General features: G+C 61.8%; 40 protein-coding genes (1 of these 40 running past the window's edge). 17 read left to right on the top strand and 23 right to left on the bottom strand.

Annotated features, from left to right (window positions below):
- Positions 1-4,226 carry the 5' portion of a glycoside hydrolase family 2 TIM barrel-domain containing protein gene (locus tag BV071_RS02550; protein WP_265593981.1) on the bottom strand. 157 nt of this gene lie to the left of the window's left edge, so only the first 4,226 of its 4,383 coding nucleotides appear in the window; the start codon lies at positions 4,224-4,226; its stop codon lies beyond the left edge, outside the window.
- Between the two features lie 96 nt (positions 4,227-4,322).
- Here BV071_RS02550 and can point away from each other — a divergent pair, with 96 nt between their 5' ends.
- The gene (gene can, locus BV071_RS02545; RefSeq protein WP_035601532.1) at positions 4,323-4,922 is read left to right on the top strand and encodes a carbonate dehydratase; all 600 of its coding nucleotides are present in this window, start codon (positions 4,323-4,325) and stop codon (positions 4,920-4,922) included.
- Here can and BV071_RS02540 read toward each other — a convergent pair.
- The 9 genes from BV071_RS02540 to BV071_RS02500 form a co-directional block, all read right to left on the bottom strand.
- Complete coding sequence (locus BV071_RS02540; protein WP_035601529.1) at positions 4,919-5,167, bottom strand: hypothetical protein; 249 nt, start codon at positions 5,165-5,167, stop codon at positions 4,919-4,921. The two genes, can and BV071_RS02540, sit on opposite strands and share 4 nt — an antisense overlap.
- Before the next feature lie 5 nt (positions 5,168-5,172).
- Positions 5,173-5,841 carry a response regulator transcription factor gene (locus BV071_RS02535; protein WP_035601524.1) on the bottom strand — a complete coding sequence of 223 codons (669 nt, stop codon included), beginning with the start codon at positions 5,839-5,841 and terminating at the stop codon, positions 5,173-5,175.
- Between the two features lie 18 nt (positions 5,842-5,859).
- Positions 5,860-8,640: a sensor histidine kinase gene (locus tag BV071_RS02530; RefSeq protein WP_265593980.1), complete on the bottom strand. Its 2,781-nt coding sequence runs from the start codon at positions 8,638-8,640 to the stop codon at positions 5,860-5,862.
- A 72-nt stretch (positions 8,641-8,712) separates the two neighbouring features.
- Positions 8,713-14,715, bottom strand: coding sequence for an autotransporter-associated beta strand repeat-containing protein (locus tag BV071_RS32385; RefSeq protein ID WP_052572787.1), 6,003 nt, complete (start codon positions 14,713-14,715; stop codon positions 8,713-8,715).
- Positions 14,716-14,809: 94 nt separating this feature from the next.
- Complete coding sequence (locus tag BV071_RS02520; protein WP_265593979.1) at positions 14,810-15,490, bottom strand: hypothetical protein; 681 nt, start codon at positions 15,488-15,490, stop codon at positions 14,810-14,812.
- Positions 15,487-17,688 carry a sialate O-acetylesterase gene (locus BV071_RS34655; RefSeq protein WP_052572786.1) on the bottom strand — a complete coding sequence of 734 codons (2,202 nt, stop codon included), beginning with the start codon at positions 17,686-17,688 and terminating at the stop codon, positions 15,487-15,489. Before BV071_RS34655 ends, BV071_RS02520 begins: the two co-directional genes overlap by 4 nt.
- Before the next feature lie 107 nt (positions 17,689-17,795).
- The gene (locus tag BV071_RS02510; RefSeq protein ID WP_035601515.1) at positions 17,796-18,692 is read right to left on the bottom strand and encodes a dienelactone hydrolase family protein; all 897 of its coding nucleotides are present in this window, start codon (positions 18,690-18,692) and stop codon (positions 17,796-17,798) included.
- A gap of 56 nt (positions 18,693-18,748) precedes the next feature.
- A complete protein-coding gene (locus tag BV071_RS02505) occupies positions 18,749-21,334 on the bottom strand; it encodes a glycosyl hydrolase (RefSeq protein ID WP_035601512.1) in 2,586 nt (861 codons plus the stop codon).
- A 10-nt stretch (positions 21,335-21,344) separates the two neighbouring features.
- Positions 21,345-23,234 (bottom strand): polysaccharide lyase family protein, encoded by a 1,890-nt coding sequence (locus tag BV071_RS02500; RefSeq protein WP_265593978.1) that lies wholly within the window; start codon positions 23,232-23,234, stop codon positions 21,345-21,347.
- A gap of 150 nt (positions 23,235-23,384) precedes the next feature.
- Between BV071_RS02500 and BV071_RS02495 the strand changes: the two genes are divergently transcribed.
- From BV071_RS02495 to htpG, 4 genes are all read left to right on the top strand, one after another.
- Positions 23,385-25,364 (top strand): DNA gyrase/topoisomerase IV subunit A, encoded by a 1,980-nt coding sequence (locus tag BV071_RS02495; protein ID WP_035601507.1) that lies wholly within the window; start codon positions 23,385-23,387, stop codon positions 25,362-25,364.
- Positions 25,365-25,469: 105 nt separating this feature from the next.
- A complete protein-coding gene (locus tag BV071_RS02490) occupies positions 25,470-26,324 on the top strand; it encodes an ATP-grasp domain-containing protein (RefSeq protein ID WP_265593977.1) in 855 nt (284 codons plus the stop codon).
- Positions 26,325-26,356: 32 nt separating this feature from the next.
- A complete protein-coding gene (locus BV071_RS02485; protein ID WP_035601502.1) occupies positions 26,357-27,103 on the top strand; it encodes a hypothetical protein in 747 nt (248 codons plus the stop codon).
- 77 nt (positions 27,104-27,180) lie between these two features.
- Positions 27,181-29,025, top strand: a complete 1,845-nt coding sequence (gene htpG / locus BV071_RS02480) for a molecular chaperone HtpG (RefSeq protein WP_035601500.1) — start codon at positions 27,181-27,183, stop codon at positions 29,023-29,025.
- Positions 29,026-29,037: 12 nt separating this feature from the next.
- Here the strand turns inward: htpG and BV071_RS02475 are convergent, their stop codons facing one another.
- The 3 genes from BV071_RS02475 to BV071_RS02465 form a co-directional block, all read right to left on the bottom strand.
- Positions 29,038-29,481, bottom strand: coding sequence for a DUF3597 domain-containing protein (locus tag BV071_RS02475; protein WP_035601497.1), 444 nt, complete (start codon positions 29,479-29,481; stop codon positions 29,038-29,040).
- Between the two features lie 34 nt (positions 29,482-29,515).
- Positions 29,516-30,385 (bottom strand): tRNA (adenosine(37)-N6)-dimethylallyltransferase MiaA, encoded by an 870-nt coding sequence (gene miaA, locus BV071_RS02470; protein WP_052572785.1) that lies wholly within the window; start codon positions 30,383-30,385, stop codon positions 29,516-29,518.
- A 73-nt stretch (positions 30,386-30,458) separates the two neighbouring features.
- On the bottom strand, positions 30,459-33,143 hold the full coding sequence (locus tag BV071_RS02465) for a glucosidase (protein ID WP_035601495.1): 2,685 nt from the start codon (positions 33,141-33,143) through the stop codon (positions 30,459-30,461).
- A gap of 171 nt (positions 33,144-33,314) precedes the next feature.
- On the opposite strand from BV071_RS02465, the gene BV071_RS02460 reads away from it, so the two are divergent.
- A complete protein-coding gene (locus BV071_RS02460) occupies positions 33,315-33,761 on the top strand; it encodes a cupin domain-containing protein (protein WP_035601489.1) in 447 nt (148 codons plus the stop codon).
- Positions 33,762-33,772: 11 nt separating this feature from the next.
- Here BV071_RS02460 and BV071_RS02455 read toward each other — a convergent pair whose 3' ends face one another.
- Positions 33,773-35,221 (bottom strand): hypothetical protein, encoded by a 1,449-nt coding sequence (locus BV071_RS02455; protein ID WP_035601486.1) that lies wholly within the window; start codon positions 35,219-35,221, stop codon positions 33,773-33,775.
- A 161-nt stretch (positions 35,222-35,382) separates the two neighbouring features.
- Here BV071_RS02455 and BV071_RS02450 point away from each other — a divergent pair, with 161 nt between their 5' ends.
- The 4 genes from BV071_RS02450 (at position 35,383) to BV071_RS02435 (ending at position 39,441) form a co-directional block, all read left to right on the top strand.
- The gene (locus tag BV071_RS02450) at positions 35,383-36,345 is read left to right on the top strand and encodes a YafY family protein (RefSeq protein WP_035601483.1); all 963 of its coding nucleotides are present in this window, start codon (positions 35,383-35,385) and stop codon (positions 36,343-36,345) included.
- 154 nt (positions 36,346-36,499) lie between these two features.
- Complete coding sequence (locus BV071_RS02445; RefSeq protein WP_081885737.1) at positions 36,500-37,141, top strand: PEP-CTERM sorting domain-containing protein; 642 nt, start codon at positions 36,500-36,502, stop codon at positions 37,139-37,141.
- Positions 37,142-37,298: 157 nt separating this feature from the next.
- A complete protein-coding gene (locus BV071_RS02440) occupies positions 37,299-37,676 on the top strand; it encodes a VOC family protein (RefSeq protein ID WP_035601477.1) in 378 nt (125 codons plus the stop codon).
- 127 nt (positions 37,677-37,803) lie between these two features.
- Positions 37,804-39,441: a DUF1080 domain-containing protein gene (locus tag BV071_RS02435; RefSeq protein ID WP_035601474.1), complete on the top strand. Its 1,638-nt coding sequence runs from the start codon at positions 37,804-37,806 to the stop codon at positions 39,439-39,441.
- 7 nt (positions 39,442-39,448) lie between these two features.
- On the opposite strand, the gene BV071_RS02430 is transcribed toward BV071_RS02435, so the two are convergent.
- Positions 39,449-40,642, bottom strand: coding sequence for an MFS transporter (locus BV071_RS02430; protein ID WP_343123397.1), 1,194 nt, complete (start codon positions 40,640-40,642; stop codon positions 39,449-39,451).
- 89 nt (positions 40,643-40,731) lie between these two features.
- Positions 40,732-41,637, bottom strand: a complete 906-nt coding sequence (locus tag BV071_RS32380) for a helix-turn-helix domain-containing protein (RefSeq protein WP_265593976.1) — start codon at positions 41,635-41,637, stop codon at positions 40,732-40,734.
- 98 nt (positions 41,638-41,735) lie between these two features.
- Between BV071_RS32380 and BV071_RS02420 the strand changes: the two genes are divergently transcribed.
- The 3 genes from BV071_RS02420 to BV071_RS02410 all read left to right on the top strand — a co-directional run bounded on the left by BV071_RS02420 (position 41,736) and on the right by BV071_RS02410 (position 45,405).
- A complete protein-coding gene (locus BV071_RS02420) occupies positions 41,736-42,506 on the top strand; it encodes a DUF1080 domain-containing protein (protein WP_035601468.1) in 771 nt (256 codons plus the stop codon).
- A gap of 262 nt (positions 42,507-42,768) precedes the next feature.
- Positions 42,769-44,364 carry a glycoside hydrolase family 76 protein gene (locus tag BV071_RS32375; RefSeq protein WP_081885736.1) on the top strand — a complete coding sequence of 532 codons (1,596 nt, stop codon included), beginning with the start codon at positions 42,769-42,771 and terminating at the stop codon, positions 44,362-44,364.
- Positions 44,365-44,448: 84 nt separating this feature from the next.
- Complete coding sequence (locus tag BV071_RS02410) at positions 44,449-45,405, top strand: hypothetical protein (RefSeq protein ID WP_265593975.1); 957 nt, start codon at positions 44,449-44,451, stop codon at positions 45,403-45,405.
- Here BV071_RS02410 and BV071_RS02405 read toward each other — a convergent pair.
- The 3 genes from BV071_RS02405 to BV071_RS02395 form a co-directional block, all read right to left on the bottom strand.
- Entirely contained in the window at positions 45,402-47,285 is a 1,884-nt protein-coding gene (locus tag BV071_RS02405) for an ABC-F family ATP-binding cassette domain-containing protein (protein WP_035601463.1), read from the bottom strand. The two genes, BV071_RS02410 and BV071_RS02405, sit on opposite strands and share 4 nt — an antisense overlap.
- A gap of 66 nt (positions 47,286-47,351) precedes the next feature.
- Positions 47,352-47,795, bottom strand: coding sequence for an SMI1/KNR4 family protein (locus BV071_RS02400; protein WP_052572782.1), 444 nt, complete (start codon positions 47,793-47,795; stop codon positions 47,352-47,354).
- A gap of 4 nt (positions 47,796-47,799) precedes the next feature.
- Positions 47,800-48,219, bottom strand: coding sequence for an ester cyclase (locus BV071_RS02395; protein WP_035601462.1), 420 nt, complete (start codon positions 48,217-48,219; stop codon positions 47,800-47,802).
- 193 nt (positions 48,220-48,412) lie between these two features.
- Here BV071_RS02395 and BV071_RS02390 point away from each other — a divergent pair, with 193 nt between their 5' ends.
- Together BV071_RS02390 and BV071_RS02385 are read left to right on the top strand one after the other, a co-directional pair.
- Positions 48,413-49,039 carry a peroxiredoxin gene (locus BV071_RS02390; protein WP_035601461.1) on the top strand — a complete coding sequence of 209 codons (627 nt, stop codon included), beginning with the start codon at positions 48,413-48,415 and terminating at the stop codon, positions 49,037-49,039.
- A 170-nt stretch (positions 49,040-49,209) separates the two neighbouring features.
- Entirely contained in the window at positions 49,210-50,049 is an 840-nt protein-coding gene (locus BV071_RS02385) for a YihY/virulence factor BrkB family protein (protein ID WP_035601458.1), read from the top strand.
- 12 nt (positions 50,050-50,061) lie between these two features.
- On the opposite strand, the gene BV071_RS32370 is transcribed toward BV071_RS02385, so the two are convergent.
- On the bottom strand, positions 50,062-51,300 hold the full coding sequence (locus tag BV071_RS32370; RefSeq protein ID WP_052572781.1) for a glycoside hydrolase family 76 protein: 1,239 nt from the start codon (positions 51,298-51,300) through the stop codon (positions 50,062-50,064).
- Positions 51,301-51,543: 243 nt separating this feature from the next.
- Between BV071_RS32370 and BV071_RS32365 the strand changes: the two genes are divergently transcribed.
- Complete coding sequence (locus tag BV071_RS32365; protein ID WP_052572780.1) at positions 51,544-52,179, top strand: hypothetical protein; 636 nt, start codon at positions 51,544-51,546, stop codon at positions 52,177-52,179.
- A 582-nt stretch (positions 52,180-52,761) separates the two neighbouring features.
- On the top strand, positions 52,762-54,573 hold the full coding sequence (locus BV071_RS02370; protein WP_035601455.1) for an MBL fold metallo-hydrolase: 1,812 nt from the start codon (positions 52,762-52,764) through the stop codon (positions 54,571-54,573).
- A gap of 581 nt (positions 54,574-55,154) precedes the next feature.
- Here BV071_RS02370 and BV071_RS02365 read toward each other — a convergent pair.
- From BV071_RS02365 to BV071_RS02355, 3 genes are all read right to left on the bottom strand, one after another.
- Positions 55,155-56,000 (bottom strand): TIR domain-containing protein, encoded by an 846-nt coding sequence (locus tag BV071_RS02365; RefSeq protein WP_052572779.1) that lies wholly within the window; start codon positions 55,998-56,000, stop codon positions 55,155-55,157.
- Between the two features lie 471 nt (positions 56,001-56,471).
- Positions 56,472-56,993, bottom strand: coding sequence for a hypothetical protein (locus tag BV071_RS02360; protein ID WP_035601453.1), 522 nt, complete (start codon positions 56,991-56,993; stop codon positions 56,472-56,474).
- A 146-nt stretch (positions 56,994-57,139) separates the two neighbouring features.
- Entirely contained in the window at positions 57,140-57,619 is a 480-nt protein-coding gene (locus BV071_RS02355) for a hypothetical protein (protein WP_265593974.1), read from the bottom strand.
- Positions 57,620-57,671 lie beyond the last annotated feature (52 nt).

Genomic DNA, 57,671 nt, shown 5'->3' with positions numbered 1-57,671 from the left:
CTCCACGTGTTTCCGTCTTCGCTGGACTGAACGGTGTAGCCCTTGATGCGGCCGTTGCGGCTGTCCTGGCGTGGCAGGACGCTCATGGCGGAGAGCTTCTGGGATTTGCCGAGATCGACGATGACCTCATGCGGGTGCTTGGCGAGGAAGAGTCCATACTGGGTGTGCCAGAAGGTGCCGGGCTTGCCGTCGATGAGATGGTCGGCCTCGCCTTCGCCGGCTTGCTCGCTGCTGGCCTTGAGAATCGACCATTCATCGCGGGCTTGCGGCGCTTCGAGGGAGCGGGTGGCGATGACATCGAACTCCGCGACTGCGGACCACGGGTTGTTCTTAATCTCGCTGAGCGCGACGAGTTTAACGAACTTTGCTTCGCGGGGCTTGTCGAAGTTCACGCGCTCGAGTCCCTGTCCACCGCTGAACTTGCCTTTGGCAGCGCTGCTCCAGGCGGCTCCATCCAGACTGGTGAAGACCTCGTATTCGCCGATACGGCCGTTCTCTTGCTCTTGCCGTGGCAGCACGGTGATCCCGGAGAGCTCGGCCTTCATGCCGAGATCGATGACCAGTTCATGCGGCGGGCGGGGTGAACCAGCCTGCCACTGGGTGTGCCAGTAGGTGTCCGGCTTGCCATCGATGGCATTGGTGGCTTCGCCTTCGTCCTTCTGCTCGCTGTCGGCTTTGACGATCTTCCAGGAGTCCTTCGGCAGGCTGTAGGGGAAGTCGCGGGAAGTGGGCGGCGCTGGCAGTTTGCCTTCCTTCTCCGCCTTGGCTTCGACCGTGCCTGCTTGCTTCAGGACGAAAGGATCTTTCCACGTTTGCCAGTTGCCGCCATTGACGCGGTAGCTGATCCGCGCGTCCGCGGTGGGAGTGTCGAGCACGATGCGGCCGCTGCGGTTGCGCTGGATCAGGACCGGAGCGACGACCGGGACATCGAGGTTGCCGAGCTGGGCCGCGGAGTCCTGGCTGCCGAGGGTGAAGAGAGTGTAGCCGAAGCGATAGGCATCCGAGCGCACGATGTCGCGCTCCATGGGGATGGGCCCGCAGCTAGCTCCGCCGAGACCAAGCACGCGATCTGAAAGGGTGAGCACGCTGCGCTTGGTCGCTGGCAGGTCCTGTGGATGGCGGGCCTGGAGCAAATCCATGGCGGTCCATGGGAGCGCAGCGGCGGACATGCTGCCGCTGCGAGAAGCGATCGCATAGCCGCGGCCCTTCTCATCAGCGATGGCACACCAGCGCACATCCTCATGATTGGCCATGTCCATGGGCTTCGGGTAGGGGACGAAGAGGTCCTTGATGCCGGCCGAGTAGAGGCCGAGGTCAGAGCCGGTCTTGCGGTCCGGGTAGTTCTCGCCGGGGCCGCGGCCATACCAGGTGAAGCGATTGAGCTCCGGCTGGAAGTGCAGCTCCTGCCCGATGGCGGGCAACACGATCGAGGGGCCGACGCCGTAGCCGACGGAATCGAAGGAGAGGATGCCGCCGGGGAAGATGGTCCAGGCAAAGGTGCTCTCGAAGTGGAAGCCATTCTCCGGAATCGGCGCGCCCTTCACGATGCGGTGGAAGCCGCTGTTTTGCTCGGGGACCTTGTCGGCGGTCTGGCCTTGGGACCTGACCTTGGCGATGATCCGGATGTAGTCGCCCGATGAGGCCTTATCGATGCTGACTTCGGTGGCCTTGTCGGCGAGCGTGTGCAGACCATTGCCAAACCAGGCATTGGCGGTCCACTTGTCGTTGTCGGTGAAGGCACGGAAGGCATGGAGGCCGGTATTCGGAAGCTCCGTATCCCCGGAGTTGAGCGAAACCAGTCCGCCGGTCTTGCGGTCGAAGACTGCCTTGAGGCCGTTGCGGGGAGAAACGAGGTTGCCCCCGCTCACCGTGATGAGGCCTTCCTTGTCCTCCACTTGAAGGCCGCTGTTCTTCACCTGCATGGAGACCTCGGGGCGCGAGGTACGCGGCGCGATGATCTGGGAGGCGGCAACCTCGTAGCCTTTCTTTTGCCAGGCGGTGTCTTCCTTCAGGTGGAAGGAGACGCGCAGGGCGTAGTCGTTCATGGCGACGCGCTCGATCTTCTTGAGGGGAATGACGAGTTCCGTCTTTTGGCGCGGGGCGAGGTCGAGTGGCGGCAAGCTGCCTTCATCGATCTGCTTGCCGTTCTCGCTGAGGGACCAGCGGATGTCGAAGTCGGAGAGATTGCGGAAGAAGTATTTGTTGAAGACCTCCACGCGGTTGGAGGAGGGCTCCTTCGAGGTGACCACGATGTCCTGATAGACGCGCTTCACCTCGGCGAAGGCGGGCTTGGGATCGCGGTTGGCGAAGACCACGCCCTTGAGGATGAAGAGGCCGTCGTTCGGCTTGTCCCCGAAGTTGCCGCCGTAGGCCTCGAACTTCTTCACGCCGGGCTCCGGTTTGCCGCGGGCGAGATCGACCGTGACCTTGCCATCGACTTCCTTGGCGTAGATCGACTGGTCCTGCCACTCCCAGATCGAGGCGCCGATGATATTGTCGCTGGAGTCGATGGCCTGCCAGTAGTCGTCCAGGTTGCCCATCGCGTTGTTCATGGTGTGGGCATACTCGCAGATGTAGAAGGGCTTGGTGCGGCCCTTTTGCGCGGCGAGGGAGGCGACCCAATCGACACCGGGATACATGGTGCTATCCACGTCCGGAATCTTGTTGTTGCGCTCGTAGTGGTCGGGACGCGAGGTGTCGATGGCCTTGAGGGCATCGTGCGCGGCCTGGAAGTTCTTGCCGGGGCCGGCTTCATTGCCGAGCGACCAGAAGATCACGGAGGGGTGGTTCTTGTCGCGCTGGACCATGTTCACCACTCGATCGACATGCGCAGCCTTCCACTCCGGCGGATGGGAGAGGGATTGGTCCCCGTAGTAGTAGCCGTGCGACTCGATGTTCGCCTCGTCCATCAGGTAGATGCCGTAGATGTCGCAGAGCTCATACCAGTAGGGATCGTTCGGATAGTGGCAGGTGCGGACATGGTTGATGTTTGCCTCCTTGAGCCGGACGATGTCCTGCATCATGCGCTCGCGGCTGACGGCGTGACCGGTATCCGGCTCCATCTCGTGGCGATTGGTGCCCTTGAGCTTCACGGGTTGGCCATTGATGAGGTAGCGGCCGTCCTTGATCTCCACCTTGCGGAAGCCGGTGCGAAGCGAGACGGCCTCGATAACGCCTTGGCCGGTCCGGCTCTGGCTCTCGATAACGAGTGTATAGAGGTTCGGGGTTTCCGCGGTCCACTTGAGAGGATTCGTGAGCTCAAGCTTCGCGGATATATCGTCCTCTTGACCCGCGGGCGTGATCTGTTCTTCGCCGGGGCCGACCTCGCTCTTTGCAACCACTTTGCCTTGGGCGTCGATGAGCGAGAGCGCGAGCTGTGGCGTGGCAGCCTCGGTCGCACCTAGATTGCGGATCTTGGTGACGACCTTGAGAGTGCCGTCCTTGTAATTCGCATCGAGATCCGGCAGTGCGAAGACATCGCGGATCTGGAATTTCGGCGTGGCATTCAGATAGACGCTGCGAAAGATCCCGCTGAGGCGCCACATGTCCTGGCACTCCAAGTAGCTGCCATCCGAGTATCGGTAAACTTCCGCGGCAATGACGTTTTCCCCGGGCTTGAGGGCCTTGGTGATATTGAAGGCGGCGAGGGTGCGGCTATCCTTGCTGAAGCCGATGTACTGGCCGTTGACCCAGAGGTAGAAGAAGGAGTCGACGCCATCGAAGTTCGCGAAGACCTCCTTGCCATCCCAGTTTGCCGGGATGGTGAAGGTCCGGCGGTAACTGCCGACGGGGTTGCGATCCTTGAACGCAGGCCAATCCTTCGGGGGCTCACCCATGACCTTCGGCCAGTCGCGCTTGAAGGTATAGGATTGGTTCGAGTAGATGGGGGTGTCGTAGCCCTCGAGCTGCCAGCTTGAGGGCACGAGAATGTCCTTCCACGTGGAGACATCGAAGTCCGGCTTGTAGAAATCGGCGGGGCGCTCGGAGGGATTGCCAACCCAATGGAACTTCCACGGGCCATCGAGGGACTGGAAGAAGGGGGACTTCTCGCGGACCACGGCTTGGGCCGAGGCGTGATCGGGAAAGGAGGCGAAGCTGGCGCGCGGCTTTTCCTTATGGAGGGAGAGGTTCTGCTCCTGCTGCCACTCTTGGCCGGTAGGGGCGTCTTGGGCGGAAGCAGGGAAAGCTGCTAGAAGCCCGATGGTTGCCAATAATGTCATTTTCATGGCGAGAAAGTAATTCTGAGTCGCTTCGCGCCATTCGGCAAGCATTCACGCTAAGGAGTGGACAAGAGCCTTGTCCGGGGGCATTGATCGCCGCCGATGGGATCTCTCAAGCACCTGCTCGAAAACAACCGTCAGTGGGCGGAAGCCCAGATCGCGGAAGACCCGGATTTCTTTGCGCGGCTGGCCCGGCAACAAAGTCCGGAATACCTGTGGATCGGGTGCTCGGACAGCCGGGTGCCTGCCAATCAGATCACGGGTCTCGCGCCCGGTGAGGTCTTCGTGCACCGCAACATTGCGAACGTGGTGGTGCAGACGGACTTCAACCTGCTGAGCGTGCTTCAATTCGCGGTGGACGTGCTGAAGGTGAAGCACGTGCTCGTTGTCGGCCACTACGGCTGCGGCGGCGTGCGCGCGGCACTGGAGAACCAGCGGCACGGCGTGGTGGATAACTGGCTGCGGCACATCCAGAACACAGCGCGGCGGAATGAAGCCGAGCTGGGAGCACTGGAACACGAGCTGGCGGTGGACCGCCTGTGCGAGCTGAACGTGATGAAGAACGCCGCGAACCTGGCGCGCACGACGATCGTGGAAGACGCGTGGGACCGCGGGCAGCCACTGGAGATCCATAGCTGGATCTACCGTCTGGATACCGGGCGGATCAGCGTGCTGAACGATCCGATCACGCCGGCTTCCTAGGCTCGGTTTTCAGCCAGGAAGTCCCGGGCGCATTGCTCGGCGCGCTGGCGTGCGCTTGCGCCGGAGCTGCAGACGCGCGGATCGTCGTTGGATGAGCCGATCTCCGCGCTCGTGGCTTCGTGCATGACGGCCCACCACCATTGATCCTTGTCCATCTCCTCGGCGCGAAGCATCAGGCCATCCCAGATGGCGGTGCAGTCATCGTCGAGGTCGCCGGTCCAGATCGGTTGTTCGGGGTCTGCCATCGGGCTTAAATCGGAAAGCGCGGTTCCTCGCGGGAGTCGCGGAACTTCATGGCCGCCTCGGTGCGGGAACGGACGTGGAGCTTCTCGTAGACGTGCTTGAGATGCACGCGGACGGTCTCGACGGAGATGTCGAGGCGATCGGCGATTTCCTTGTTGGCGAGGCCTTCGCAGAGGAGTTCGAGAATCTCGGTCTCGCGCTTGGAGAGTTTGACTTCGTCGGCGGCGGGCTCGGTCTTGATGGGCTGGTGGAAGGCTTCTACCACGCGGCGGGCGATCTCCGCGCTCATCGGGGCACCTCCGGAGCGGACGTCGCGGATGGCATCGCGGACATCGGCAGGGGTCGAGCGCTTCAGGAGATAGCCGGAGGCTCCGGCCTTGAGAGCCGCGAAGATCTTGTCGTGGTCCCGGTAGACGGTGACCATGATGACCTGGACCTCGGGGAGGTGCTGCTTGACGCGCGCGGTGGCTTCGATGCCCGACATGCCGGGCAGGTTGATGTCCATCAGCACGACGTGCGGGCGGAAGGCGTCGATCTTTTTGAGGGCGTCCTCGGCTGAGGTCCAGACGCCGACGCAACGGCAATCGGGCGCGGACTCGACGATCTTGCGCAGGCCGTTTCCGAGTGCGGCGTTGTCCTCGACGATGGCGACGTCAGTGGTGGGTTCCTTGGACATGGATGGGTTTTGGAGAGTTTAGGAATCGCCGGGCGGGGTGGCAAGCAAGGGAAGGATCAAGGTGACCTTGGTGCCTTGGCCACGGGCGGTCTCAATCTGGACGCTACCGCCGGCCTCGGCCATGCGGCGGTCGAGATTGCCGAGGCCATCGCCGCCACTGCCGCGGGCGTAATCCATGAGAAAGCCACGGCCGTTGTCCTCGATGTGGATCTCGAGCTGGCTGCCTTCGAGGGCAATGCGCAGCTTCACCTCGCTGGCTCCGGAATGCTTGACGATGTTGTTCAGGGCCTCGCGCGCGGCGAGGAAGATGCCGTGGCGCTCTGCCGCAGCCAGGGGGTGCTCGGGGATCTCGCGGGCCACATCGCTGCGCAGGGGAATGCGGGCGATGTCGAGGAACTCGCGGGCAAAGGCGGCAATGTATTCGACCAGTGAGCGGAGGGTATCCTCGCGCGGGTTCACGGCCCAGACGATTTCGTCGAGGCTGCCTACCACGTGCTTGGCCTTGGTCGAAAGCTGGTCGAGCGGCGGGTGGAGGGGGCCATCGGCGGCGTCCTCGGCAGCGAGCGCGGCGAGGATGGAGATCTCGGTGAGGCTGGCGCCGAGGTCGTCGTGCAGGTCGCGGGCGATGCGCGCGCGTTCGGCCTCGCGGGCATTGCGGATCCTGAGCTTCTCGATACGCCGCTTCATGCGCGAGCGCGCCAGCAACCAGCCGGTGCCGGCGGCCATGGCAAGGACCAGCAGGCTGATCGTGGAGACAAACCAGGTGGTCTCCCAGAAATGCGGGCTGATGATCAGGCGAAGCGTGGCGGGGCTGTTGCTGGGCACGCCATCGCCATTCACAGCCATCACTTCGAAGTGATAGTCGCCGGGCGGCACCGCCTCGAAGGAGGCGACGCGCTGGTTGCCCAGTTCGCGCCAATCGTCATCAAGGCCGGCAAGGCGTGCGCGGTAGGTGATCTTTTCCGGAGCGCTGAAGCCGAGGCCGAGGAAGCGGAACTCGACGCGCGATCCGCCGGGGCCGGCCTCGATGCGGGCGCTGCTTTCGTCGTGCTGCACGCCGTTGACGCGCACAGAGCTGAGATAGACCGGTGGTGGCACGCGGTTGATTTCCACCAATTCGGGACGAACTCGGACGATGCCATTGCCGGTCGGGAACCAGAGCCAGCCGTCCTTGCCCTGCCAGCCCGCCGGTTGATAGCCGCCGATGCATTCTCGTGTGGGCAGGCCGTCGGAGCGGTCGAGGCGCAGCCAATGCAGGGGGGCATCCGGCTTCGAGGCCCGCTCTAACAATTCCTTGCGGCTCGCGCGGAGGATGCCGCCAAGCGAGCCGAACCAGAACTGGCCGCGGCCGTCATCGACCAGGCAGGTGAGGCGCTCGTCGGGGATGCCATAGCCACTTCCGAATTGCCGCCATGTCTTGCCATTCCACAGGAACAGGCCGCTGCCGAGCGTGGTGGCCCAGATCTCCTTGTCTGACTTGGCGAGGATCGAGGAGATCCAGCGGTGTTCCAGGTCGGCGGTTTGGCCCAGGGGCTTGAAGCCGTTCTTCGCATCACCGCGGTAAACGCGGCCATCGATGGTGCCGACCAGGATGTCCTTACCGCGGGCACCGGGAGAGATGGTCGCGAGGTCGGCTTCCGGCAATCCGTCCTCTTGGCCGAATTGGCGGACGACCTCGTTTTGGTAGGAAGCCAAGCCTTGCGAGCCGGCGAACCAGATGGTGCCTGAAAGATCTTGGGCGAGGGCGCGGACCTTCGAAGGGGTCTGGGTCTTCGCGAACTGGGATTTGAACTCGCCATCGCGGCGCGCAAAGACGGTGCCGTCGCGGGAGGCGGCCCAGAGGACGCCATCGCGATCCTCGAAGAGAGCGCCGATCGAGCGATTGGGCGTGACGTCGACTTGCTCGGCGTTTTCCGGAGTCCAGCGCGTCAGGCCACCGCGGCGGTGGGCGATCCACCAATCGCCGCTGCGGGTCTGCATCACGGCGAGTACCGCGTTGTCCGCCAAGCCATCGCTGAAGTCGAGGACGTCGACCCGGCTCGGCCGGACTCGTGCCAGGCCGTTGATGGGGCTGGAGATCCAGACATTGCCCTCCTTGTCTTCCAACAGCTCGCTGAATGCGAGGGGCGTGCTGCTGCCGGGAATCGTGACCACCATCGGCGTGCTGCCCGGAGCGGAGACGACGAGTCGGCCTTCGCTGTCAGAAGACCAGTGGCGTCCCTCGCGGTCGGTGAGTGCCGGCGGTGTATCGGAGTCGATGCGGCGACCGCCATTGGTTTGGGCCTTGAGATCGGCATCGAAGAGCGCGAGCAGCGGCTCAGACGGCGTGGTGACCTCCTGTGCGGCATTGCCGTCCATGCGGTGGATCTCGGTGCCGCGCTTGAAATAGATGGTGTGCGATTCGTCCTCGATCAGCTGCGCGACCAGGGGCGGTCGCGGTTGGCGAGTCTCCGGCAGGACCCGCTCGAACTTGCCGCTGCGGAGGCGGAAGAGGCCGCCCTGGAAGGTGGCGACCCAGATATCCTTGTTCGAGGTGGCGAAGATCCGCCAGAAGGCGAAGCGGTTGCGGCGCTGTTCGCCGTCGAGCTCGATCGGCTGGAATTCCAGGCCATCAAAGCGCGCGATGCCTTCCGCGGTGGCGATCCACAAATAGCCGTCCGGAGACTGGGTGATCGAGCGGACAACGTTGCCTGGCAGCCCATCCTCGGATTGCCAGATCCGCACCAGCAAATCGCGCTCCTGCGCTACGGCGGGGAGCCGCAGCAAAAAGAGGAGCAGGGTGAGGACGACAAGCCGCACGCAGTCAGTCTGAAGGAGCGGAAGAGCTTGTCGAGAGTCCGCAAGCAGGGGCTTTGCCGGGCGGGGCATCATTCACTCAAGCAAAAGCACCCGGTAGTAGCAGGATCCGGCAGGAGGGTTCGTATCGGTAAAGGAACCAGTGCCGCCCACGCTGCCGATCAGATCCCAGTCGTCAGCTCCCAGCGTATCGCTGCGGCGGACCTCGAAGTCCAATCCCGGGGCGGAGGGCCAAGTGAGGGTGAATCCTCCGGGGCCCCGGCTGCCGCTTGCCTTGAAGGAGGAGTTGGCGTCCCTCGGGTCCAAGCCGAGGCGGAATTCAATCTGGTTGCTGGTGCCGTCGCCATCGGGGTCGGCACTAGGCGCAGCATCGGGGTTGCTGCTGCTGCCGAAGTGCTCGATCTGCCATTCCTCGAAGGGCGTCAGGATCGGGGTGACGACAAGGCGCACCTGGCCCGCCGTGGCGGTGCTGACCGTGGCCTCGTATCCCGGAGGCAGGGTGCCGATCGCTAGCGACTCATCGTCGAGGCTGCCGGTGTAGGTCATTAGCGTGTAGGTCCCCGCGGCGAAGCCCGGGAGCGCGGCGACTTGCAGGGTGCCCGCCAAGGTGAGGTCACCCGTGACCGCGATCTTGTCAGGGACAGTGCCGAGATCAAAATTGAGGCTGCTGCTCGCGGCCAGATTGAGGCCACCGGCGAGGGTCAAGGTGCCTACAGGAGCGAGAGTGCCTTGGCAGGTGACGGTGCCGCCGATAGTGCCGCTGCCACCCAAGGTCCCGCCGCTTTCCACGGTGGTCGTCGTACTTCCGAGCGATCCGGTGACGATCAGCTTCCCGGCGCTCACGGTCGTGGGGCCGGTATAGGTGCTGACCCCGGCGAGGGTCAGCGCGGCGCTGCCGGTCTTCTGGATCGCGGTACGGCTGCTGCCATTGCCGTTTTGGATGACTCCTGCAAAGGTGGAATCGAGGTTCTTCGCGCCGATCTGCCAAGTGACAACGGTATTGGCGGGCGGATTGTTATTGTCCGGAGTACTGCCGGAGAGGGCGGAGCCTGCGGAGCCGGTGAGACAGCCGATGGGCAGGGTGTGGGTGTAGTTCAGGAAGCTGAGGGCCACCGCCTTGTCCGCCAGCGAGAGGGTCGCCGCCGGGAGACCACCGGTATGGGCAAGGCGGAAGAGCCCGCCATCTGCATCCGTGGTGACGTTGATCGTGCCGCTGAATGCAGACCAATCGGCCAAGGTCTTGAAGCGGACGTAGGGGACATAGACATTGAGCGTGCCAGCGCCGGTCAGGGTCCCGCTGAGATCCATGCGCGAATCACAGCGCAGGGTGCCCGTTTGGCCGGCAGCGACCTGCATGGCGTAGTTGGCAGTGCTGTAGGTGGCGGAATTGTCCAACTGCTGGAGTGCGCCGCCCTGGAAGATGATGGGGCCGGAGCCAATGGTAGCCATGGCCGCCTCCGTGCTGGTGGCGAGAGTCCCGGCATTCAGATAGGTGCCACCGGAGTAGGTGTGTGCGTTCGCAAAGGTAAGCGTGCCGGTGCCCGACTTGGTGAGTGAGCCGTTGCCGATGATTTTGCCCGTGCCGGCGAAGCTGTAGTTCTTGGCGGCATCAATGATTACGTGGTCAGGCTCCAGATCCTGCGCCAGGTCGATCGGCGTGGTGGCATTTCCATCCTGAGTGAAGGACGCGGTGGCTCCTGTTAGAAAGCTCGCGGGAGCAGACCCGTTGGTCCAGTTGGCGGTCGAGGTATTCCATTGGCTGTTGACGCTGCCGGTCCAGGTGAGATCTCCGCTACCGCCGGGTTGCTGGGCAAGCGTCATGGTGACAACACCCGGAGTCATGGTGCTGAAGGTCGCGACCAAGGTGGAGCCCTGCGGAGCCAGCCAGGTAAAGGCGGGTGTGCCGCTCAAAGTCCCGGTGTAGCTGAGCACGGTGTAGGTGCCCGCCACGGGATTGTAGCCTGCCGCCGGACGCAGCACCGCAGTCGCGCCAAAGCTGAGATTGCCGGTGACAGCGAGTGGCGTGGAGTCGTGCTCGATAATCGCGCCGGCTTGAAGCGAGAGATTCGCGGCGATGGTGCCGCTGCCCCCAATGGCGGCTCCGCTTTGCACCGTCACGGCGCTGCCGGTGATGCTGCCATTCAAGCGCAGGCTCCCGGCGCTGACGGTCGTCGCGCCGGTGTGGGTGGATGCGCCTGCTAGAGTCCAGGTGCCGGAGCCGATCTTTGTGACCGCGGTGGTGCCGGTGCCATTGACGATCGCTCCTTCAAAAGTGGCGTCGGTATTCTTGCCGCCGACACGCCAGGTGACCGTGCGACCGGCGGTAGGTCCGCCGCCGAGTCCCGAACTGGCGCCGCCGGAAAGCTCGCCGATATCGAGGGTGGGGCTGCTGCTGGAGACGTTGTAGTAAATGTAGCAATCGGCACCCGCGGAGATGGCGGCGGCACCGTAACCGAAGGTGTTGCTGATGCGCATTTCTCCGCCGTCGCCGCCGCCGAGAACGTTGATCCGGCCGCTGAAGGCGGACCAGTTGCCTTTCAGGTCGGTGCGGACATAGGGCGTATAGTAGTCGAAGGTGCCACCGCCGGTAAGACTACCGGTCAAGCTGCAGCGACCGTCGGCATTGAGCCGGCCGCTTGCGCCTGTAGGAACGATCAGATTCCATGCCGCCGTTTCGCTCGCCTGGACATCGGCCATGGTGAGAGTGCCGCTGGAAAGGGTGACGCTGCCGGTTCCTAGGGCCGAGCTGTTCGCGGTAGAGCCGGCAAGATAGATGGTGCCAGAGGAGATGAGGGTGCCGCCACTGTAAGTATTGTTCTTCGCCAGGATCAGGGTGCCGGGTCCGGTCTTGGTCAACTTGCCAGTGCCCGTGGCCGTGCCACTGATCTGCATCGAACTACTCGCAACCGCGATATCGAAAGTGCCGCCGGAACTGCCCAGCGTGAGGCTGCGGTTCGTATTGGTCTGCAGCCCGGTGAGACGCAGCGTGCCGCCATTAATGACGAGATTACTAGCGCCGACCGAGGCCGCGCCAATGGAACTCGGAGTGCCAGCATCGCCCAAGGAGGAAACAGCGAGCACGCCGCCATTGATCGTAGTGGCACCCGTGTAGTCATTGTTGGTATCCACAGTGAGCGTGCCGCTCCCGGACTTGGTAAGTCCGCCGCCGCCGCTGATGATGCCGGAGCCTGAGAAGCTGTAATCCGCGGAGGAATTCACCGCGACGGAGCCAACCGGCAGAACGCCGCTCAAGCTGACCGCAGGAGCCGCCGAGCCACTGTCATCGAAGCTAACGGCATCGCCGGCAACGAAGATGTCAGCAGACCCGCCGAGCTTCCATGTCTGGCTCGACGCGAGGTCCCATGCATTGCCAGAACCGCGCCAGGTTACGGCAGAAGGCACCCGTGTGACCGGCACCGTGAGCGTGACCGCTCCCGATCCAGCATTAAGCGCGTAGGGTGTGCCAGGCGGAACGGTTGCGGCCAAGTTCGACACGCTGCCGCTCAGCGTTCCGGTGTAGGTGATCAAGGTGTAGCTTCCCGGTGGTAGCGGCGCCCCGCTAGGGGACTTGATCACCAAGCCGACCTTGCCACTGAGGCTGAGATTGCCGGTGATCGCCACCAGATCGTTGGCAGCGCCGGGTGTCGAAAGATCGAGGCCGAAATAAGAGCCATCTTGAGCTGTTAGGCCGCCGCCGAGCTGAAGCGTTCCTGCATTCCCCATTCCGTTTCCCGGAACCAAGCCACCGCGATAGCCAAGGACAACGGGCTGGGCGAAGTTGCCGGTGCCCCCAATCCTGCCGCCACTCATACCACCGGTGAGACTGCCACCCCATGTGCCGCCCCAGACAGTGACGGGGCTTTGTTGAAGACTGCCGTTCAGGATAAAGGCTCCGTCCCACACAGTGGTGCTGCCGCTGAAGCTATGGGCACCTGAGAGAGTGAGTGAACCGGAGCCGGCCTTCACCATCTTCATCGTGCCAGCAAGGGCGCCGCTGCTGCCATCGAAGCTCTGGTTCTTCGGCGAATAGACCGTGAATGCCGAGGGTTGAAGCGTGCCGTTCAGCAGGACGGGAGTCGAGTTGTCGGCCGCGATGTCGAAGCGGACGGACTTGCCCGCGGCGAAGGTGCTGTTAGAGCCATTCGCCTGCCAGCTAGCCGTTGTACCATTGTCCCAAGTGCTGGCACCTGCACCGCCGCGCCAGACGAGGTCCGCTTGCACCACGGGCGGCGGCTGGGGCGGGGTCATGCCGTTCCCGAGGTAGTAATCCACATAGGATGCCTGCACGTAACCCTTGGTCGTCGTCTGGTTGCGATACTGCGGGTTGTGCATCAGGGTATACAGCCGCGTGGTCGCCGGAGTGTCGGTGGTGTAGATCCGCAGTTCCGAGTTGTCGCTGGCAACCACCAGCATCTCCTCGCGCCAATCGCCGAAGAGGTCACCCCAGAAGGCCGGCCGTCCGCCATAGGCCTGATAGTTGCCGGTTGGCGCTGCGCTGTCGTTGTAGATGGTGAGGATGCGACCGAGGCCGCCGGGGCTGGCGGGATTGAAGCCGTCCACCGTCGGCGACTCACCGCTGCTGCCGGGAACCCCCACGAACTCACGGCTCAGGTTGCCATCCCACCAGATCGCCTCGGGCGGAAAGGGCTGGGTGGAATAGATCCGCTCGCCCTTGGCGTTGTAGATCCCGGCTTGGGTGGAGAACATTTCGTAGCCCTTCTGGCTGGCATCGATGTCTGCCGCCACCCCGCGGCCGACGTCGACCACGCCACCGGCATACCACTTGCGGATGAACTTGCCGGTAGCGGCCTCGATTAAAGCCGTAGCGAGTCCACTGCCGTTGTTCTGCTGGATCAGGAAGGTCTCCAGTCCGGGTCGGTCCGGATCAATGTCGCCCATGTGGAAGCGGTCGCCGTGGACGATTTCCGGGGTGTTGAAGAGCTGAAGGCCGTTGTCATCGATGCCGTAGCCGATATCGATGAACTCGTCCTTGCCGTCGTTGTCCGGATCGCCGATGCGGATCTGGTGCCCTTCCGGCGCATGCTCGTCCAGGGTGTCCGCATCGTAGCTCCAACGCTGGGAGAGCACGCCGCCGCGGTAGTCCCAGACGGTGGTCAGGCCTTGGAATCCGCCATCATCGCGGCGGTTCTTGGCGGCAAGCAGCACTGATGGGCGGCGGCCGTCCGGGAAGAAGATCCCCATGTGGCCATTCAGCGGGCCATCGGCGAGGTAGGGATTCGGGACCGGAGCGCGGGCTATCTCCGCGCCGGTAAGGCCATTGACGACCGAAAGGAACTGCTTGCGGCTATCCGCTTCGACCAGCGTGTTGCCATCGCCGAAGACCACGCCACTGGCGGTGCGGATCAGCACCTCGGCCACGCCGTCGCCATCCATGTCATAGACGGTCATGTTGTCGCCATGGCCGATGCCGATGGTCGAGGAGCCGGGCTCGATGTTGTAGTGGTTGGTGCTGTTAGGCCCCATGTTCATCCGCCACAGGAAGGTCCCGTCGCGCTTGTAGGCCTCCACGAACTGCCGCTGGTCGGCCACATTCTGGTTGTAGCGATCCACCACGAAGTCGTATTCGCCGTTCCCATCGAGATCGCCGACCCAGCAAAACTTCACCTTGTGCGCGCCATCGGGCGTCGGCTGGAGCGGAATCGGGATATACTGACGGGCAGGCGGATTGGCGGGCAGGATGGCGCCCGTGCTTTGCGGATGGGCGTAAGTGTCGGGTACTTCGACGCCGCCGAGCACGGGTTTCACCGTGTAGGTATAGGAGGTGGTGGAGAGGCTTGCCGGGGTATCAGTGTAGTCGGTGGTGGTGCTGAGCGGCGTGTTGTTCAGCTTCACGGCCGCGGTGCCATTGGCCGAGCGGTAGAGATTGAAGGCGATACCCTCCGGATCATTGCCGAGCAGACGCCAGCTCACATAGACCTGCGTGTTCGGACTTTTCTTGCGGATGGCCGTGACTCCGCGCCCGAGGGACTCAAGCTGGCGCTGGGCAAAGGCGGTGCCACAGCATGCCAGGAAGATCAGGATGGCGAGGGCGCTTTTCGGGTTGAGCCGCGTGGTCATGGGTTTCGACAGATGGCCGGGAGCTGGGCCATTCCGCTGCGTGAGAGGGAACACCGCAGCGCTTGCTGCGGTCGATACCATGAGCGGGTTAGCGCTACGGTGAGACCCCGCGGTGGCGGAGAACCCGATAGCCGAGTGCTGCCGCAAGAATAGTCACCAAGACGGCAAGCCGGATTTCGCGATGAGGGCGCGCCTGTGGGTGTGCCTCGATGACTGCAGGAGCTTCCGCGGCCGGTGGCGATTCCGGCGCTTGCCCGCCACCGAGCGAGGCCAAGCTCAGGCTCGGATCATCGGCATGGATCTGTTTTGTGGCCACGGGCACAACCTCCCGGCCGAAGGGTTTGCTCGTCTGATCGAAGACCTGGATGCTGCCGGATTCCAGCGTTGTCAGTCGCGGAAAGAATCGCGCGGTGAATGCCAGCGGCCAAGCCTCGGGCCGGCCATAGGTGACCACGAGGGCAACTTTTTCGTGAGGCTCGAAGATGCATTCCGTGGAACGCGGCAGCATGGCCTGCCCGCCAGCCCTGACCTCGAATAAATCACCAGCCATCTCCGCTAACAGCGGCTGGGCTAGCTGTTGGCCCTGCCCATCGAAGCTCCCGGGCGCTCGCTCGCCGAGAAGCGCTGCGGCAAACTTATAGGACGTCCGGACCACCATCCGCATGCGGTCTGCATGAATCCGGACCTCCGTTTCATTCTCGAAGCCGAGGTGAGCGCTCGCCGGACCGATGCAGGCAAGCAGCAATAGAAGCCATAGTGTCAGCCGGCCCCTCACGGATCGGTGCGGAAGGGCGCGGCGGGTAGCCCGGCGGAGTTGTAGAGATTCGCTCCAGCCGGGTTGTCGGCCCAGGCATAGCGCACGTAGGCCGGGCGCGGGACCAGCGGGCTCGAGACGACCACGGTATTGCCCTCGATCTCCGCAGTGCCCCAGACGAATTTCCGGTCATCGCCGGCGACGGCGAATTGCTTCAGGGAAGCACCTTGGGCCATCAGGCCGCTTGCGGTATTTTCGAAGTGCAGCCGGACCCGTCCGTCTTCGATTTCCGCGGACTTGTAAGTCGGACCGGAGGCGATGACGTCCTTCTGATAGGCGTCGCGCAGCGCCAGCAGGGCGAGGCGCTTGCCGACGTCTTGCTTGTTGCGCGGGTGGACATCCTTCTCGTCGCCGATGTCGATGGTGAGAGCCATGCCGGTGTGGGGCAGGTTCAGTGAACTGGCCTGAGCCTCGCGCATGCTGGCGAGGCTACTGGAACCGGGATCGGGGGCGGGCACCTTGTTGGGCGCGAGTTGGACGAAATAGAAGGGGAACTCACCCCGGCCCCAGCGCTTGCGCCAATCACCGATCAAGGCGGCCTGCAAGGCAGGGTAGAGGTCCCTGCTGCCGAGATTCGACTCGCCTTGGTACCAGATGGCTCCGCGAATGCCATAGGGGATCACCGGGGCGATCATGCCGTTGAAGAGCACGCTCGGATTGTGTTGGTCCTGCACCGGGTCGGGTTGCTTCGGGGCCTTGCCCTTGCGGCCACCCTCCGTCCATTTGGCCATGGCCATGCCGTAGTCGGTGTAGGCCTTCGGATCGTCGCGATAGGCGATGAACTTCTTGCCGAAGGCATCGCGCAGTGCCTTGAGGGAATCCTGCTTGGCCAGTTCCTCCTTGCTGATCCATGCCTCCGCGGTGCTGGCACCATAGGCGCAGGTGATCAGACCCACCGGCACGCCCAACTGCTCTTGCAGATTCCGAGCGAAGAAGTAGGCGACGGCGGAGAAGTCCCCGGCGGTTTCCGGCGAGCAGACATTCCATTGTCCTTCAAGCTCACGCTGGGGATCTTCCCGCATGGTCCAGTCGGCGCTGAACATCCGGATCTTCGGGTGCTTGGCGGCCGCGACTTCGCTCTGCCAATCCTTGGTTCCCGAGAAGGAACGCTTGGCAGTGGAGGCAACGGTGAAGTCCATGTTCGATTGACCGGAGCAGAGCCAGACTTCGCCGACCATCACGTCCGAATAGGAGCGTGTGGCATCGGCAGTGACTTTCAGTTCGTAGGGGCCGCCTGCCGGAATCGCGGGCAGGTCCAGATGGAAGCAGCCCTTGTCATCCGCGGTAGTGGTGACGCTCTGACCCGCGATCTCGGCCTTCACCGTGCTAGCGGCTTTCGTTCTGCCCCAGAGCGGATTCGGCGTGTCGCGCTGGAGCACCATGTGGTCGGAGAAGACCCGCGGCAGCCAGAGGTCCGCGGCCAGCAGTTGCTTGCCGAGCTCCGTACCCCGCAGGGATTCAGCCATGGTCCGCGCATTGAACTCCGCTCCGGCGGGGCCGGTATGCGTATGATCGGTGCCGGCAAAAAGCAGCGCCGTCTTCTCTTGTCCGATGGCTTCATAGCGATCGGCGAGGATGGAATTGAAGTCGACGAACTCTGCTCCGCCCTGCTTCGCGACTTCTTTCGCCCAGCCCGCGTAGCCGCCTTCCGCACGGCCTACCTTGCCATCCTTCCAGTCATTCCGCGGGATGAGCGAGACCACGATGGGAGTGGCGCCTTTGGATTTGGTGTCGGCGACGTATTTGCGCAGATACCAGCCGTAGCTGTGCACCGTTTCCGCTTGGCCGTCGGTCTTGCGAACGATGTCCTCGGTCTCCTCGCCGATGCCCTTGATCGAGGCCCGGCAGCGGTCGTCATTGAGCGGCCCGCCGTCGTTGTGGCCGAACTGCATCAGCACGAAATCGCCGGCCTTGAGATTCGCCATCACCGCATCCCAGCGGCCTTCGGTGAGGAAAGTCCGGCTGCTGCGGCCGCCGATCGCACGGTTGATCACCTCGATCTTCGCGGGATCGAATTCCGCCACCAAGGGATCGCCCCAGCCTTCCTGGCCACTGGTTTGGTTGCGGACCGTGGAGTCCCCGATGATGAAAAGAGTCGGCTTCGCCCCGGCAGCCGCGATCAAGCAAGCGACAAAGGGAGCGAGGAAAAGGCTGCGCATGCGCGGACTATGCCTGTTTCTTCGCCCTCTGTCTCGTAACCAGAACGGGGTAACACTTTCTGGGTGTATTGCGCGAAAGGATGCGGTCCCCGCCATGGAAACCCGAATCACTTGGCGCCCAGTTCCTTCTTGAAGAAGTCGATGGTGCGTTGCCATGCCAACTTCGCGGCAGCTTCGTCGTAGCGTGGCGTAGTGTCGTTGTGGAAGCCGTGATTCACGCCGGGATAGATGAATGCCTCGTATTTCACGCCTGCCTTCTTCAGCGCTTCCTCATACGCGGGCCAACCGGCGTTCACCCGCTGGTCGAGTTCGGCGTAGTGGATCAGGAGGGCTGCCTTGATGTTGGGGACATCAGCCGCGGCCGGTTGTCCACCGTAGAAGGGCACTGCCGCCTTGATCGTGTCAGGCAGCCGCACCGCGAGGGTATTCGCCATGCCGCCACCGAAGCAGAAGCCCACGACGCCGACCTTGCCATTGCACAGCTCGTGACCTTGCAGCCATTTCGCCGCGGCGATGAAATCTTCATCCATCTCTTCCTTCTTGCGCTTCCCCTGGAGCGCGCGGCCCTCATCGTCATTCCCCGGGTATCCGCCCAAGGGGGTGAGGGCATCGGGTGCGAAGGCCACGAAGCCCTCCACGGCAAGCCGGCGGGCGACATCCTCGATGTAGGGATTCAGTCCGCGGTTTTCGTGGACCACGATCACGCCGGGCAGCTTGCCCTCGGCCTTGGCCGGGCGGGCGAGGCAGCCCTTGATCTTTCCTCCGCCGGCGGGTGAGTCATAGGTCTCGTAGGACACCTTGATCCGCTCGTCGTCCTTCTTCACCTGCTCAGCGAAGGCATACTGCGGGCTGAGCGCGGCCACGATGCTGGCGACGGTTACGCCGCCGACAGCGAATTTCGAGGCCCGGTCGAAGAACCCACGCCGGTCGACCTGACCGTGCACGTACTCGTCGTAGAGATTAAGCAGTTCCTGGGGAAAATCAGCGGCGGTTTTTCGGTCCATCCTCATGAAATGGTCCGGGAAGGGGAAAGTTGCAAGCTTCCCTGTCAGCAGGAATGCTAACGCAGCGGCGTGAGCGTCACCGGTCCGAGCAAGCCGGAGGGCAGGGGCTTCCAGACGGATGCGTCGAATGGCTTGTAGTCGACGTTCACGAAGTTGATTTCATGGAAGGCCTTCCACGGGACCTTCCGGCGGTCGAGATCGGCGATGCGGTTGGCCGCGAGGTTGGTGACCTCGACTTCCAGAACGTTGTTGCCCTGCTTGGGCTCGACTCGCACTGGCTCCGAAATCCATGCCGTGCCCGCATTCTTGCCATTGAGCCGGATCTTCGCGGTTTCGCAGAGATGACCGAGACTGAGGAGGGCGGGGGATTTGCCCTGCCAGTCAAACTCCAGGCGATAGAGTGCGGTGCCGGAGAAGTTCTGGTAGCTGGCACCTTCGCGTTCGGTCCATGAGGCGAGCGTGCTTGTTTCGTAGGCCGGCGGCAGTTCGGGACCACCATCGAGGAAGCTAACTTTCCAAGTGCCATTGAGTGCGACAGCGGGGCTTCCGGCATCGTTACTCAGCCATGGTGTACCGCTCGCGGTCTTGTCGCGGTAGGTTCTGAGGATTCGTGATTCACCGGCGGCAAGGACCAGGCGCACTCCGCCATCGGTGGCGACGACTCCGCTCGCTCCGCGCATGGGATCGAAGAGGACCGCCGACTTCATCGGGGTGGCGAAGTTGATCTTCTCGTCGATGGACTTGTCCGATCGATTCACGATGAAGTAGCTCCAGCCATCTTCGTGGCGACGGCGGACGAAGCGGAGATCATGCTCAGCCATGGACTCCCCGCGGATCTCCGCTGGCAGACCGGTATCCGCTGCGACCGGATGTTCCTTGAAGAGCTTCGCCAGTTCCTCGCGTCCTTCCTGGACTTTGTTCAGGCCGGGAACCTCGGTGGGGACTCCGCCGCGGAAAATCACGGGAGCGCCTTGCGCGGCCAGATCGAGCAGATGCTTGGCGGTCGCGACGGGAAGATAGCGGAGTTCAGGGACGACCAAGGCCTTGTAAGAATTTCCGCCCATCTGGATGCGTTGATCCGCAGCCTTGGCGTCATTCAGTTGCAGGTCGGAGACGAAGTCGCAAGGGATGCCGTGGTTCCACAAGGCCATCGCCTCGCGGTAGAACGCCGAGGTGTGCAGCCACTTCTCCTGATTGTGGACGGTGAAGAGGGGCAATCCCTTGCTGCCGTCGTGCCACAGGTCCGCCATGGGGAAATAGACCAACACCTCGCTGTCGGGTTTGCCGGATTGCAGCATCGTCTGGCAGCGGCCGAGGTAGCGGGTGAACGCCGGCAAGTCTCGCCACAGCCCGCCATTCGGCCCCATGTTCGTGGAGGCATAGAAGAGCCAGCCCGGCCATGCGGCGTCTTCCGGGGAGTAGGGAATGCCGTGAAAGAAGATATGGTTCACACCACCGAGCCAGACGAAGTCGGCTGCTTCCTTGAGCTGCTGCGGCGTCACTTGGAAATGCTCGCCCAGCCAAGTGAAGGTTTCTGCGGAGGCCAGTCGCTTGCCAGTCACGTGCGCGGCGGAGGAGGCAAACTGCAGCATCGGGATCTGCGCTTCGTCCACATGGCGGAAGATCTCGGTCTCGGGGATGTCGGCGACCGCATAGTGGTCTAACAGATTTCCCGGGGAGCCGTGGGCTTGGTTGCGGGTCAGGCTGCCGCGTGCCTTTGCCCAGTCGTGCCAGCGCGCGAGATACTCGCGGTGGAGATCGCTCATGGTCTCGCGGTAATCGGCGCGGACGCGAGCGATGGTGTCACTCTCGCCTTCGCCGTGGAAGGCCTGCAGTTGCGTCCGCAGGTCGTAGCCGCGAAGCTGCTGGAAACGGGTGAAGAAATCGTCCGTCCACTCCGCGCCGTAATATTCGAAGGAATCGTGGAAGTGGGCCCGCGGCTCGGGAACATTCGGCCGGTCCAGTGCCTCTGAGAAGGGCTTCAGATAGGCGTCGATCGCCTTGGTCGAGTAGGGATCGAGCACACAGCCCGCGCCGCCCGGTGCCGAGCGCTTCACCTTCTGGATTGCATGCCGCGAGATCAGGCCGTGAATCCGCCAGCTTCCCGCAGGTGGCGTCCAAGCCAGCGCGCCGTCCTTCACCATGGACATCAGGTCCATGGGATCGCCTTGAGCGGGCCATGCGGAGAGGACTTCCACACGTCCCTTCGGAAGCTTCAATGAAAAGGGCTGCCCGCCCTCGGCCTTGGCGATCACGCTATCGACGCTGGCCGAGGCATCTTCCTCCTTCACCCAAGGTCCGCCGAAGGGCCAGCCAGTGCCAGTCGTGAGATCGACTCCCATGTCCAATCGCTCGGCCTCCTTCGCGGTGTGGGCGTAGGCGTTCGTCCAAGGCTCGGAGAGGAAGGACAGGTCCCGCGACTCGAAGCCCTTCGCCCCGTAGATTGGGCAGATCTCGACTCCGCCGATCCCGGCCTTCGAAAAGGCCTCGAGCTGCTTGGTTAGATTGGACGTATCGACACCGCTGCCGAGCCACCACCAGCGGGTCCAGGGCTTGGCCTCGCGGGTGAGTGGCGGCCAGGCGGTATCGTCGGCGGCTGCCGGCAGTCCCAGGCAGAGCAGCGCAAGAAGAGCGGGTTTCATGGAGGAGATATCAGGTGCCGCTCGTCCGCTTCGGGTCGATGCGTTCCAAGCGCAGATAGTCGTAAAGCAGACCCTGGTGCCACACCTGGCCGCTCAGGCGCAGCTCGAGCACATTGTCCTTGGTCCTCAGCGCATCGGCGGGGATGGGGAAGTCCAATTCGGTGAGCAGTCCGCGGTAGCCATCACGGTGCATCACGCCGTTCTCCGGCAGTCTACCGCTGTCACCCACGACGCGGCCGTTGACCGCGACTGTCAGGCGATCGTTCTCGCGATGCCCGCAGAGCGCGATGCGCAAGCGGTGCTCTCCCATCTCCTTCAGGTCGAAGTGGACCTTCCACACGGAGTCGCCGGTCACATGACCATTGTCATCCAGTGTGAGCGGCTGGCAGAGGTTCCAGTCCTTCTTCCAATCGCTCTTGCCGATGGTGAAGTCCACCCCGTTGGGGAATTCCTTGCGGAAGTCGAGATAGTGCCCCCACAGCCAGTAGCGGTCGCCATTGCGGAACTCGCTGGCGCTGCGGTCCGGAACGCCGATCTCCCAAACCGTAGGACCAGCTCGTTCGATACTCCAAGCAAGGTTGCCAAGTGCCAGCGGCTTGCCCTCTTCCACAGTAACCGCCTCGCGCGAAAACTCACCCAGCACTCCGTCCGCAAAGGCGTGGAGAACATATTGGCCCGGACGGACCGAACCAATCCGGAAGCTGCCATCCGTCGCCGCCTTCGCCCAGTAATGGTAGTGCTTGCCGTCGCGCTGCCAGCCGACCTTCTCGGTCCAGCGCCGCGAGCCGGTCTGGTAGTCGGCCGCGGTCAGGCCGACCCACATGGCACCGGGCTTGGCATTCCCGACCGGATCCTTGACTGTGATTTTGCCGGTGACCGGCACCCGCTGCTTGGCAGCGTAGAGTGGGCTATCGACCCACGGGTAGGGCCAGCGCTTGATTTCCGCGGTTGCGGTCTTCATCGCGTCCTTCCACATCGTCATGGCGTCCGGGCCTTCGTTGGTTTGCAGGAGGAAGGGCCCGACCACCATCGACCAGGCTTCGCCCTTCTTCACCTCGAGCGAGGTGCCACCGTAGTGGCTGCCGTGCCACATGTTCAGAAGCACCGGCCGCCCGCCGCGATTGACGTCAAGATGACCGGTGAGCTCCGGCTTCGTCGGCCCGCCGGCGATGTATTCCAGCGAGGGATTCACCATCCACAGCCCGACTTTCTTCGACGAGGACGACCAGCCGTAGGCCGGGGATTCGGAGAAGAGCGCGGAATAGCCATACTTGTGCTCCACCTCGCCCTTGTGAATGCCGGTGTTCAGCCGCCGCGCCTCCTTGAGGTTCATTTCAGTACCCTCGTCCCAGTCCTCACCGGTCGGCATCTTCCGCGAGCGCTCGGCGTCGACGGTCAGATAGTCGAAGACCTGCGGATCGGGCTTCACCACGTAGCGCGCCTCGCCAATCCCGAAACCGGGGAACTCAGCCGGGTGCTCGTAGATGCCATAAATGTAGAGCCCTTGGGTATCGTCAGTGAGGGCGTAGCGGAAAGAGACGTTGACCGGCCACGCACCGGGGGCGGCAGGGTCATAGCGGCAATCGATGGCGATTTCGCCGGTGCTGCCGCCGGGCAGGGTGATCCGGGACTCCGCGGCTTTCGCGAAGCCGTCGATTGCGGTGCCTCGCTCGCCGCCGCCGCTGAAGGACCAGTAGCCGGTCCCGCCGCGGATTAGTTCCAGGTCGCCGCGCTTGAAGGAAATCAGCGTGGCCTTGGCCTTGTCGATCCGGGCCGAGACCTTGCCATTCTCGAGAACGAAAGTGCGCCCCTCGTCCCGGACATGGACCTCCGCATGGACGGAGGAGAAGCTCAATCCGGCGGCGAGGACTGTGGCGGCGATCTTAAACGATGGTTTCAACGATTTGAGGTGAAAACGAGTGCTGCCCGCCAAACTAGCCTTGGCAGGGGGTAGAAGCCAGCCCCCCGATGGGGTTAGGGCCGCGATGTTCAATTGCCCGCATCCGGTCTTGCACCCCCCGCCCAGAGCGCCAAGCATCCGCGCCGCCACATGATGCACGATCCGGATCAGCACGCCTCGCTGGGGGCGATGTACCAGGACTACTTCCTCGACTACGCCTCGTATGTCATTCTGGAACGGGCAGTCCCCCACATCAACGACGGCCTGAAGCCGGTCCAACGTCGTATCCTGCACTCCATGAAGGAGTTGGACGACGGTCGCTACAACAAGGTGGCGAACGTCGTGGGCAACACCATGAAGTATCACCCCCACGGGGATGCTTCGATCGCTGACGCCATGGTGCAGCTCGGCCAGCGCGATCTGATGATCGATTGCCAAGGCAACTGGGGCAACACCCTGACCGGCGATGGCGCCGCTGCCCCGCGCTATATCGAAGCCCGGCTGACGAAGTTCGCGCTCGATATTTCCTTCAACGGGAAAACCACCGATTGGACGCCGTCCTATGATGGCCGGAACAAGGAGCCGATCACCTTGCCGATGAAGTTCCCGCTGCTTCTCGCCCAAGGGGTCGAGGGCATCGCCGTGGGCCTCGCCTGCAAGATGCTGCCGCACAACTTCATCGAGCTGATCGATGCCTCGATCGCGGCGCTTCGGAAGGAACCATTTGAACTGTTGCCAGACTTCCCGACCGGCGGGATCATGGACGCCAGTGACTACCGCGATGGACTTCGCGGCGGCCGTGTCCGGGTGCGGGCCCGCATTTCCTCGGAGAAGAAGGGTCTGCTGCGGATCACCGAGATTCCCTTCGGCACTACGACCGGTGCCTTGATGGATTCAATCGTCGCCGCGGCGGACAAGGGCAAGATCAAGATCGCCAAGATCGAGGACAACACCGCGGCCCATGCGGATATTCTGGTCCATCTGCCGTCGGGCGTGGACCCGGACAACATGCGCGATGCGCTCTACGCTTTCACCGATTGCGAACTGAGCCTCGCCTCGAATGCCTGTGTGATCGCGGACGAAAAGCCGCAATTCCTTGGGGTCAGCGAGATCCTCAAACGCAATGCCGAGCAGACCAAGGATCTGCTGCGCATGGAGCTGGAGATCCGCTTGGGCGAGCTCGCCGAGAAGTGGCACTTCAGCTCGCTGGAGAAGATCTTCATCGAGAACCGCATCTACCGCGACATCGAAGAACAGACCACTTGGGAAGGCGTGATCGGCGCCATCGACAAGGGCCTCAAGCCCTTCAAGAAGCTCCTCAAGCGCGAGGTGACGCAGGACGACATCGTCCGCCTCACCGAGATCAAGATCAAGCGCATCTCAAAGTTCGACTCCTTCAAGGCCGACGAGGAGATCAAGGCACTGGAGAAGGACATCGAGGAGACCGAGAAGAACCTCAAGCAGCTCACCAAATACAGCATCCGCTGGTTCGAGGAACTGAAGAAGAAATACGGCAAGGGCCGCGAGCGGAAGACGGAGATCTCTTCCTTCGACCGCGTCGACCGCAGCCAGGTAATCCTGGCCACCGAGACCCTCTACCTCGATGAGAAGAACGGCTTCGCTGGCTATGGGCTGAAGAAGGAGACCCCGGTCGAGAAGTGCTCGACGCTCGATGACGTCATCATCTTCGGCCAGGACAGCAAAATGCGGATTGTGAAGGTCGCGGAGAAGTTCTTCGTGGGCCCGCGTCCGATGCGCGTGGCGATCTGGAAGAAGGATGAGGACCTGATCTATTCCCTGATCTACCGCGACGGGAAGGAGGGCGCGATCCTCGCCAAGCGCTTCCGCGTCGGTGGCATCACCCGCGACAAGGAATACGAGCTGACCAAGGGCACACCCGGAAGCCGGATCTACTACTTCGCTGTCCACAAGAGTGAGGCGGAGAGCGCGGATCAGTTGCTGATCGTTCACATCAAGCCGGCTCTGCGCCTGAAGAATGTGAGCCGTCCCTTCAACTTCGGCGAGGTCCCGATCAAGGGCCGCAGCAGCGGCGGGAATATCGTGACCAAACTGCCGATCGACCGGATTGTCCGCGCACCGAAGGACTACGATCCGGAAGCCGGGGCGTGAAGTGGCGCGGCCTCTCCAGAGCCGCGACGGTACGGGTCCGCGTAACAGAAAGCCATGGCGATCCCGGGACTCGTCCGCCCTGCCTCGGCATGTTAGGATGCTGCCGTGGCCCTCGATATGGACATGGATCGCTTCCTCTTGCGTGACCGCTTGTGGATCCTCACAGCTCCGGTCGGCGTGCCGGTCTATGACTTCGACTTCCGCCGCTACTTCGATTGCCGAACTCCCTATGAGGTGCCATCAGGGATTCCTGGTGTCGCTCGCATTGGAGCCTTCGGCGACTATGGCACATTCCATCAGCAGTGCGCGGAGGAGGGGATTGCCTTGGTGCATTCGCCGGCAGATCACGAGCGCTGCACTTTCTTGCCGCTTTGGTATCCGTTGATCGAAACGCTAACCCCGCGCAGCCGCTGGTTTCCGGGGATTCCTTCGCTGCCGGAGGTGGAAGACCACTTCGAGTTCCCGATCTTCATCAAGGGGGCACGCCAGACCAGCAAGCACCGCGCGGTAGCAAGCATCGTTCGCAGCCGCGCCGAGTTCGAGGAAGCTGCGCAAATCTTCCGCGCCGATCCAATCCTGCATTGGCAGGACTTCGTCTGCCGGGAGTTGCTGGATTTGCGTCCCGTCAGCGGTGGCACCGAGGGCAAGATCCCGGCATCCTTCGAGTTCCGGACTTTCTGGTGGAAGGGACACTTGGTCGGGGCTGGGGCCTATTGGTATGAGGCGGACAGCTACAGCTGGAACAATGCCGAGCGGGCTGACGCCCTGGCCGTGGCGCGTCGTGCGGTGGAGGCTCTGGGCTGCGCCTTTCTGGTGGTCGATGTTGCGCAGACCACTGATGGCAGGTGGATCGTCATCGAATGCAACGACGGCATGGAAAGTGGCTATGCCGCCGCCTCGCCCTTCGCGATCTGGCAGACGATCGCGGATATCGAAGATGGGGTGGAGTTGGAGCCTTGAAGTCCGCGGTGTTTCCAATGTGATGGGCGGAGATGAGCGACCTCTGGATCTGCCACGACTCGGTCTCTTCCTGGATGAACCCGGCGGTCTGGAACAACTATTTCCGGGCGGTAGAATGTTTGCTGGGCGACCGGCTCTGGAAACTGGACGAGAAGGATCCGCTGCGTCGTAAGGCGGATACGAGCTCGGGCGAAGACGGAGCCTACGTGGTTCAATTCAAGGGGAAGGAGGACAGCCGCTGGCTGTTCGCGGCCTTCCAGAAGTCCAAGATCTCGATGCAGATCCGCCACTACAAGGCGGGCCGGGATTCCTTCGGGCGGGTGCGAAACAATTCCCTGTCCATCTATATCCCGGAGCGATGGCTTTCCGCGGAGTCCATCCGGTGCTTGGGCGAGTTGTTTCAGTTGGGAAACGAGATGCTCGGATCCTTCTATGCTTATGCGGATTTGAAGGACGTCATCTGTGGGAAGGTGCCTTCGACGGGAGGGAGTCTGGACCTTTCGACTGAGTTGCTCGGGGTATTTTGGCTGACCCACTTCGGGCCGCAGTATTGCGATTTCTTCCAACGATCCCGTTTGATGGCACTTCCGGGAGCAGAAGCAGGCCCGGGGGCCGGGATCACGGTCCAGTTTGCCGGCGCCCCCCAGAAGGTCGGTCCGACCGTTCGGTCCGAGGCAGAGGCGGTGCTAGGTGAAATGTGCTTCACGGGCTATGGGCGGCTCAAGATGCCGGGCCAGCATGCGATCAAGCTGGAGGATCTGTTGAATTCACCGGGCTAGGGCGGAGAAGCCTTTCACCCGGCTTTGACAGCCCGGGCAAGATGGGTATTTTCGCCCTCCCAAACCTCGTTACTCCCATGAGCGAAGCCACTCTCGAAACACACTCCTTCCAGGCCGAAATCAAGCAGCTGCTCGATCTGGTCGTCCACTCCCTCTACACCGACCGCGAGATCTTCCTGCGCGAGCTGATCTCGAATGCCTCGGACTCGATGGAGAAGCTCCGCCACCTGCAGGGCACGGAGAAGGACATCCACGATGCCGCGCTACCGCTGGAAATCCACCTCAGCACGGATGCGGAGGCCAAGACCCTGACCATCGCCGACCACGGGATCGGCATGACCCGCGGCGAGTTGGTGGAAAACCTCGGCACGATCGCTCACTCCGGCACCAAGGCCTTCCTTCAGGCGATGAAGGAGAGTGGCAACACGCCAGCCGACATGATCGGCCAGTTCGGCGTGGGCTTCTACTCGGCATTCATGGTCGCCAGCGAGGTTCAGGTCTATACCCACTCCTGGCGTGAAAATGGCGAGGGCCTGCTGTGGACCAGCGATGGCGCGACCGGTTACTCGATCGAGGAAGCAGGCGAGGTGCAGCGTGGTGTGAAGCTCGTGCTCAAGCTCAAGGAAGAGCACGCGGAGTTTGCTGAGGAGTCGCGCGTGAAGCGCCTGATCGAGCAATATAGCAACTTCGTCGGCTTCCCGATCTTCCTCAACGGCGAGCGCATCAACAAGGTCGAGGCCCTGTGGCTGAAGAACAAGTCCGACGTGACCGAGGAGGAATACAAGGCCTTCTATCAATTCACCGCCCACGCCTACGATGAGCCGGCCTACCGCCTGCACTTCAGCGCGGATGCTCCGCTGGCGATCAACGCCCTGATCTTTGTGCCGAACGAGAACATGGAGCGCTTCGGCATGAACAAGATGGAGACCGCCGTGGCCCTCTACTGCAAGAAGGTGCTCATCGATCCCTCGCCGAAGGGCTTGCTGCCTGAGTGGATGCGCTTCCTTAAGGGCGTGATCGACAGCGCCGACCTGCCGCTGAACATTTCCCGCGAGACCATGCAGGACAGCGCGCTGGTGCGGAAGCTCGGCGCGGTGATCAGCAAGCGCGTGATCAAGATGTTCGAGAAGGAGGCCGAGTCCGATCCGGAGAAATACCAGACCTTCTACAAGAAGTTTGACCGTCTGATCAAAGAGGGCGTGGCCACCGACTATGCGAACCGCGATGGCCTCGCGAAACTGCTGCGCTTCGAGTCCTCGATGACCGAGGAAGGCAAGCTCGCCAGCTTGGCCGACTACATGACCCGCGCCAAGGACGGGCAAGACAAGATCTACTACCTCGTCGGCCCCAGCAAGACGCAGCTTGAGAGCAGTCCCTACGTGGAAGCCTTCAAGGCCCGCGGCATCGAGGTGATCTACTTCACCGATCCGGTGGACGAATACGTGGTCGAATCTCTCGGTGACTACGAAGGCAAGAAGCTGGTGTCGATCAGCCACGCCGGCGTCGAGCTCGAGGACAAGGAGCAAGAGGGCGACGCCCTTAGCGCCGAGGCCACCGAAAAGCTCTGCGGCTTCCTCAAGGATAGCCTCGGCGACAAAGTCACTGCCGTCAGCGCCGGTCAGCGCCTCGTCGATAGCCCGGTGATCGCGCTTGTCCCCCAGGACGGCATGACCGCCCAGATGCGCCGCATGATGAAGGCGATGGACGAGAACTTCCAGGACGAGGTGAAGGTCGAGCTGGAGATCAACCCGCGCCACCCGCTGGTCAAGAAGCTCGCCGAGACCCAGGACAGGGACTCGGATCTCGCCAAGCTCGTCGCCAGCCAGATGCTCGACAACGCCCTGATCGCCGCCGGCCTGCTGGACGACGCCCGCGATCTGGTGAAGCGCATGAACGCGCTGATGGAGAAGGCGATGGGCTGAAATTGCCTTCCATCAATCGAGCAAATCCGCAGGAACTTTGCCTCCGTTGGCCGCGAGCTGACGGAGGACTTCCTTGTGCAGCCAGACGTTCATCTTGGCGGAGTCTCCCATGTCGCCGGGATAGTTCAGCTCCTTCGCCAGTGCTTTCCTGGTGCTCAGGCTGCTATCCATGCCGATCAGCTTCATCAGGTCGACGATGGACTTCTTCCAATCGAGCTTCTCGGCGTTCTTCTTGGCCAAGCCATTCAAGACGGCACTGACATCCACCTCTTCCGCGGGAGCTGGCGGCGGTGGCACTGCCGCAGGAGGCGGCGGGGCGACGGTAGCAGCGGGAGGCGCTGCTGCTGTTGTTGTGGCCGTAGTCGCGGCCGATACGCTGGCAGCGGCTTGTTTTGCCGCGGCTTGAACGGTCGGATTTCCGATGACCGTAGTCAGGATATTGGTGATGAGTCCCATAGCATCCGCCAGCGTATCCTTCGTGAAGATAGGATCAAGATGATTTCGGCCGCAGCCAAGTCTCCCTCCGAAACCAAGTCTCTTGCCGCTTGGCGTACTGCCGCGTCGCCGCGTTGATCAGCTCCTCGCACTCGGCCCGGTCAATCTCACCCGCCAGCAAACGCCGGATCTCCCCAAGGCCGATCGCCTTCTCCAAGCCCGGCGTGGTTTGGGTCAATGCCGAAACCTCTTCAACCGCACCGCCATCCAGCATGGCTCGAGTGCGCAGCGCGATGCGGTGATGAAGATCTTGGCGATCACGCTGAAGAAAGACACCCCGTAGCTTTGCCGCCCGCTTTTGCGTGGCATGCTCCCAGTCATCCCGCAAGCTGGAGCAGGGGACCCCTGCAAGCAGGCACACCTCCAATGCCCGCGACACGTAGCGGCGGTTGTGCAGATCCGTGCGCGCAGCCTCCACGGGATCGAGCTCTCGCAGCCGCGAGACTAGTTCCTCCAGCGGCAAGGCGTCGAGCTCCTTGCGCATCTCCGGGTCTCCAGGTGGCAGCGGCGAGGGCCCGTGCGAAAGGAACTTCAGGTAAAGCCCCGAGCCCCCCGTGATCACCGGCGTCTTGCCTCGTGAGCGGAGTCCCTCGATCACCGGCACCACCATCCGCAGGTAGGCCATCGCATCCACGGGCTGGTCGGGCGCGAGCACGCCGTAGAGATGATGGGGGACCTTCGCCCGGTCCTCCGCGGAGGGCGCCGCAGTCAGCACCTCCACGCCACGGTAGAGCTGGAAGGCATCGGCATTGACGATCTCGCCATCCAGTTCACGGCACACCCCGACGGCATGAGCGCTCTTGCCCGAGGCCGTGGGGCCGCAGACGAAGAACAGGCTCTCGGGTGGCGGAAGCGGGAAGTCCACGTGACGGAAGGCCCGAGAGCTAGCGTGGCTGCCCCGAAAGGGAAAGGCTTTCCGCCTCGTCGCGGCCTCCCGGCTACAGCGTCTTCTGGCAAAGCTTCTCCCGCCGGTCTCTAACAAGCCGCACCACCAGCGAGGTCCAGCCCGTCTGGTGCGATGCCCCCAAGCCCTCTCCGGTCTCCGAATGGAAGTATTCGTGGAAGAGCAGCAGGTCTTGCCAGTGGGAGACCTCGGTGTAGCGCTTCGCTTCGTCCGAGGGACCAAAGCAAGGCCGGTAGCCCTTCTCATCCGGGCAGAAGAGCGAGATCAAGCGGTCGCAGATATCGATCGCCACCTCCTTGAGGCTCTTCTCGACGCCCGAGCCGGTCGGATACTCGATCTTGAAGCTGTCACCGTAGAAGTGGTGGTAGCGCTCCAGTGCCTCGATGATGAGGAAGTTGGTCGGAAACCAGATCGGCCCGCGCCAGTTCGAGTTGCCGCCGAACATATCCGAGTCCGATTCACCCGGCGTATAGCGCACCTCATTGCGCACTCCGCCATGCTCGAAGACGAAGGGCTCCTTTTCATGCGCCTTGCTCAACGAGCGGATCCCGTATTCCGAGAGGAATTCCTTCGGATCCAGCATGCGGGAGAGCGTTGCGCGGAGTTGCGCTTCGGAGGGAATCGCCAGTAGGCAGAGCGCCGACTTCTTGTCGCCGGTGTGGCGGCGGATGCTGATGTACTTCAGCAGCTCCGGACGGCTGCTCAGGAACCAGTCCATGCGCTTGCGGAAACCCTCAAGCGATTCGATCTTCGATTGCTTCAACACCGTCACCGCGCACATCGGCAACAAGCCAACCAGCGATCGTATCCGCAGAGGGACCGGATCGTCGTGGTTGACGATGAGCTGGTCATAATAGAAGCCGTCCTTGTTGTCCCACAGGCCGGTGCCGCCCAGCGAATTGATCGCATCGGTGATGCTCACGAAGTGCTCGAAGAACTTTGAGGCGATGTCCTCGTAAGCTGGATTTCCTTCTGCCAACTCCAGCGCCATGGCTAACATCAACAGGCAGTAGGAAGCCATCCACGCTGTGCCGTCGGCCTGATGGAGCTTGCCGCCGTCCGGCAAGGCGTGTGAGCGGTCGAAGACCCCGATGTTATCCAAGCCCAGGAATCCGCCACCGAAGACGTGGCGGCCTTCCACGTCCTTGCGGTTTACCCACCAGGTGAAGTTCAGCAGCAGCTTCTGGAAGGCCCGCTCCAGGAAGAGCAGGTCGCGGGCACCATCGGTATTCGCGATCTTGTAAACCCGCCAGACGGCCCAGGCATGGACCGGCGGATTCACGTCGGAGAAATTCCACTCGTAAGCCGGGAGCTGGCCGTTCGGGTGCATGTACCACTCCCGCAGTAGCATCAGCAATTGATCCTTCGCGAAGGCCGGATCGACCGCCGCAAAGGGGATCATGTGGAAGGCCGAGTCCCAAGCCGCGAACCACGGATACTCCCACTTGTCGGGCATCGAGAGAATGTCGCGCGCGAACAAATGGGACCAATCCGAGTTGCGCCCGTGAAGCCGCGCCTCCGGCGGTGCAGGTCCATCGCTGTCGCCCTTTAGCCAGTCCTCCACCACGTAGTGGTAGAATTGCTTGGTCCAGAGCAGGCCTGCGTAGCCTTGGCGGCAGATGAGATATTCCTCCGGCTCTAGGCCGGTGGTGATCACCTCATCGTAGAAGGCATCGCACTCCGCGATCCGTTCGGTGAAGCTCTCATCGAAGCCATCGAGGCCAGCGATATCATTCCCCCCGATCGTCGAGTGCAGGCGGCAGCGCACTGTCACCGTGCCACCGGGTGGAACACTGAAGTGGAAGTGCGGCGCCGCCTTGGTGCCCATCCCCAGCGGTGAAACGGCATCCTCCTGGCCTTGGATTAGCAGCTTGTGGAAGGCGTCCTTCACATACTCGCTGGGTCCGCCGATGCCGTAGATGGCAGGGTAGTCGGTTTCATTTTCGGTGAAGAGCCATCGGGCCTCCTCGTCGAAATCCGGTGAATCCGCGTAGAAGAGATAGTCGCCCAGCGTCTCGTGCGAGGCGAAGACATGCTCGCCGTGCTGCGCGATCGAAGGCTTCCGCAGCGGCGTCTCGCGCTCGCTGCCCCACTTCCACACATTGCGGAACCACAGGGTCGGCAGCACGTGGATATCCGCCGCCTCAGGACCGTGGTTGGTCACCGTGATCCGCCACAAGATGTCTTCCGGCGAGCGCTTCGCGACTTCCTGCAGGACGTCGAAATAGCGGCCCTCGTCGAAGATCCCCATGTCGGCGAGCTCCAGCTCCGTGCCCTCCCGGCCGCGGCGGGCGTTCTCCTCGCGGATCTCGGTGTAGGGGAATTTGGCGTGGGGATACTTGTAGAGCGCCTTGGTGTAGGAGTGGGTGGGCGTGGAATCGAGGTAGTAGTAGCACTCCTTCACGTCCTCACCGTGATTGCCTTCATTCCCGCCGAGGCCGAAGAGGCGCTCTTTCAGAATCGTGTCGTTGCCGTTCCAAAGCGCGGGCGCAAAACACAGGCGGCACTGGCGGTCTGACCAGCCCTGCAGGCCGTCCTCGCCCCAGCGGTAGGCTCGGCGCCGGGCGTGGTCGTGGGGGAACTCGCCCCAACTCCAGCCGTGCTCGGAGTAGTCCTCGCGCACGGTGCCCCACTGGCGCTCGCTGAGGTAGGGCCCCCAGCGTTTCCAATTCTTCCCCCGCTGGCGATCCTCCTCCAGCCGCTCGTGTTCGCGCGTCATCCGCGACCGTTAGAGCAGAAACCGTGCAGGATTGCCAAGGTCCTGAAAATTCGTCTCCACAAGCCTCTGATTCCGAATAGGTCATCCGGCCCGGAAAAACACCGGGGCTCCTCTAGAAATGCGACCAAAAGGAAGCTTTCCGATCGGAGTATCCAGAATGATGCTCCTTGGATGATTCCAGCCCTCATCCCTCCCGGACAAAACAAGTCCCACACCGCCTTCGGCGATCAAGCGACCTTCCTGCTCACCGGTGAGCACACCGGCGGCGCCTACACCATGTTCGAATACGTGACCGCGCCGGGTGGTGGCCCGCCACCGCACCGCCACGATGCCGAGGATGAGTGGTTCCTGGTGCTGGAAGGACAGGCAGAGTTCCTGGTCGATGGGGTCTGGACTTCCGCAGGGCCCGGCACGGCGGCCTTCATGCCACGCGGCTCCGTCCATTCCTTCCGGAATCCCGGCGACATCCCCCTCAAGCTCCTGATCCACACTGCACCAGCTGGCTTCGAAATCTTCTTCGCCAAGTGTGCGGACGAATTTGCCAAGGAAGGCGGCCCGGAGATGGAGAAGATTTTCGCCATCGCGGCCGAGCACGGAATCGCCTTTGTGGCGCCTTAGTTCCGCTCCCGTCAAGGATCAGCCTCGCCCTCGATCCGGACGAAGTAATTCGGGCCTTTACCGGTCACATCGACGATCAGTTTGTAGAGCCCGGTCCCAGGCGGGCCGGGGGTCGCAATCGTTTGATTGTTGAGGTCGTCGGTGAAGCCTGCCTCCAGCGAATCCGTGCCGACCACCTTCAGGCCGAAGACATCCGGCGCTGCCATGAAGTCGAGGAAGAGTTGGTCGCCCTTCCTTTCGATCCCCGTGACCTTGAAACCTTCTGGAAGGACATCAGAGCTACCCATGGCTTCTACTTGGCCGAAGTCGCTCATCGGGTCGAAGCGCAGTTCGTAGAGGGACTCGCTGGGAAGAGCCGGATTCGTGTAGAAGCGGTTTTGTTGGAGCGCCTCGGCCTTGGCGACCATGGTCACCACCGCGATCGGTGTCTTCCCCCCTTTGGTTTTGTCTGACGGAGTCTGCAGCAGATCCCCAGCCTCGAATTGGCGCTGGATCACCGACTGCGGCGGGAGTCCGGAGAGGCTCATCGGATACTCATGCTGGATGTCAGCGGTGGGCTCCACCGTAGTCCCCTTGAGCAAGCCAACATTGAAATCAGGCAGATTTGATGGGGCATGGGCGCGCATCGCCTTGGCTTCCACCGTGAAGGTGTCGGCCAGTTTGATCGCCACCCAGCCCGCGCTCCAGCCATTGGCATTCTCGAAGTCATACAGCGTGGCCGCCGGTCGGTTGAAATTGGTCGAGAGCTGATCGACCTGAAAGCCAGCGCGGGGATCCCAGTCGGGCGTGGCTTCCACGCCGTAGGCATTCGCGGTTCTGCCATCCCTGTTGGTAAAGTCGTAGCCCGTATTCCAGTCGTAGAATGAGCGCGGCACATAGCCTGCCGCCGTTTCCAGCCCCCAAGTCCAGCTCTTCTCCACGAAAGCTCCATAGGTCTTGCTTTGCCCGGGAATGAGCTGGACCGGTCCGCCGTAGGAGAGGGCTTGTGCCGGATCCGTGAGCGACAAGGTGAAGGACTTGCGGGCCGCGGCGTTGTTTTCATTGGCGATCTGGAATCTCGCCATCGGCAGGAATCCATTGGCCGCCTCAAATTCCGGTCTCAGGTATTCGCCGTTCTTCTTGAACTTGAAGCCGATGGGCGGATCCCAGATGGCGATCCGCACCCGCGGCACTGACACCGTGGCGTTGGACGGGTTGTAAAGCGTCACCAGGGGATCGCAGACCAGCATCGGGACCACGTAGTTGGTATTGCCGCTGGGGTTGCCCTGGGTGTTGTAGAAATTGACCCGGTCCGCGATGTACGAGTAGTGGCTGACCACCGAGTAAACCAGTTGCACCTTCGCGACCACGAAAGGTGGTGGGAGCGAGTCGGCAGCGCGGCTCTGCGCAGGAATTAAGAGAGCGAGGGCGGCGGCCGGCAGGGCCTTACAGGCGGCAGAGACCGCAGGGTTGCGATTCATGAGGGGGTGGGCAACTGTTGGATGCCGTTGAGAATACGGCGCGCATAGATAGAACTTAAGTTTTGTTGAAGTCAAACTTTTGGCCCTTATCCCATAATTTTTATGGTCGCACTCCCGTCTTGTCCGGCTAGGGACCGCTCGCTAGGGATGCAGCCGCTCGCATGAACCGCATCGACCGACTCACTGGGATGATCCTGCTGCTGCAGGGCCAGCGGGTGATCACGGCGGAGCAGATCGCGGAGCATTTCGAGATCAGCGTCCGCACGGTCTATCGAGACCTAGCTGCACTGGGCGAAGCCGGCGTGCCGATCATCGCCGAGGCGGGGATCGGTTACAGCCTGATGCGCGGCTACCACATGCCGCCGGTGATGTTCACGGAGGAGGAGGCCGCAGCGCTCTTCATGAGTGGGGAGGTGACCGAGCAGGTGGCGGATGACTCGCTGAAGCAATCGCTGCGCTCGGCCTTGTTGAAGATCAAATCGGTTCTCCCCCAGGAGAAGCGCGACTACTTGGGTCGACTCAAGAATGCCATCGGCGTGCGGTTCCGCCGCAGTGGCAATGAAGCACGGGAGCTATCGCTCATGCCGATCCAGGATGCCGTGGTGCGGCGGCGTTGTCTCAGCCTGCGCTACGATGCCGCCGGGAAGGGCAAGATCTCCACCCGGGTGGTGGAGCCGCTGGGGCTCGTCTTCTATTCGCGCCAATGGCATCTCATCGCCTGGTGCCGCTTGCGGAAGGATTTCCGTGACTTCCGGCTCGATCGCTTTGAGGGCTGGGAGGTGTTAGAAGAGTTTTACGAAGGTCACGCGGGCTTCTCCGTGAAAGTTTTCCTCCAGGAAAAGATCGATAGCGACGAGCTCAGCCCGGCAAGAATCCGTGTTAGCCGCGAAGTCTTCGACCGCTTCCGCTCGGAGATGCCCTGCACCGCGATGGAGGAGCAACGTCGCGCAGACGGCAGCGTCGAGGTCGAGATCCTCACCTGCTCGCAGCCTTGGCTCGCCTCATGGCTACTGAGCTTCGGGACCGAGGTGAAGGCGCTGGATCCTCCTGAATTGCGCGAAGCGCTGCGCGAGGCCGCCATGGCGGTGGCGGCGAGATATGCGGAGGACTTGGCGGGGGTGTGAAATCGGACACATCATCCGCGGCTTTTTCGTATTTGTCGTCCAGCTTCGAAGATGTCTGACGCAAGATCTTGATCCTCTGTAGTAAAGAGATCCTTCTTGTCTGCGGGTGCGAAATATAGGGAAGATAGGTCGAAGTTTACTCCTCGACTCATCCATGAAATTCACTCCGTTCCTTATTTCGTCTCTCCTTCTCACGAGTCTCGCCCCTGCGGCGACCGTGATGATGCGCTTTGAAACCACCCTGAATACTACCGAGTTTGGAGGTACTGCCTCCACGCCCCTGGTTGTCACCTATTCCTTCGATTCCGCCTTGGCCCCCACACCCGATGGTCTCGGTGTCTCCTACGGCCCGCTTTCCTCTCTGGAGATCAAACTTGGTGCCGAGACGATTTCGGCGGCCGCAGGCTCTGCCATCACCATCTACAACAATATCTCAGACGGAGACGTTTATCAGGTGATGTTTGTCGGCAATTTGCTGGATCCGGAATACACACTCCTCGGAGCGGATGTCTGGGCCTTCAAGATGCAGGTCACTGATCCTTCCGGGACCATGTTCAGTGACGCGAGCCTGCCCACTTCCTTCAGCTTTGGCTCCACCTCAGGTTTCTATCAGGTAGCGGATTTCGGCTTGGGATTGGGCGATTCGCGCGTTCTCGGCGTAAACGAATCCGCCTCAACACCTCCAGGGGAGCGTATCCCCTTTACGCTGACAGTGGTTCCCGAGCCTGGCTCCTTGGCGATTTTCGGGATCACTGCTCTAGGCGCTGCGGGCATCCGCAGGCGTCGCAGGTGCTAGTCGGCAGCGCGTTTTGTATTCGGAATCGTCCCGTCACCGTCGGGTCGGGACGATTCCGAAAACGCTCCTGACATAGGGTTGTCAGTCGCCCGTGTTTTCTTGCGTTCGTGAGCCCGAAGGAAGGGCAAAGCCAAACACCACCAAACGCAAGACTACCATGAAAGACGACGCATTGAACTGGTTCGAGATCTTCGTCAGCGACCTCGCCAAAGCCCAAGCCTTCTACGAAGCGATTCTCAAGGCCCCCATGACTGCTATCACGGCCGCCGCATCCGGCTGCAGCATGGCGATCTTCAACTACAATCAGGAACTCGGCGTGGGCGGTGCCCTGACCCAGGGCGAGAACTACAAGCCCGGTGCCGGTGGCACGATGGTCTACCTGAATGTCGAAGGCGATCTCGACGGAGTCTTGGAGCGGATCCCGGCTGCCGGTGGCAAGGTGATCCGCCCGCGCATGGCGATTCCGCCACACGGCTTCATTGGGGTCTTCGAGGATCTCGATGGCAATCTGGTGGGACTGCACAGCGTTGCCTGATCCACGGCTGATCTTGGAGGCCCGCCTGCCGCTGTGCCGGCGGGCCTTTTTCAACTCAAGATTATGACAATCTGTCTGACAGCTTTGTTGCTCGCTGGAGGTAGGACTGCTTGCTCCATCCGTCTCCATGAAAGCGCTCTTTCCCGTCTCCGCCTTCTCGCTCGTGCTTGGTCTGCCAGCCCTCGCCGCCAGCGAGTGGACCAGCCTCTTCAACGGCAAGGACCTGAGCGGCTGGACGATCACGATCAAGGACGCGGCTCCCGGTGAAGATCCGGACAAGCTGGTGCAGGTCCGAGATGGCGCGATCCACATGTATGCGGACACGGATCCGGAAAGGAAGGTGCCCTTCGGCGTGATCACGCACGAGAAGACTTTTTCCCGCTTCCACCTCGCGTTGGAATACCGGTGGCGGGACAAGAAGTTTGCGCCCCGCAAGGACGCGATCCGCGATGCGGGCCTGCTTTATCACGCCTCGCGCACGGACACGATCTGGCCGCCTTCGGTCGAGTATCAGATCCAGGAAGGCGATAGCGGCGACATCATCTTCATCCAGGAAAGCGGGCTGAGCTGGATGCATCCCAATCCCGAGCTCGCGCCGAAAGGGCAGGGGGATGCTGCGCTTTTGCCGGAGGATGGCGGCTACCCGCGGATCGCCCAGAACCAGACCTACTTCGGCCGCTTTCCCGAATACGATCACCTGACCGGATGGAATCGCGCCGAGGTGATCGTGCAGGCCGATGAATCGGCGGAGCACATTCTCAATGGCCACGTTCGCTCGCGCCTCTCCAACATCCGCCACCTGACAGGTGGGCCGCTGAAGGAAGGCAAGATTTGCCTGCAACTCGAGGGCGCGGAGATCGAGTATCGGGATATCCAGATTCGCGAGCTGGATGAACCACTGTGGGTGGACCGCACTGTGGCCAGTCTTAGTGCGGTCGCGGACAAGCCCGCTCGCGGGCAGACGCTGGTGGTGAGCAATCCCTTGGACCATCCCTTGCCGGCCGACCTTTCGATCATCGGGGCAGACGCGGCGGCCTTCACCGCCCGTGCCGGAAAGATGGTCTTGGCCCCGGGCGAAAAGATGGAGGTGAACCTGAACTTTCGTCCCACGCGCGGTGCGGGGCGTTACAGTGCCGGCCTGCGCATCGGCACCCCGGAGAGCGGCACCTTCGTAACCTTGCAGGGGATCGGCTTGGCCGCCTTTGAAGGCAAGAACGAGCCGGCATTGCAATCAGTGGTCCATGCCTTGGGCATTCCGCTCGATGTAGGCGGGACCAAGTTGGAGCTGGATACCAATGCCGACGCAATCGGAGCCGGGGCCGCGGCAACCGGCTTTACCGCGGTGGCAGGCAAGAAGGTAAAGATCACACCCGTTGCCCGCTTCTCCCCGCCGGGAGTGACGCCCTTCGGGGTCTCAGTTCAAGGGCAAGCAGACTTTGAAGCGGGAGAACTGGCGGATTCCTCGAAGGTGGCTGATGCCCACCAATGTCTTTTCCCGCCGATGCAGGCCGGGGCTTCCTTCGTGGAGATCACCCCGGCCGACGCGTCTTTCAAATTCTGGATGAAGGGCCCGAAGTACCGCAGCACCACTGGCTCGGAGCCTGTGGAAGGCGCCACCATCAAGCACACGGCACGCATTTATCCGGTGAGCGACTTCCAAGGCCGGGTCATGGAGAATGCGTGGTTGGTCGGTTTTGAAGAAGCGGCCAACGGCGACTATCAGGACGCGGTGTTCTTGCTGGAGAACGTGAAGCCCGCGCCCTGATTCGCCTTCAATCCTTATCTGTCTCCACGTCGGGCAGGAACACTGTCAGGATCCCGATCAGCGGCAGGAAGGCGCAGATCTGGAACACGAAGTTGATTCCGTGCATGTCCGCTACCTTGCCCAGCACGGCGGAGCCGATGCCCGCGATGCCGAAGGCCAGACCGAAGAAGAGCCCGGCGATCATGCCGACCTTCCCGGGCAGCAGTTCCTGTGCATAGACGAGGATTGCGGAGAAGGCCGAAGCCAGCACCAAGCCGATCACCACGCTCAACGCGGCGGTCATGCCCAGACCCACGTGCGGCAGTAGCAAGGAGAAGGGCGCAACGCCGAGGATCGAGGCCCAGATCACCCGCTTGCGGCCGATGCGGTCACCGATCGGGCCACCCGCGATGGTGCCCACCGCCACTGCGGCCAGCAGCAGGAAGAGGTAATACTGCGAGCTTTGCACCGAGATGTGGAAGCGGTCGATCAGGTAGAAGGTGTAGTAGCTGGTGAGCGAGGACAAGTAGACGTACTTCGAGAAGGTCAGCGCCACCAGCACGGCCAGTGCAAGCGCCACTGTCTTGCGCGGATAGACCGTGTGGCTTCCCCCCGCCTTTACCTTAGGCTTCATGCGGTGGAAGTTCTTGCTCTGCCAGCGGCCGATGAAGCTCAGGATCACCACGCCCAACAGCGCGACCGCGGAGAAGGCGATGATTGAGTGCTGGCCGTGGGGGACAATGACTAGAGCGGCCATCAAGGGCCCGATCGCGCTGCCGGCATTGCCGCCGACTTGGAATACTGACTGGGCCAGGCCACGGCGCTTGCCAGCTGCCATGAAGGCGATGCGGGATGCCTCCGGGTGGAACACCGCCGAGCCCGTGCCAATCATCGCTGCGGATATAAGGATCGCCGGGAAGCTTCCGGCGTTTGCCAGCGAGATCAGGCCGATCAGCGTCAAGGTCATGCCTACCGGCAGTGCGTAGGGCAGGGGCTTACGGTCGGTGATCACGCCCACAAGCGGCTGCAGCAGCGAGGCCGTGAGCTGGAAAGTGAAGGTGATCAGCCCGAGCTGGGTGAAGCTCAGCTGGTAGGAATTCTTGAGGATCGGATAGATCGAGGGCAGCAGCGCCTGGATGGTGTCATTCAGCAGGTGTGCCGCACTGATCGCGAAGATCAGCGTGAGCACGGTGTCGGTGGCCGGCCGCGTTGTTGCGGGCATGGCCGCGGGCTCGTCCGGGGCGATGGTTTCTTGCATGGGGCGGGGAGCCTCGCCCCGAGCAGCCGCGCGGGCAAATTCTCCGACCGGTGCTAGCCGCCCTCTTGCTGGTATTTTTCACGGATCGCCTCGCGGAACTCCGCCGGCGTCCGCTCTTCGTAGCGCCGGAAAAACCGGGAGAAATAGGAAGGATCCTTGAAACCCAGCTGGTAGCCGATCTCGGCCACACCGAGCTCCGAGTAGAGCAGCAGGCGCTTGGCATCAAGCAAACGGCGCTGCCTGAGGTGCTCGCCCGCTGCCTTGCCGGTGGCCTCGCTGACCACGTCGTTCAGGTGGTTGGCGGTGACGCCCAGTTGCTTGGCATACTGGGGAAGCGTCTGCCAGTCATTGAAATGACGTTCGACGAGGAGCTGGAAGTTCCGCACCAGGGCATTGCCACGATGAACCGCCGCCGGACTGGCAGGCACCAGGCCACGCCAGCGGCTGGCCTTGATCAGGAGAATCCGGAGCAGCGCCCGGATGATCTCCACGGCACCCTCGCGGGCAGCATCGAATTCCTGCTGCAATTCACGGAAGAGCTCGCAGGCAGGAGCGACCCCATGGCGCGGGACCTTCATCCATGGTGCGGAGTCCGCGGGATAGAAGAACGGCAGACCCAAGAGCAGCTCGGTGGAGCCCGCCGCGCCGGCATCGAAGAACTCGCGGGTGAACGAGAGGATCGTGCCATCGGTGTCACTGCCGGACTTTACCGCATGGACCTGACCCGGGCTAAGGAAGAAAAGGGTGTGGCCGCTGACCTTGGTCTCACGGAAATCGTGCATCAGCCGGGCATCGCCGCGGATCAGCGAGACCTGGAAGAAGTCGTGGTAGTGCGGGGTCAGAAGGGTGGGATTCCACGCCCGCGATTCCTGATAGGGCACGGCCACGAAACCCTCGCCGCGGAGGTCGGACTGCCGGTAGTCGCCGAGCGCGACCGCAGGAATGGCTTCGCGTTTCATGTGCCGTTGCAAGTGAAGCGCAGGTCGGGCCTTTCGGCCAGTGCTGTCATTCTTTCCGCACTTGGAAAGTGCGACGGCCATCACCTAGTATTCGGGGAATGAAACTCCTGCCTTTCGCGCTTCTCGCCGTGCTGCCCGCCACCCTCGCCCATGCCGGAACCGGTGTAGGTGCCAAACCGCTCGAAGGAGCAGAAGTCGTCTTCGATGGCTCGCGCGAAATGTTGGACGCCAAGTGGACTTACTGGCAAGGCCCGGGCTTCAAGTCCGCGCTGCCGATCAAGTGGAAGATCGTCGATGATCCGGTCGACAAGGGCACGGTGGTGATGACCGATGACCCAGCGGCCGCTGGCGGCAAGTATGGCTCCGCCGACATCGTGACCAAGAAGGCCTACAAGGATTTCCGCCTGCACATCGAATTCAATATCGCCAAGGAAGGCGGCAACAGCGGCGTCTACCTCCAGAACCGCTACGAGATCCAGGTGCTGGACGGCGATAAAGGCACGCATGGCATGGCCGCCGTGATCAACGAGGCCGCCGCGCCGATCGATGCCTACAACGGCACGGGCAAGTGGAATGCCTATGACATCAACTTCCGCGCGGCCCGCTTCAAGGATGGCAAGCTGACTGAGAAGGCGATCGTGACCATCTATTTTAACGGCAAGAAGATCCACTCCAATCAGGCGATCAGCCAAGTCTGGGGCGGCGCTAACTCCGGTGTGGATGGCGGCAATGACGGCGGCAAAGGGATCACCGATACTCCGCAGGGGATCAAGCTCCAGTGTGAAGGCCACGATGTGCGCTACCGCAACATCTGGATCAAGGAAGTGGATATCGATAAGGCGGACACCGACTTCAGCAGCGAAAAGTAGGAAGGGGCAGATGTTGGGGCCGCGAAGCGACTCTGCTTCCGGCTCCGGTGGTGCATTTTGTTACATCGCGGATCATGGGGCCGTGCGGAGGTGGGTGAAACCGGACATGATGTCTGCTTTTGCATCCGTGTGAATAACTTATGTTGGTTGTGCCCTAGATATTTCTTGGCAGGTGGATGGGTGGTGATATGTGGGATTTCTCCTCAAGGCTTCGAAACCCGGCTTTGGGGTAAGCAAACCCACAACCCAACAAACCCTGGAAATGCAAACCTACCAAACACGGAAGAACTATGTACATTTCTCACGTTTGAGCCTGGTGGCAGCCTTGGCCGCACTCGGCATCATGTCGGCAAATGCCTTCTGGCCCGCTGATGCGGACACCGCGTTCAACTCCTACAACAACGCCTTCTATGTAAGCACTGGAGGCAATGCCTACTACAAGTTGGACACCGGCACCGGCACCGGACCCGGCTGGTGGACCTTGGCGGAAGAGATGGAGATGGCGGAGGACGCGCACGACCGCAATCCCACGACTGGCAACAAGAATATCGTCTCGGCCTTGTGCAATGGCTTCGTGGCCCAATACGGGACCTCGTGGACCTCAAATAGCTTCAACGACGACATCGCTTGGGCGGTGATCGCCTTTGCAAGAGCCTACCAGATCACCGGCAACACCGCCTTCCGCGACCGGGCGAAGGGGAATTTCGATGCGATGTACGCCCGCGCCTACGACACTGCCCTGGGCGGCGGCTTGTGGTGGACCACCGGCAAGGGCTCGAAGAACGCCTGCGTCAATTGTCCGGCATCGATCGGCTCCTATTTGCTCTATCAGATCACCGGCGACTCCGCCTACCTGACCAAGTCGCAGGGCCTCTACAACTGGACTCGCAACACGCTCTTTAACGCCTCGACCGGGCAGGTTTACGATAATATCAGTTCCAGCGGCGTCATCACGAATTGGGTTTTCACCTACAATCAGGGAACCTTCATCGGCGCGGCCAATTTCCTGGCGAACGTGAGCGATGCCACCCTGGCGGCGAACTGCACCAAGAACACCCTCTGCACCAACGCGATCCTCCCTGACGCCACCGAGAACAGCGACGGTGGCGGCTTTAACGGAATCTTCATCCGCTGGATGGCGAAGTTCATGAAGGACCGCAGCCTTCAGAGTACTTACCAGCCTTGGCTGCAGCTCAATGCCAACGCCGCATGGAATGCACGCCGCACCTCGGACAACATCGGCTGGAACAACTGGCGCTCCAACACACCGACGGGGACGCGCTATTCCTGGGGCTGCGCCAGCATGCCGCTGATCCTGCAGGTGATCCCCTCCGATGGCGAGGGCGTGATGCTCTGTCAGGACATCGACTACCAGGGCGCTCCGAGCCAGTTGATCGCACCGGGGAACTACAGCATGGCACAGCTCCAGGCCTTGAACGTCGGGGACAACTCCGTGACCTCCCTTCGCGTGCCGAGCGGTTGGAAGGTAACGCTCTACCAAGACGACAACCAGACCGGCACCAGTTGGAGCTACACCGCCGACACCAATTGGGTCGGCGCGGCCAACGACGTGGTGAGTTCCTGCAAAGTGGAGAATACCGGCGTGATCTTCTATCAGGATGTGAACTACGGTGCCTCCCGTGGCAATACCCTGGCGAAGGGCAACTACACCATGGCCCAGCTTCAGGCAGCCGGGGTCCCGAACGACTGGGCATCTTCCTCGAGAATCCCTGCGGGTTGGACCGTGATCATGTATCAGAATGACAACTTCACCGGTACCTCCTGGACCTTCAGTTCGAGTACAGGGTGGGTCGGCACTGCCCCCAATGACCAGATGACCTCCTGCAAGATCCAGTAATCACAGCGATCGGGCATCGCAGGCATCTTTTGCTGCCTGCGATGCCTTCCTGAACTCATGAAAAGCACCCTTCGCGTTGCAGGAATGTTCACGGCCATCGTGGTCGCAGGGATTGCCGTGGCATTGTGGAAGCCGTCATCCCGCAGCCCGATTGAAAAGAAGTCCACTGCAAGGACCACCCAAGTCCATGCAGAGGGTCAGTCACCGAGAGATCGGAGACTCGATCCCGCCCGCTACCAGCGGCTTGCGGCGCGCTTGCTCGGGATGCCCGGCGAGAGCACGATGACTGAGGCCGCAAGAGACGGTGAGAGTAGTTTCCACCGGATGGTGGATTCCTTCAGCTCGGATGACTTCGCAGGCGTGTTGGCGGAACTAGCCAGCCTGGAAGGGCAGGGAAAAGATCCCGCCATCGCCGAACTCCGCCTGAAGCTGCTGCAAGCTTGGACTGAAAAGGACCCAAGTGCCGCGGCATCATTCGCACTTGGAGGAACCATTCCAGCAGATGCTTGTCGCGTGATCGCAGAGACGTGGGCGAAGCACGACTCTACCGCGAGCCTAATCTGGGCAAGGCAATTGCCCGAAGGAGGCCGTCGCCAAGCAGCCCTCATCGGAACAGGCAACCACCTTGCATCCGACAATCCCAAACAGGCCATTGAACTCGCACAGGAGGCCGGAGCTAGCCCGGCCGCGGAAGAACTTCTCGGTCAGGCAACAGGCATTTGGGCGGCCAAGGACCCCCAGGCAGCATTGAGCTGGGCGAGCGGAATGAAAGACCCTTCGCTGAAAGACAAGCTCATCACCGCCGCGGCAATGTCTTTGTCAGATCAAGATCCGACCGCCGCAGCAGGCCTCGTGATCGATGCCGTAAACAGCGATTCCCTTACGGAGAATGCCGTCGTTGGAATCGTCCAGCGCCTCGCTTTTAAAGACATGGCCCAAGCTCACGAATGGGTCGCTGAGTTTCCCGAGGGCAGGATGCGGGAACGCGCCGAAATGGAGTTGGCCCGGATCACAGAAAGGACCGGCGCGAAGCGTCCTTAAATCGCTTCCAGCTCCTCCCAGCGAGCATACAGCCGCGCGACCTCGGTCTTCGCCTCTTCCAGCTTCGCGGCCACCCTGGGAATCTCCGCGAAATTTTTCTGAAACTCAGGATCCGCCAGCTTGCCCTCCAGCCCAGCTACGGCTTCCTCCGCGACCATGATGGTCTCCTCCATGGCTTCCAGCTCCTTGCGCTCGGCCATCGTCAACTTGCGCGGCTTCGTCTCCGCGGGGCCAGTGGCCTTCTGGCGTGCGGCGGCATCGCGGGCCGCAGCTTGGGCGTGGAAACGCTGGACCTGTTCGCGGGCCTGACGCTTTTCGAGATAGTAGGAGTAGTTGCCCGGCTGGACGAATACACCATTGTCTTCAAAGGCCACTACTTGATCGCAGATCCGATCGAGGAAGTAGCGATCGTGGGAAACCACCAGCACCGTGCCATCGAAGTCGGCGAGCGCTTCTTCCAGCATCCGCAGCGAGGGCAGGTCGAGGTCGTTGGTCGGCTCGTCGAGCACGATCAGATTGCCGCCGGTCTTCAGCACCTTCGCGAGCATGAGACGGGCACGCTCGCCACCGGAAAGCAGGTCCACACGCTCGTTGATCCGCCGGTCATCGAAGAGGAAGCGTCGCAGATAGGTCCGAGCACCGAGGGTCTGGTTGCCGAATTGCACCTTCTCATTGCCGTCCGCCACTTCATCTAACAGCGAGCCGGTGCCATCGAGCGCCATCCGCGTCTGGTCGATGTAGTTCACTTTGACCTTCTTGCCCACCGTGGCCTTGCCCTCGGTCGGTTCGAGCTGGCCGAGACAGAGCTTCAGCAGGGTTGTCTTGCCCACGCCGTTGCGTCCGACGATGCCGGTGCATTGGCCGGGCCGGAGCTCCAGATTGAGGTGGCGGAAGAGCCAGCGCGGCGAGTTCGCCGTGCCGACATTCACACCCGCACCTTCCAACTCCACGACGATGTTCCCGAGATCTGGCGGGGGAGGGATCAAGAGATCCATCTCCCGTTCTTCCGGCGGAGCCTGCAGGCCCTCGATCTCATAAAACTGATCCAAGCGGTGGCGGGACTTCGTGCCACGTGCCTTCACCCCAGAGCGCACCCACTCCAGCTCCTCGCGCAGGAAACGCTGGCGACGGCGCTCGGTCTGTTCGGCGATCTGCTGGCGCACCGCCTTCGATTCCAGATAGGCGGTGTAGTTGCCCGGATGGGAGAATGCCTTGCCTTGGTCGATCTCGATGATCCGGGTGGCGATCACATCCAGGAAGTAGCGGTCGTGGGTGACGAAGATGACCGCGCCCGAGTAGGTCTTGAGAAAGTCTTCCAGCCAGCGGATCGATTCCGCATCCAGATGGTTCGTCGGCTCGTCTAACAGCAGCAGATCCGGCTGCGATGCCAGCGCCCGACATAGTGCCACCCGGCGCTTCTCACCACCGGAGAGCGGGCCCACTGCTACTTCAAGCGGCGGCGTGCCGAGGGCCGTTGCGGTGGCCTTGATCCGCGCGTCGAGGTTCCAGCCATCGGCATGCTCGATCAGATGTAGCAACTCGGAGAGCTCTGCCTCAGAGCCTTCGCCATCCTCATAGCGGCGAATGGCGTCCACGATGTCAGCCGCGCCTGCCGCGATGTTCTCATGCACCGAGAGCTCCGGATCCAATTCGAACTCCTGCGGCAGATACCCGATCCGCAGTGCCCGGCGCACCGAGATTTCCCCGGAATCTGCCTTTTCGCTCCCCGTCAGGATCTTTAGCAGCGAGGTCTTCCCACAGCCGTTCCGGCCCACCAGGCCGACCTTCTCGCCCGCCGCCACGGCCAGCGTTACACCGTCCAGCAGCGTCTGGTAGCTGAAGGCGAGGCGGATCTCATTGGCGGATAGCAGGGCGGACATGGATGAAGGCGGGGATTGCCATCCATGCCGCCGGGAAAGGCAAGGGGGAATGGCGAGCTTTTCCCCTTAGTCGTATTCGAATTCACCCTTGAGAAGCCGCTCCTTGAACTCGACAAACCACTCTCCACGCGGCTCGAGATTCTCGGATTCATGCGACCACAGAACCACCGGCGGCTCACCATGGAGGCCGACACGCGAATAGTCGAAACAGTAGTAGTCCCCGGTGCTAAACTCCGCGAAAGGCAGCAAAGACGAGAGGGCGTCCCGCTCATCTTCATAAATCTCAAGCCACGCCTCCCAGCCATTTTGGTAGTTCTGAACGATGGATGCCCAAGTCTTGCGGACATCCCGGTCGTCCTGAACGGGAAAAATACTGATCGAGCCGAGGCCGAGCCCGTTGTTGGCCAGCAACCACTCGCGGAAGGACTTAGGCAGACTTCGGCCAAGCTGCTGCTCCGCTCTTGCGATCGCCTCAGGGGTCGTTCCGATGACCCGTTTGTGCTTGCTCATAAGACTACGCCCCCGGCATCGGCACTGCCCCGAGCTGGATCAAAATCCCCAGCGAATCCATGATGATCCGCGTGTCCTGGATCTTCCCGCCCTCCAGCCGGTCGATCACCATGCCCCAGGTCTTCACCGGCTTCCCGGTTGCCGGCACCCCGAAAAATTCCGCCTGATGCGTGGCCGACCACTCGAAGCGCGTGACCACCTTGTCACCCTCTTCGATCTGCTCCTCGATCGTCCAATGGATATCCGGAAAGGTCGCCCGGAAGCCTGTGAGCATTTCCTTCAAGCCCTTGAGCCCCGGGCCTTGGCCGGGCATCGGCACCTGCTCCACCATGTCCTCGTGGAAGTATTTCCCACAGGCCTCGATGTTTCCTTGGTTCAGGACTTCCTCGATGAATCCGCGGGCGACGCTGCTGGGAGTAGGCATAGATGGGGGTGGGAGATTTGTTTGCTAGGATCACCTTTCATCGCCCGCTGAAAGGCAAGCCGGAAGCTGGTCCGCGCCATGCTTTCGGCCGAGTGCCGGATAAAGGGTTGCCCGCCGCACCGGGAGCCTCTACGGCGCGGCCGTCAGCCACCCCCGTGGCAGAGCTTTTTTCAAACCACCACACCACCGAACCGTGTCCGTACTCGTAGGCAAGAAAGCCCCCTCCTTCAGCGCCAAGGCTGTCCAAGGCGATACCATCGTCGAAAACTTCTCCCTGGATCAGTATCTCGGCGAGAAATACGTCATCCTCTTCTTCTACCCGAAGGACTTCACTTTTGTCTGCCCGACTGAGCTTCATCGCTTCCAGGAAGAGCTGGAAGAATTCGAATCCCGCAATGTCGCCGTCGTCGGTTGCTCCACGGACTCCGAGTTCTCCCACTGGGCCTGGCTCCAGACCCCGAAGGCCAAGGGCGGCATCCAAGGAGTGAAATACCCCCTCGTGGCCGATGTGAATAAGACCATTTCCGACGCTTACGACGTGCTCGCCGGCGACTACGAGGTGGACGAAAATGGCAACCTCACGGTGAAGGGAGAGCTGGTCGCCTACCGCGGCCTCTTCCTCATCGACAAGGAAGGCATCGTCCGCCACCAGGTGGTCAACGATATGCCGCTCGGCCGCTCGATCCGTGAGGCCCTGCGCCTCGTGGATGCCCTGCAGCACTTCGAGCAATTCGGCGAAGTCTGCCCGATGGACTGGAACCGCGGCGACAAGGCCATGGTCCCCGACCACGAGGGCGTCTCCAGCTACCTCGCGAACTGAAGCTTCCCGGGCCATAGGTCCTATAAGTCCTATAGGGCCTATGATCCACCGGCGCGTCAGGGCATAAGGGAGAATCCCCGAATTTCTCCACTTTCCCCCTGTCCCTGAGGTGTTAGGATCAGGTGGTGTTTCGCATTCGACGGCTTCGATCCATTCTCTTCTGGCGGCGTTTGTCCCGCCGTTGGGTGCATCATCGGCATACCGATAACTCGGCCGCGCTGGCCTTCTACGCGCTGATCTCGTTCCCGCCGCTACTGCTGATCGGGGTCACGGTCGCGGGCATGGTTCTGGGGGAAAAGGTCGCGCACGGTGAACTGGAGAAGCAGATGTCCACCGTGCTCGGGCCGGATCTCGCCACCGGCATCGATGGCATTTTGCAAGGCGCGCGGATTGCCCCGCGTGACCAGCCTTTGCCCTTCCTCGTCGCGATGGTGACCTTGGCCTACGCCGGTTCCCACGTGCTGACGAAGCTGCGAAACACCCTGAATATCGTGAATGAATCCGCGCCCGCGGATCCCTCCCGGCCCTGGTTGCGGCGATTGGGAGCGCGTGCCCTCTGTGCCGGGCTGATCCTTGCCTTCGGCGTCCTGTTAGTGGCCGCCACGGTGGCTCAGGGCTTCACCGCTTACGTGGCAGCGCACATGGATGCACCATGGCTGGCGGAGTTGGATATCTTCCAGCGCTCCACCGGTTGGCTCACCACTTACTTCCTGCTCACGCTGGCCTTTGCGCTGATCATGAAGGTCCTGCCGCGGCGGCGGCCGATGTGGAAGCATGCCTTCGTCGGAGGCGGCATTGCCGCCTTGATCACTGTCTCGCTCAAGACCTTCTTGGACGTCTATTTCCGCTACAGCATGTGGAAATCCTTCATCGGTAACGGTCTGAACCTCCTGCTCTTTCTCTTCTGGCTCTTCGTCTCGATCCAAGCCTTCCTCGCCGGTGCGGAGGTATCCGCATGGCTCGGTCGCCGTCGGAAAGTCCGCCAGAAGGCCTTTCTCTCCGGCAAGTAGCGCAGTCCGGGGCTACTTCGCCGGAGCCGCTTCTTCCTTCGGCTTCGGGATTTCCGCTGCGGCCAGCCAGTAGATGCGCGCCGGACTGGCTTGGTTCAGCAGCACGGCTTCCCTGATCGGCCCCGCTGGACGGCGGTCTCCACCGCGACGTCCCCAGCGGGCCCACTGGTGTGGATAGCGGCCGTTTTCATCCCGCATCTCGCTGTGGAGATTCACCAGGCAGCGGCTCACGGTCTCCGTCCAGTGCGGATCCTTGTCGCGCTCGTGAAGCTCGAGGAAGGACTCTAACAAGAGGTGCGCGAAGCGCCCGCTGTCGGCGATCGCCCCGCTCGCTTGGATCCACTGCTTCTCGGCGGCCGTGGCGATGCGCTTGGCCTCGTCCAGGTATTTCGCTTCGCCGGTGATCTCGTTCAGCAGACAGTTGGAGCGGATCATCAGCGCCGAATTGTAAGTAAACTTCCGGCGGTCAATCTGCCCATCGAGTTTGATGTTGTCCCAGAAGAGCCCGTCGCCATCTTGCATCGTCTTGCAGGTCCAAGCGTAGAGCCGCTTCGCCGCCTCCAGATGTTTCTCGTCCTTCGTGAGCTGATAGAGCCGCAGTCCGCTCGCGATCGCGGGCGCATTCGTGCAGGTGTTCTTTGAGGTTTTCTCCAGCTCGCGCCAGTAGAGTCCGCCGCCGAGCTTGTCGTCCTCACCGCTCATCACGAAGCGGAAGGTCGCTACCGAGCGGTCGAGATACTTCTGATCTTTGGTCACCTCGAAGACCTCGGCCAGCGCCAACACCAGCCACGCATTGTCGTCGTAGTAGCGGTCGGAGGCCTTCGGTCCCGGCTGCACGTCGAAGCCCTCGATTCCGTCGTGCTTCAGCCAATAGACTTGGATCGCATCGGCATAGTTCTTCAGCGGTTCGAGGTATTTGTCGGGCTCTGCCTTCGCCGCCGCGGCCATCGCGCTGAGCTGCACGCCCACGCCCCACATGAAGGACGGATGATCCGGTGTGCCTGTGGTCACATCCGCTTTCTCTGCATAGAGCTTCGTCTCCGGAATCCACAGGTCCTTGTGAAGCACCTCCATGGTCTCCACGGCCCAGTCGCGGAAGGCCGGGGTGACTGCGGGCTTGGCGGGCTGCTCCGGTGCCGGAGCGGGGGCAGGGGGCGCCTCTTGGGCGATCCCTGCGCTGAGGGCACAGAGCTGCGCCACGACCAGTAGCGTGCGGGTGATTTGCCGGGCGGGCAGCGTTTGGAAAATCATGCTCCCCCATTCGTAGCAAAAGCCCGGTATCTTGCGTCAATCCGGTGTTTCCCGGGGATCAACCCCGATCCTCCTCCGGAGGCATTCGTTCCCTTCGCCTCGAAGTGGTGTGTGCTATGGTGACTCCAGTAATTGGATCGGCTGGGCTATGTGAACTTTTCGCCGCAACTTCTGCCGCAAGCATCGGTTCGTTCCTTTTGACCACCCCGACGGTCGTAGCCTTTCCTCAGCGTGACCCTGCCTATGAAAGCGAAGCTTCTTTGGATCCTGCCTGTCGCCGCCTTCCTCTCATCCTGTGACCAGAAGGAGGCTGCGGATGCCGCCAAGCCCAAGCCGAAGGCCCACACGGTGGCCGCCAAGCCGAAGCCCAAACCGGTCGAGAGCGAGGCCGCCGCGGAGACTTTAGAGGTTCCGGCAGCCGGGGAAGTCGCCGCCGCAGGAAGCACCCAAGCCGCCCAGACCGAGCCACTGGCACCCGCCACTCCTTCTACGGCCCAGACCGCTCCGGTCGACCCTCTCAACGCCGCGCCTAAGACCCAGGCGGAGCGCGATGCCTACCGTGCCGAACAGCGTGCCAAGCGCACGGCCGAGGCGACCCAGGCAATGGCCAATCGCTTCAAGGAGCAGGATACCAACCACGACGGCATGCTGGCGAAGACTGAAGTCTCCGAGCGTATGCAGCGCTTCTTCGATCGCGCCGACAAGAACAGCGATGGAGTCCTCGATGCCACCGAGCAGCAGGCCATGATGGATGGCATGAGCGAGCGCATGGCCCAAGGCGGCGGCGACCGCGGCGGCCGCAATTTCGGTGGCGGCGCTCAGGGCGGCGGTGGCAACCGCACCGCCGGTGGCGGACGCCGCGGAGGCGGCCGAAACTGACCCCCCAAGCCTCGCCTCAAAAACGGCCCACTGGGTGCGCCGGTCTTCAGTCGGCCGGGGTGTCGAGTTCTGCCCGTCATTTCTCGGGACAGGTGACTCCGTCGCCAAGCCCAATGGAGTGCCGTCTCTCCGAGCGACATTTCACGGGCTGGGTGACGCCGTCGTCCAAGTCGACAAGGAGCTGCGATCGCACTCTCCGCTTGGACAGCCGAAATCTCATCCCGGCTCTTCCTCTACTTTGAAATTTCAAATTTCAAATCGCCCCCCCGCGCCGATCGCCTCACCTTAGTCACTATCGACCTCTACCCCTCCTGCGCGGAGGCATCCCGGCGGGAAAGGAAGGGCCTACGATCGTCGTCGGTTTCTAAGACGGTCTTGCCGCCATCGCCGCGAGCCATCACATGGTAGATCACGCCGGGATACTGGAATCGCAAGGTGCGCGCCCATCGGACCACTTCGGACGAGACAAGAAGCTAAGCATGTTAAAATGCCTACTGACCCGAATGGCACGCGTCCCTCACCTCAAAAGCAATTTCCTAGCAGTCCGCGCATAATCCGGACATAGTCCTAGGCAAAGTCGCCATGAAAGTGCGCTTCTGGGGGACACGCGGATCGATTGCCACGCCAAGCAGCGCGACACTTCGCTATGGCGGCAACACCTCATGCGTGGAGGTGATGTCCGATTTAGGGACCACGATCCTCATTGACGCGGGCACCGGCGCCCATCTGCTCGGCAAGGCCCTGATGGAGCAAGGGCGCGCTGCGCGCGGCCACATCCTCATCTCGCACACGCATTGGGATCATATCCAGGGCCTGCCATTCTTCGCGCCGCTCTTCGTCGCCGACGCCGAATGGCACATTTACGGTCCGCGCGGCATTGGCAAGACGCTCCAGGAGGTGCTCGCCGCGCAGATGGACTATTCATACTTCCCCATCGCGCTGAATGCGTTCACGGCGAAGTTGCATTATCATGAGGTCGTCGAGGGCGCCTTTTCGATCGAGGATATCTGGATCGCCACGCATTATCTCAATCACCCGGCGCTCACGGTCGGCTATCGCCTTGAGGCGGACGGCGCCAGTATGGTTTACGCCTCCGACCATGAACCCCACAATCGGCGCGCGGCGGAAGGTCTCGTGGAAGCCCCCGAAAGCGGCGACGCCGCGCATGTCGAGTTCATGCGCGGCGCCGACCTTGTCATCCATGACACGCAATACACCGCGGCGGAATACCGGACGAAAATTGGTTGGGGCCACAGCACCGTCGAATATGCCGTCGACGTTGCAATCGCCGCCAGGGTCAGGAAGCTCGCGCTTTTCCACCATGATCCCGATCGTAGCGACGACGCGGTGGATCAACTCGTCTCCATCGCCTGCGAACGTGTTGCCACCGCCGGTGACGATTTGAGCGTCGTTGGCGCCGCCGAAGGCAGCGTCATCGAACTGCGCCGCGCGGCCGATGCGATCAAGGCCACGCCATTCCTCCGTTCCAGCCTGGTGCAACCCAGAAGTAGCATCTCCGAGGAACTGGTTTTCATCGCAGGCGTCCCGGCCAAGGATCGCGCCATCCTGACTGCGGCGGCGAAGGCGGACGGCATTCCCAGCGTTTCCGAAGTGGCGATCGGGGATTTGAAGGATGCGGTGCTAAACGGTCGCCCCTCGCTCATCTTCCTCGGTGATGCATTGCCGGACCCCGTCGCGCTTTGTGCCGAGATCCGGGCGCTCCCGGGGGAGGATGCGAAGGAAACGCCAATCATCATCGTCGCCAATCAATCGCAAGTGCCCATCGGCAAAGACCTGCCCACCCTTGTCACCGATTGGCTGACGCGCCCTTACAGCCTGCAATACGCGCGCTCACGCATGCGTGCGTGGCTGATGCGTTCGATGCTGCGCTGGCGCAAGGCAGCACTGCCGCCGGACGAAGAAGAGCGCCTCGCAGCCGTATATCGGCTCGGCCTGCTGGATACGGATGCCGAAGAAAGATTCGATCGCCACGTGCGCATCGCGGCCGCTTCCTTCGCAGCGCCGATTGCGCTGGTATCGCTGATCGACCGGGAGCGGCAGTGGTACAAGGCCCATTACGGATTCGATTTCAGCGAGACCTCGCGCGACATGGGCTTTTGCTCTCACGCCATCCTTCAAAGCGAACCGCTGGTCGTGAACGATGCACTGCGGGACGATCGTTTTGCCGAGAATCCGGTGGTCATTGGTGATCCGCACGTCCGCTTCTATGCGGGAGTCCCCTTGCACGCCGCTGACGGCGCATGCGTCGGCGCGTTTTGCATCGTCGATCATAAGCCAAGAAGCCTGAGCGCCGCGCAGCTGGGCATGTTGAAAGACATCGCGCGGCTCATCGAAGAAGAGCTTGAACCGCGCCCCGCGGAAAAAGCCGACTAGCGAACCGGCGTCAGTTCTGAGTGGCACTCAGTTAAGCGGATTCCGTGGAGCGCCAGCACTGGGAGCGCCAACCGGAGCGTAGCGAAGGTGGTCTGCGACTTCATTCCATCTTCTGCGGACAGCTTTAGCCGGCCCGAATAGTTGGCGAGCTCAAGACACACCCCGCGGCTTCGTTATCTGCGAAGCTGGCTAGGGCCAGCGTAAAGTGCGAGAACTGACTCCATCCAGACGAGAGATGACTACTCGAACCAGATCTCGGAGGTGTGGATGCAGGGCGTGAGGCGGATCGAGCGCGGGGATTTAAATATCGGGGAGCCGGATCTGGAGACGAAGCGGCAGCTGACGAGTCGGCTATTCCTGCGGGACAAGAAAGGAAGCGGATCTCGGAGGGCTAGGATGACATGCGGAAGCGCGGGCTGCCATCGCGGGTTAGGACGGATTCGATGCTGAGGTGCATCATATGCGGGAGCCACATGAGCGGGGCCATCACGGCGGATGCGGTGGAAGGGAGCGAGGTGGGCGAATCGCCTTTCGCGGCGGGGATTGTGACTGGGAGGTAGCAAATGAGCCTACCGTGAGGCTTAAGTTTCGTCCCGATCGAACGCCAAAGCTTGATGCAATGCAAACTCAACCTCATCATCGCTAAAGTGCTCGCGAAGGGAGTCGCAAACTTCATCCTTCGATCTTCCTGCCCGATAAAGGGCATCGGCAGTCGTCGTAGCCCGGTCCAGTCGCTTGTTGCGTTCGAAGATTTCGGCGGCCCTCTCGGCCAGTCCTTTCGACAGATAGTGGTCAACTCCTGCTGGCACGGCTCCTGTTAGGGGCTTTCGTTTCGCCGAGCTGCTTTCTAATGATCTCAGTCTTTTGTCCATGCCGCGGACATGGCCGAGGACTTCCACGAGCATTGTCTTTTCATCGACCTTGGGGTGCTCCGTGGTCTCGGGGGTGCTTTCTACAATTCGTTTGAATTCGGCGGTGAATTCACTCCAGTAAGCTTCGAAGGCTCGGTCGAGAGCAGCGGGCTTGAGCGATCTCTCGCCCAAGCGTGAGTTTATGGTGGAGACCATTTTCCACACCCCTTCACGGTCAGGCGCGACGATGTTGAAAAGGCTGAGTGGCGGGCGAATGGCACTAACTTCCAGGTCACAAGCAAGGATGATCACGCGTTGACTTGTGAGCCCTCGGGCTAGCGCTCCGGATTCGAAAAGGATCCATGGCTTATCGAGGTTTTCCTTGGTCAGGCAGACAATACCCACGGTCACCTCGGTGAGTTGCTCTGAGATGTCTCCGAACCAGGCTGCTCCGCCGTCGATGTGCCGAGTCGAGATCCACGGCTGAACAGCCTGAACAACTGATGGCAGCCAAACATCAAGAAACTCCGCGATTTGCTTACTGCGCTCTCCTGACCAACTGAGGAAGACTTTCATTGTTAGTAAGATGATGCGAAACCGAGCGATCCGTCAATGTACGGGTGTGCGTGGCGGCCAGTGGGTGGAAGTTCTCCGAAGGTGAGATCGTGATCACCGTTCCGCCGGGGGAGACGGTGAGCGGGCATTTCTCAAATCGGACGCGGTTTCGACGGATCAACGGTGGAAGTATGAAAAGATCGTGAGCTACGGGGTTTACCCGGAGTTCTGGTCGATGGGTTCGGCGAGCGGCGGTTACGTGGAGTGATTCCTCGACTTCCACTTCGAAGTCCAGACGATCGCTGGCTTGCTGACATTCGATCAGATCTACGGGACATACCGGCCGAGCAGCATCCCGGGGCCTGCCAGCGCGCTGAGTGTGGGGGGCTTGCCTAACGGGGTGGAGGCGGCGGAGGGGAGGATGCGGATCAGGGGCGGGTAACGGGGGGCTTTGCGAGAGGGGTAGAGAGATATCTTCGAAGGTGAAGGATCCTAATAGGTTCTCTCGTGCTTTCGGTCATCCTCCTTGAGCTTTACTGAGTCGGCAGCTCTTTCGAGGGTGGTGCCGTCATCAAAGTTTAGTTGGACCTTGTAACTGAAGATCCAAGTGTCGAGGCCCATCGGTTGAATCTCTATGACGACGCGAAGCCCGCCCACCTGGGCTCGCGTAATTTCTCCTTGGATGTCGAGTTCTTTCTCGTGTCTGGAGGGGGCCTCGTAATCAGTATCGCCGTCGAAGTCGTTCTTGCTAGCTACAATGCGTTTGTATTTGCCCTTTTCCTTCGTGAAAAGTGTGACCGATATTTTGGTGTCGGCGTCCTTGTCGTCCTCAGCAGGCGTGTCGAAGACAATCTTTGCACTTTTGAGTTTTGCGCCTGAGGTGGTGGCGGTGGAGGGAGGCCTGACGTGGGACGGGGGCTGAACACCGGAGGGGGAGTGGACTAGTGCCGCGACCGCAAGAATAACTAGGGCGGAAAGGATTAGAGTGACCAATCCCATAGCTGTCGCTTTCATGGGCTGAACTCTTCGGATTAATTCGCAGGTTAGGAGGGTTGGCAATGGATGCGGGCGAAAAGGGACAAACTTCGGCGCTGCCTTTCCAAGGCTTTGAAGTCTGGCCGACTTCGCCCGGCACCAGTCATTTCCATTGGGTGGAAGACCTAATAGGTCTTCTCATGCTTGCGGTCATCCTCCTTGAGTTTCACGCCATCGGCGCCCTTTTCGAGGGTCGTGCCGTCAGCAAAGTTTAGCTGAACCTTGTAGTTGAAGATCCAAGTGTCGTTGCCGTTTGTTTGAACCTCAATGACGACGCGAAGTCCGTCCACCTGGGCTCGCGTAATCTCTCCTTGGATATCGAGCTCCTTCTCGTGTTTGGAGGGGTCTTCGTACGTTGTATTGTCGCCGTCGAAGTCTTTCTTGCTGGCTACGATGCGTTTGTATTCGTTGTTCTCCTTTGTGTAGAGCGTGACGGTGATCTTGGTGTCCTTGTCCTTGTCGTCGCCATCAGGCGTGTCGAAGACAATTTTTGCACCTTGGAGTTTCGCATTCGCGTCCTCGGCCAATGCCGCAGGCTGAAGTAGCACGGAGGCTCCGATTGTCATGGTGATGCGGGCAATGAAGGAGATGAGTCCTGATTTCATGGTGTTGCTTTGTTTGTTGCTTCTGCTCCTGATGGTGGAGTCATTTGATTAA

Source organism: Haloferula sp. BvORR071 (genome assembly GCF_000739615.1).
Lineage (GTDB): Bacteria > Verrucomicrobiota > Verrucomicrobiia > Verrucomicrobiales > Akkermansiaceae > Haloferula.
This window is presented reverse-complemented; position numbering and strand designations above follow the sequence as displayed.

Excerpts from the sequence above, each read along its gene's own strand:
- can (WP_035601532.1), top strand. The coding sequence starts at position 4,323 with ATGGGATCTCTCAAGCACCTGCTCGAAAACAACCGTCAGTGGGCGGAA.
- BV071_RS02540 (WP_035601529.1), bottom strand. The coding sequence starts at position 5,167 with ATGGCAGACCCCGAACAACCGATCTGGACCGGCGACCTCGACGATGAC.
- BV071_RS02535 (WP_035601524.1), bottom strand. The coding sequence starts at position 5,841 with ATGTCCAAGGAACCCACCACTGACGTCGCCATCGTCGAGGACAACGCC.
- BV071_RS32385 (WP_052572787.1), bottom strand. The coding sequence starts at position 14,715 with ATGACCACGCGGCTCAACCCGAAAAGCGCCCTCGCCATCCTGATCTTC.
- BV071_RS34655 (WP_052572786.1), bottom strand. The coding sequence starts at position 17,688 with ATGCGCAGCCTTTTCCTCGCTCCCTTTGTCGCTTGCTTGATCGCGGCT.
- BV071_RS02510 (WP_035601515.1), bottom strand. The coding sequence starts at position 18,692 with ATGGACCGAAAAACCGCCGCTGATTTTCCCCAGGAACTGCTTAATCTC.
- BV071_RS02505 (WP_035601512.1), bottom strand. The coding sequence starts at position 21,334 with ATGAAACCCGCTCTTCTTGCGCTGCTCTGCCTGGGACTGCCGGCAGCC.
- BV071_RS02495 (WP_035601507.1), top strand. The coding sequence starts at position 23,385 with ATGATGCACGATCCGGATCAGCACGCCTCGCTGGGGGCGATGTACCAG.
- BV071_RS02485 (WP_035601502.1), top strand. The coding sequence starts at position 26,357 with ATGAGCGACCTCTGGATCTGCCACGACTCGGTCTCTTCCTGGATGAAC.
- htpG (WP_035601500.1), top strand. The coding sequence starts at position 27,181 with ATGAGCGAAGCCACTCTCGAAACACACTCCTTCCAGGCCGAAATCAAG.
- BV071_RS02475 (WP_035601497.1), bottom strand. The coding sequence starts at position 29,481 with ATGGGACTCATCACCAATATCCTGACTACGGTCATCGGAAATCCGACC.
- BV071_RS02465 (WP_035601495.1), bottom strand. The coding sequence starts at position 33,143 with ATGACGCGCGAACACGAGCGGCTGGAGGAGGATCGCCAGCGGGGGAAG.
- BV071_RS02460 (WP_035601489.1), top strand. The coding sequence starts at position 33,315 with ATGATTCCAGCCCTCATCCCTCCCGGACAAAACAAGTCCCACACCGCC.
- BV071_RS02455 (WP_035601486.1), bottom strand. The coding sequence starts at position 35,221 with ATGAATCGCAACCCTGCGGTCTCTGCCGCCTGTAAGGCCCTGCCGGCC.
- BV071_RS02450 (WP_035601483.1), top strand. The coding sequence starts at position 35,383 with ATGAACCGCATCGACCGACTCACTGGGATGATCCTGCTGCTGCAGGGC.
- BV071_RS02445 (WP_081885737.1), top strand. The coding sequence starts at position 36,500 with ATGAAATTCACTCCGTTCCTTATTTCGTCTCTCCTTCTCACGAGTCTC.
- BV071_RS02440 (WP_035601477.1), top strand. The coding sequence starts at position 37,299 with ATGAAAGACGACGCATTGAACTGGTTCGAGATCTTCGTCAGCGACCTC.
- BV071_RS02435 (WP_035601474.1), top strand. The coding sequence starts at position 37,804 with ATGAAAGCGCTCTTTCCCGTCTCCGCCTTCTCGCTCGTGCTTGGTCTG.
- BV071_RS02430 (WP_343123397.1), bottom strand. The coding sequence starts at position 40,642 with ATGCCCGCAACAACGCGGCCGGCCACCGACACCGTGCTCACGCTGATC.
- BV071_RS32380 (WP_265593976.1), bottom strand. The coding sequence starts at position 41,637 with ATGAAACGCGAAGCCATTCCTGCGGTCGCGCTCGGCGACTACCGGCAG.
- BV071_RS02420 (WP_035601468.1), top strand. The coding sequence starts at position 41,736 with ATGAAACTCCTGCCTTTCGCGCTTCTCGCCGTGCTGCCCGCCACCCTC.
- BV071_RS32375 (WP_081885736.1), top strand. The coding sequence starts at position 42,769 with ATGCAAACCTACCAAACACGGAAGAACTATGTACATTTCTCACGTTTG.
- BV071_RS02410 (WP_265593975.1), top strand. The coding sequence starts at position 44,449 with ATGTTCACGGCCATCGTGGTCGCAGGGATTGCCGTGGCATTGTGGAAG.
- BV071_RS02405 (WP_035601463.1), bottom strand. The coding sequence starts at position 47,285 with ATGTCCGCCCTGCTATCCGCCAATGAGATCCGCCTCGCCTTCAGCTAC.
- BV071_RS02400 (WP_052572782.1), bottom strand. The coding sequence starts at position 47,795 with ATGAGCAAGCACAAACGGGTCATCGGAACGACCCCTGAGGCGATCGCA.
- BV071_RS02395 (WP_035601462.1), bottom strand. The coding sequence starts at position 48,219 with ATGCCTACTCCCAGCAGCGTCGCCCGCGGATTCATCGAGGAAGTCCTG.
- BV071_RS32370 (WP_052572781.1), bottom strand. The coding sequence starts at position 51,300 with ATGATTTTCCAAACGCTGCCCGCCCGGCAAATCACCCGCACGCTACTG.
- BV071_RS32365 (WP_052572780.1), top strand. The coding sequence starts at position 51,544 with ATGAAAGCGAAGCTTCTTTGGATCCTGCCTGTCGCCGCCTTCCTCTCA.
- BV071_RS02370 (WP_035601455.1), top strand. The coding sequence starts at position 52,762 with ATGAAAGTGCGCTTCTGGGGGACACGCGGATCGATTGCCACGCCAAGC.
- BV071_RS02365 (WP_052572779.1), bottom strand. The coding sequence starts at position 56,000 with ATGAAAGTCTTCCTCAGTTGGTCAGGAGAGCGCAGTAAGCAAATCGCG.
- BV071_RS02360 (WP_035601453.1), bottom strand. The coding sequence starts at position 56,993 with ATGAAAGCGACAGCTATGGGATTGGTCACTCTAATCCTTTCCGCCCTA.
- BV071_RS02355 (WP_265593974.1), bottom strand. The coding sequence starts at position 57,619 with ATGAAATCAGGACTCATCTCCTTCATTGCCCGCATCACCATGACAATC.